A 57671-nucleotide genomic window follows, 5' to 3' on the forward strand; every position below is an offset into this window, starting at 1 on the left:
AGAATATCTTTGGCTTTCGCTTCTGCTTTATCTGTTGCAATACCGGCGATCAAGAGAGGCATCGCAACATTTTCCATTGCGGTGAAATCAGACAGCAGATGGTGAAACTGATAAACAAATCCAAGTTCCTGATTACGGATCTTGGCCTGTTTATTGGCATTCATCGCATTCAGCTTCTGGCCTTTGAAAAACACATCCCCCGCGGTCGGTTCATCTAAGGCGCCAAGCAGGTGTAATAAAGTACTTTTGCCGGATCCCGAGGCACCCACAATCGCGACCAGTTCACCGGCATCAATAGCAAAACCGACGCTTTTCAATACTTCGGTTTCGATCTGAGCTTCACGGTATACTTTACGCAAACCATGACAAACTAATAACGAATTACTCATAACGCAATGCCTCAGCAGGACAAACAGATGCCGCTCGATAAGAAGGGAAAATGGTGGCTAATAAACTCAGAAAAATAGCCCCCAGAATAACAATAATGACTTGTACCGGTTCGACGACGACAGGCAATGAGCCTCCGACCATCAGCAATTGCACACCCAATACAGACAGGACGGTATTGAGGTTAAGTGACAATACTGTTCCTAACAGACCGCCACTAAGCGCACCGATAACACCGCTGCTTGCACCCTGAACCATAAACACCGCCAAGATCTGGCGACTCGTCATACCTTGGGTTTTTAAGATGGCGACTTCGGCTTGTTTTTCCATTACCACCATGATCAAAGCAGAGATAATATTAAAAGCAGCAACACCGATAATCAGGCCGAGCATTAAGCCCATCATGTTCTTTTCCATTTTGACCGCCTGAAACAACTCTCCACGCTGCTCACGCCAGTCAGACCATACCCAATCCTCAGGCATCGTCATTTTTGCCAGCTCAGTCACCGCAAAGGGATCATCTAAAAACAATCGCCAGCCTGACATCTGATCCGCTCCAAACCGGAGGAGTTTTCCGGCATCGGTAATATTGGTCAGGATCAGTTGCTTATCGACATCGGAACCAGTGTTAAATATCCCTTCCACGACAAAATTTCGCTGGCTGGGAATCCGCCCTAATGGCGTGTACTGACTGGCACTGGTTACCATCAGGCGAACCTTGTCACCGACCTTGGCTCCTAATTGAACGGCTAATGCCTTACCGATCACGACGCGGTAGCTGCCTGGTGTCAAGTTCTCTAACTTGCCCCGTGTCATATGAAATGCGACAGGCTCATAAAATTCCGGGTCAATCCCGATCAGATTACCTGCGGCTAATGATGAGGCACTTTGCAACACGGCCTCACCTCGGGTGATCGGCGTAACGCGTGTCACATGAGGTAATTGTTCCAGTGACGGCGGAGGCGTACTCGAAATAATCATGCGGCGATCGGTTGACGAGTCAGCTGGAGAAATAGGTTGAGAGATCACTGCCTGCGGCAACACCCCCAAGATGCGCTGCTTCAATTGCTGTTCGAAACCATTCATGACAGACAGTACGGTTACCAACGCTAATACGCCAATAGTAATGCCTGCCGTTGACATATAAGAGACAAAACGGCTGAAACGATCACCGGAACGACCGCGCAGATAACGCAGGCCGATAAAAAAAGATACTGGATGAAACATAGAATTGAGAAATCGTCCTTATGGGGATTAAAGCAAGAATACCTGTTGCAAACAGTGATTACCATTCAGTGGCGCAAAAGTAATGCAAAAACAGTGAGTAAAATCTGTCCGGTCAGTTCCGTTTACTTGCTCGAATGCGATACCTAAGTGATAATCGAAGAATAGTTAATTAATCATGAGTGTGACATGAATCAGGATGAGTATTTTTCAGTCAATACCGGGCTAACCATCAATGTCGAGCCACTCGACAGTGACGCACGTTTACCCGATGAACTTGAGTTTATTAAAGAAATTCCGCCTCTGTTTCGTGTCGCCAGTGAGTGCAGCAGCCTGGAAGAGAGCGCCGATCGCTCTCTCGCGGGATTTGGCAAAGATGAGAGTAAAGCCTTATTAGCGCATCTCGCTACACAAAACAGTAAAATCAACTTACTACTCTCTTTTGTTTTATCGCAGCAGGATGATCCTGCGCTTCGGTATATCACCGAAACTTTTGGGGCCAGTAAACTCACCTTCATCTCAGAAACGCCTTTTATTGGCGGCAACTCAGTTCGCGTTAAGCTATTTTTAGACCATCCTCCCGCAGCAATCTACTGCTATGCCGAGGTGAGCAACTGTGAAGCCAGAGATGACAAGTTTGAAGTGACGCTACGCTACAATCGATTACAGGAAGACGATCGGGATCTGCTGATCCGTGCTGCACTCAATATTCAACAAAAACTTCTGCGCCAACGCGCCCAACAGCGAACAGATGCATAATTAAGTCTCATGAAATCACTATCTATACTCTCTCTTCCCTTTCCGAGTAAAAAAGGGGATAAACGTTTCATTGGTAACTTATCAGGTGCCGCCCTGGCCCTGTCTGTCGCAGAACTGGCGCATACGCACCAGGGACCGGTACTGGTTGTTGTTCCTGACACTCAAACCGCACTGCGCCTGCAGCCAGAAGTCAGTCAGTTTACCGATATCGAAGTAAGTGTGTTCCCCGATTGGGAAACCTTGCCCTACGATAGTTTTTCACCGCATCAGGATATTATTTCTGACCGTTTGGCACGTCTTTATAAGCTACCGATTCAGCAAACGGGCATTATTCTGGTTCCTATCAGTACCTTATTGCAACGCTTGACGCCACGTGAATTTATTCACCAGCATGCCTTAATGGTCAGCAATGGTGACCGCCTGTCCCTTGATAAACTTCGCCTGCAGCTTGAAGCATCCGGCTACCGCCACGTCGATCAAGTAATGGAGCACGGTGAGTATGCGAGCCGGGGCTCATTGCTCGATCTGTTCCCAATGGGCAGCAATCACCCCTTCCGGATCGACTTTTTTGATGATGAAGTCGATTCTATTCGTCAGTTCGATCCGGAAAACCAGCGTTCAATTGGCGAAATCGACAATATTAACCTGCTGCCGGCACATGAATTTCCAACCAATGACATTGCCGTCGAGAGCTTCCGTATGCGCTGGCGTGAGCGCTTTGAAGCACGACGTGAACCCGAGTCGATTTATCAGCAAGTCAGTAAACGAACCTGGCCGGCGGGTATCGAATACTGGCAACCGCTGTTTTTTGACCAGACAGAGACCCTGTTTGATTACTTGCCGGAACCCACGCTGCTCGTCACGTTAGGCGATCTGGAAACATCGGTTGATCATTTCCTCGCGGATGCAGAATACCGCTATGATCAGCGCCGTATTGATCCGCTACGCCCACTATTAGCCCCCCCTGAATTGTGGTTAACCAAAGACGAAATGTTCATCGGCTTTAAGGGGTTGCCTCAGGTACGTATTCGCCAGGACAAAGAACCGGAAAAAGCCGGCCGTTATAACCCGAGCCTGAACCCCGTTCCCGCACTGACTATTAACCACCAGCTGAAAGAGCCTCTGGCAGAGCTGCGGCGCTTCTCTGAACAGTTTGATGGCAAGATTATTTTCTCGGTCGCTTCTGAAGGCCGGCGCGAAGCCTTACTTGATCTGCTGGCGCGCATTAAACTGCGCCCGATAGTATCCACCAGCCTGGAAGATGCCATTAATGCGCCCTCCAAGTTTGCCTTGGTGATCGGTGCGGCAGAACAAGGGTTCATTCTTGGTTCGCCGTCACTGGCCTTTATCTGCGAAAGCGATCTGCTTGGCGAACGGGTAATCCAGCGCCGACGCCGGGAAGAGAAAAAGAGCGTCAATGCCGATATTATTATTCGCAACCTGGCAGAGTTGCAGATCGGGCAGCCCGTCGTCCATATTGACCATGGTATTGGCCGCTATCAGGGTCTACAGACACTGGAAGCGGGTGGCATAAAAACGGAGTACGTCACTCTGGAATATCAGGGCGGCGCAAAGCTTTATGTGCCAGTTGCATCACTGCATTTGATCAGCCGGTACTCTGGTGGCTCCGACGACAGTGCGCCGATCCATAAACTAGGCGGTGAAGCCTGGATCAAAGCACGTAAGAAAGCGGCGGAAAAAGTCCGTGATGTGGCAGCAGAACTGTTAGATGTTTATGCTAAACGGGAACTGAAACCTGGCTTTAAATTCAAGCTTAACCGCGAAAGCTATGCCGATTTCAGCACCGGCTTCCCATTTGAAGAAACCCATGATCAGGCTCTGGCGATCAACGCCGTGCTGTCGGATATGTGTCAGGCTAAAGCGATGGACCGTCTGGTCTGTGGGGATGTTGGTTTTGGTAAAACAGAAGTGGCCATGCGTGCGGCTTTTGTTGCAATCGACAACAACAAGCAGGTGACCGTGTTAGTTCCAACCACTCTGCTGGCCCAGCAACATTTTGAAAATTTCCGCGACCGTTTTGCCAATACTCCGGTTCGTGTCGAAGTACTTTCGCGTTTCAAAACAGCGAAAGAGCAGAAGCAAATTCTGGCGGATGTGGCCGAAGGCAAGATCGACATCCTAATTGGTACTCATAAACTGCTGAATTCATCGGTTCACTATTACGATCTAGGCCTGTTAATCGTCGATGAAGAGCACCGTTTTGGGGTCCGCCAGAAGGAGAAAATCAAGGCCATTCGTGCCGATATCGATATTCTGACCTTAACGGCAACCCCGATCCCTCGTACCCTGAATATGGCAATGAGCGGCATGCGTGATTTATCTATCATCGCAACACCGCCAGCACGCCGCTTAGCCATTAAAACCTTTGTCAGGGAAACTGAAGATGCCATTGTGCGTGAGGCAGTACTGCGTGAAATCATGCGTGGTGGTCAGGTTTACTTCCTCCACAACGAAGTTGATACGATAGAAAAAACGACTGAAGAACTTGCAAAGCTGATTCCCGAAGCGCGAGTTACCTTTGCCCATGGCCAGATGCGCGAACGCGAACTGGAAAGGATCATGGGTGACTTCTACCATCAGCGTTTCAACTTGCTGGTGTGCACCACCATCATAGAAACCGGTATCGATGTTCCGACGGCCAATACCATTATTATCAACCGCGCTGATCACCTTGGTTTAGCCCAGTTACACCAGCTTCGAGGACGTGTAGGCCGCTCGCACCACCAGGCATACGCCTATTTGCTGACACCGCACCCGAAACGGATGACCAAAGATGCAGTGAAACGACTGGAAGCCATTGCCTCGCTGGAAGATTTGGGAGCCGGCTTTACTCTTGCCACCCACGACCTAGAAATTCGTGGGGCCGGAGAGTTACTGGGTGATGAACAGAGTGGTCAGATCCAATCGGTCGGCTTTACCCTGTTCATGGAAATGCTGGAACAGGCTGTCGAAGCCCTCAAAGAAGGTAAGGAACCTTCGCTCGATGATCTACTGCGCGAGCAGACAGAAGTCGAACTGCGGCTACCAGCGTTGTTACCAGATGACTATATCCCGGATATCAACACCCGCTTATCGCTTTATAAACGTATCGCCAGTGCCGATAACGAAAACGGCTTGAATGAACTGAAAGTCGAGTTGATCGACCGCTTTGGTTTGCTGCCGGATGCAACGACCAATCTGCTCACTATTAATAAGATCAAGCTGAAAGCAGCAGGAATTGGCGTGCGCCGCATTGAAGCCGGTGAGAAAGGCGGCTACTTTGAATTTAGCCATAATGCCTCAATCAATCCGGGGTTCTTAGTCAATCTGTTACAATCACAGCCCCAGCATTATCGCATGGAAGGGCCGACTAAACTCAAGATCATGGCTCCTATGGCTGAGCGTAAAGGCCGAATTAAATTTGTTGACGGACTTTTAACAAAGCTGTCAGAAAACACTTTATAATCAATAGTAATTGCATTAAGTAACCAGAAGTTTGGTTGCTTAATCTCAGATTGGTATATTGCACAACAGTGCGGAGTATTATCTTGAAAAAACTGGTTTATATACTGCTTTTAGTCGTGAGCTGGCCGACATTTGCAGCAAGAGAGTTCGATGTCGAAATCATTCTGTTTAAGCGTAATATCAATCCGGATCAAGTCAGTGAATCCTGGCCGGATCAGCTAAAACCTCTTGATATGCGCGGAACGATGATGTTTGGCAATAGTGACGCTCTGGCAACAAAAGGGGTTAGCTTGCTCCCTCCGGATCAGTATCAGCTGACCAATCAATATCAAAAACTGCAGAATCACGCCGGCTTTACCCCGCTGGCACATGTGGCATGGCGCCAGGGCGATGAGGGCAAAGGGGCCGCACCTAAGTTTCATCTGGTTTCAGGTAAAGATTTTTCTGACCGTTATTTAGCTGACGGAACATCGAAAGCTGAATTACGCCGCCGTCAGCTATCAGCGCCGGACAGCACTCATGATGCTAAGCTGGGATCTGATATTGTGATTACAATCGGTCAGGAGGCTGAGGATACTGATTTCGACGCCGATGCTGCCGGCAGTAAAGCGCCACTGTATCAGCTCGAAGGCAGCATTCAGGTCTATGTCCAGCATTACCTCTTTGCTGATGTCAATCTGGATCTGCGTGAGCCCGGTCGTCGTGAAGTGATCGTGGGAACAGAACCACTTGAAAGCGATAGTATCGAAACTGAAACAGAAGCAGAAACTGAAAGTAACGTGCAGGTTGGCCACCTGCAGGAAGTAAAGAAAAAAGTAGAAGTGGAAGAATTTCTTAAATCTTACCGCTTATCTCAACAACAGCGTATGCGCAGCGGCGAAACCCACTATCTGGATCACCCGCTGATGGGGATGATCATCCAGGTACGTCGTGTCGGCGAATAGTGTCCCTACAGCTACTGGCCCTCGCAATTGCGAGGGTTTTTATTATAACTAAAACTAACATTTGAGTTTCATTTCCAAGCCAGAATAAACAGAATGAAATAGCAGAAATGAAAGCGTGATTTCATTCCACATCTCAGATCAAATCTGTAATATCCCTTACCCTCAACAGCTCCCACATGCCAGCATGGTCACATTATTACTGAAACCATAAAGAGTTAGTCAATAGTGTTGTTTAATAGAATATGCCCGGCTTGTGCTGTCTCGACACAGTTCATTCAAATACATCGAACTTTTTTCGAAAGGTACATCACAAAAAAACAATGGTCAAAATACCAATGTTGTCATTGCCAATCAGAGATTTTTGCTCATCGCTTTAAGCCCGGGATGATGACGCTGAGCCAATCTGCCATTATCCCAACGAAATAAAAACTTTATTCACATTGTGAGAAGTCTGTTTCTTCATATTACATGAAAAAGCAGCTATTTTACTCTAACCTCAATGCTGATGTACTCTGAGCTTTATGAAACTGGATTTCTCTCTGACGGCCCCCCGCCTAGTACTTAGACCCTATAAACCCGTAGATCTGCAGGAACATTTTGCAGCGGTTAAAGAATCAGCCGAACAGCTCTCTCCTTGGTTGGAATGGTGCTACCCAGACTTTACCTTGCATGATGCCAATGAGTGGATCACATTCAGCCGGCTTAGCTGGCAGACAGATATAAGCTATGAGTTCGCCCTCTTCAGCCGCCATGACGATACCTTTATCGGCAGCGTAACGCTCAGTGCGCTGTTACCGATGTGTAATAGTGCTAACTTGGGGTACTGGATCCGCTCGTCTTGCCATCAACAGGGACTCGCCAGGGAAGCAACTATCGCTGTCGCCAACTTTGCTTTTCAGGAGCTGGCGCTGACGCGGCTTGAGATCGTGACTCATACCGGCAATATTGCCAGCCAGAGAACCGCCCTTGCCTGCCATGCAAAATTTGAATGCGAGGCAAGGAACCGTATTTTCGCCCATGGCCAGGCCTCTAATGGGCTGGTTTATTCTTTGATTCCAGAAGATCTTATGAAGCGCTAAAATATGCTACAGTAAACGTGTTTAATTTCTACTACTCAGGGACTTACCGTGTTTAAAATTATTGTCGCCGTCGCCATTATTGGTTTAGTCATTCTCTTCATGCAATATTCGAAAAACAATAATCAGGCCGCTGCTGAAAACATCAAAATCGGCCAGGAATTTCTTGAAGAAAATAAGCAGGCTGAAGGGGTCAAGACGACCGCATCAGGTCTGCAGTATTTAGTATTACAGGAAGGTACCGGTACCGAACACCCGAAAGCGTCCGATAAAGTCACGGTGCATTACCACGGTACGCTGATTGACGGAACGGTTTTCGACAGCTCGGTAGAGCGAGGGGAGACGATTGCTTTCGGTCTGAACCAGGTGATCAAGGGCTGGACCGAAGGGCTGCAGCTCATGGTCGAAGGTGAAAAAACACGCTTGTTTATTCCGGCAGAGCTGGCGTATGGCAACCGGGCAACTGGCGGTATTCCAGCAGGTTCAGTATTGATTTTTGATGTTGAGTTAATCGGCATTAATTAGTCAAAAGACCAGAGCTAGTTTCTGGCATTGTATATAAAAAACCGCCAGTTTATGGCGGTTTTTTTATTAAGCTTTAAACCTGAATTAGTGTAGTTTCAGGTTCGGACGTAATACACGGTTGATACGACCAACCAGCATCATCAGGCCAGTTTTAAACACGCCATGCAACGCAACCAGGTGCATCCGATACAGAGAAATATACACAATACGGGCAATGCGCCCCTCAACCATCATAGAACCTTTGGTCAAATTCCCCATCAGGCTACCAACCGTAGAGAAACGACTCAGTGATACCAGAGACCCATGATCACTGTATACATAAGGCTTCTGATCGCGGTTCGTCATTTTCGCGACAATATTAGAGAAACAACGACTTGCCATTTGGTGAGCGGCCTGGGCGCGAGGTGGCACAAAACTACCATCCTCCTGAGCACAACAAGCAAGATCGCCGATAACATAGATGTCGTCATCTCGGGTGGTCTGCAACGTAGGCTTAACCACCAATTGGTTAATACGGTTGGTTTCCAGACCTGCAATATCTTTGATAAAGTCAGGAGCTTTAATACCTGCAGCCCAAACCATAATTTGCGCCGCAATATGCTCACCATCTTTGGTTATAAGGCCGGTTTCATCCGCTTTAGTTACCATAGTCGCAGTACGGACATTAACACCCAGCTTGGTCAACTCGCTATGAGCTGCAGACGAGATACGTGGTGGCAATGCAGGAAGAATACGTTCACCCGCTTCAACCAGGTTGACATTCAAGCGCGAGCTATCAAGATCACCGAAGCCATAAGTACGCAACTCTTTTACTGCATTGTGCAATTCAGCCGACAACTCTACACCTGTCGCCCCCGCGCCAACAATGGCAATATCAACCGTTTTCTGATCTTTATTGGCATGTAATTTCAGGAACTGGTTATTCATCTCGGTACGAAAGCGGTGGGCCTGTTCTGGGCTATCCAGGAATATACAGTGTTCGCACACACCTGGTGTATTAAAATCATTTGACGTCGAACCAATCGCCATGACCAGAATATCGTATTCCAGATCACGCTCTGGCATTAAGAGAGCACCCTGCTCGTCATGAAGGGAGGCCAACTTAATTGTTTTATTCTCACGGTCAATTTCTTGCAAACTCCCCATCTGAAACTCAAACGAGTGGTTTTTAGCATGGGCTCGATAGCTCAAAGCATCAACTCCGGCATCCATCGATCCGGTTGCGACTTCGTGTAAAAGCGGTTTCCACAGGTGGCTGGCTTTACGATCGACAAGTGTAACAGTTGCACGGCGTTTACGACCCAAAGTACGGCCTAACTTTGTCGCAAGCTCAAGACCACCCGCACCGCCACCAACTACGATAATACGCGTCACGATAACTTCCTCTTATTTATAAAATTTTATATTGCTCAGGGCCTTATCTCGGCTCTTCATCCATAAATTACAGATGATAATGCTCTGGCTGATTGACTAATACCAAACAGAACAACGCTCTGGTTGTTCGAGCCACACCAAAGTTCGCTGTTCAATTTGGTATTGATACAGACGGATCGGCTCCGTCTGCGGAGGGTAGGAGGTCGTTACACTGTTTCTTTAAAGGATTTTATCGTTTTTAGATGCTGTGAGATCTTTTTAAATTTATGTGTTTCTGTCTCATCCCAGATGATTTGATAATAATCACCCAATGCATCACTTGTAAGGCGATTATCTAATACTTCGTCATTAGTTGAAAGGATACAGAGGCAATTACCCGCATTTTTTTTACGAAAATCTGCAACACATTTTGTCCCAATGTCGGCGTATTCTTCCGGCCGGTCGATCCGTCCTTCCATATTGATTTCAGGATGCAGGTTCGGGTTAAAGATAACCTGTCGAATACCGCTCAAGAAGCCGATACGCTCAGACCAGTAACCACCTAAACCGACACCACAAATGAGTGGGTTAGGATCGTCCGACTGCTCCTTTAACTTATGCACTTCTTTGAGGATATGTTGCATGTCGTGTTTAGGGTGCAAAGTACTGTAGTTAACGAAACGAACATCGGGGTCAATAAACTGAAGCTGTAATACTTTTTCGTGATTACCCGGGCTTGTTGAATCAAAGCCATGTAGATAAATAATCATCTCTTCTCCCCTGTCGTTCTTATTGTCCGTGGCACTCATATGCGTCTGAATTTAATCTAACATGTTTTTTATACCCAAGTAACCTCAAGGTGCTCGTTTCAGCGAGAATTTCCAGGCACTAAGGTCAGGCGCTGATTTGTCGATATAGTTGCTCTACATCAAAAATCAGCAACGCAACATTAGTGCCTGGAAAACTCGCCCTTCGGGAGTGACCCAGCCAGCCCACTTCGGTGTCAAATGCACTCGAAAGGACCTGTCATTCCTTCGCACATTTTCCTTGAATTGAACTGGCTGGCATCACTCTGAATCCTGCATCTTGAGGTAACTTGGGTATGTAGTTTAAAAGAACAAATATCCCCTTATTGATGAATCAGAATCGCCAAATCTATACGAATACCGGATAATTTTCGATCAAGATATCGACGCTGCTTATCGTTCAGACTGTTATTCAACCGGCGCATGACATCAAAACGACGATTAAGGTAGACATTAATATCTATCTGAAGCGGCTCATTCTCCAGCGCAACAAATTTCTGCAGCATCTGAGTCAAATTTTTATCAAAATCAGGCTCAAAACGTTTTTTTATCAACTCTCGCCAGTTCTGCAAGAAACTGCGATAAAAAGAGAAGAATATCGGCTCCATCTCGACTTGATACCCAGCCAGTTCGTGTAATAACTGCTTCTGCTTATACGTTAGCGTGCCAACCCAGTCATTGGCTATTTCCTGCAACTGTCTCGTTCGCTTGGTCACCTTTTGTTTTGTCGTCAGTATGGTTCTTTCAGCGATCGCGTCATCTATCCTTTTTTTAATATTACGGTTGAGTTCAACGATTTGATCTTCGTCCAGTCCACGGATCATTTCCGCCAGCGGTATCGCCAATAATCCAATGGAATCTTGCCCTACTTTGGTCAGTTTAAAATGATAACCGCGGGTCTGGCTGAAAGTGAGTGGCTTTTTCAAATCTGATTGCAACTCAGAGATCAGGCGGTGTAATTTTGGAAGCTCACGATCACGATGAATAAGCAGTGCTTTATCAAGGTCGGCTTCGAAATTTCTTTCCTGATCAGAGTTAAGACTGACATAATCGGTCAGGTAATAAGAAATCCAAAAGTCTAACGTGTTGTAAGCCAGACGCATAACACAGCCGGTCAACAACACCGAAATCAGTAAACAGAAGATCCATTGTTTAACACGACCAGAGAGCTTCACCTTAACCACCTTCCTGTATTAGCTAAGAGCCGACAACCTCAAGATCAGTGTAGACCTGGGTTTTCTCGGAACATGAGAAAAATCAAAACAGCGGATTAACGATTGTTTATCGAGGAAGAAAGCTCAGTTTCTGTTGCAGCTGATTAGCCGACTCTACATACGTCTGGTCTTGCCAGATATCAGCCCCGACGAAGAACCACAGCATAGCCAAATAGTCACACCACGGTTGCCAGTCAACCACGGCATCTAACCACGGTTGGTTATTGCTGATCCCACGATGCTGACAATACATCTTTACGGCCCCATTTGGTTCAAGACCATTAGCATTAATGGTCAGTGCTAAATCTAATGAGGGATCACCCGCAGCAGCATATTCCCAATCGATCACCACATTACGTCCGTTATCGGCACGAATAATGTTATAACGCCCCAGATCATGATGACAGCAGGTCTCTGCAAACTTGGTCTGGAGTGGCTGGTCTTGAAAGCAATGGAAAATTGAGATCAGTTCAGGTGTTTTAAAATGTTGCGGTATAAATTGCCAATAGTGTGCCGCTCGTTTCTGTACATCTAACCGCCAGTGAGGCACAGGCAATGTGTGAATATCAGCCTGAAGCTTCAGTAAAGTGGTATCTGATAGTTCATTACCGGCTTCTTCCCCTTCAATCCACTCCACTAACAAGCCATGTTCCAGCAAGTAAGCGGGCTTAGGTGCAATTCCACTAGGAGCAATTAGTGCTAAAACTTGATATTCATATTGGCGAGAGACGCCAAATGCGCTTGATGAAGCGGCTATCGGTCGCCAGACCAGAGAAGTGTATTGACCGGAAGTAACATTACGGATTGTCAGTAACCAGCAACGGTTAGTCAGGCCACCGGAAAGCGGCCTGGCAGATATGAGCTCAACGTCTTGTAATGCACTAAGCAAAGATTGGTCGAATGATTCCACTTAGTGCCTCAATAATACCAAGCGGGACAACTATCCCGATTGGTATAACCTATTGCGATTCGCTGCATAATTACAACAATAAGATCCCCAGCTAACGGCGATTACCAGCCAAGAAGGCTTTTCGCTTCTTGCTTGCGGATCTCGCTTTCGTCAGCCCATTCGATCAGGCCCGTTTCCAGATCCATCAGTCGCATCGTCATTTTGTAATAAACGTCTTTATCGCCGCCCGCTTGCTTCACAATACTCGCAAGGTTGCCATACAGCATATACTCGGCACCGACCATTTTACCGAACTGAATCGCGGTGCTCTGGTTAACCAGTTCATCGTTATTCTGGAAGTTCAACTGCTTGCGGGCGGCTTCTATACGCGTCATATCAACAAAACGAAACTTACCAGAGTTTAGCAGACGGGTGCTGACAGAATCGGTAATGGATTCGGTATCAATATGCTCGCTGGTTTTATTCTTAATGCCATCAACGACGATAATCGGACGCTGGTTGTTTCCCGTAATGTAAGCAACGGAGCCTGAAGCGAGCATGCTGTCGGTCATCTCTTCCGCAATTTTTTGCAGATCGGTTGACCCAAACTCAATGGTTGTCGTTTCCGCCTCCTGGGCATCACCATAGCTGACTTTCTGCGCACAACCACCCAATAAAACAGCGACGCTCAATAATGCAATAATGCTTTTTTTCATTTTAGACCTTCAAGGGTTGTGATTAATAATTTGCTTGACGAATATAAATACGGTATTGCTTTGCTTTCGGGCTTCTTGCAATGGCTTGCAGGGTCATTGTATCCTTGCCATGCAGTACAAATTGCCGCCATGGCGCATCACTGCCATCCACTTCTAACCCTTGAGCATCATACCAATAAAAACGGTATTGCAATTTCATATCATTGCTAACCTGACTGGTTACCGGGACCCCGGCTTTCATCAGACCGTTAACGTCACCGACAATGGCCCTTTCAACCGCGACACGGCTTGCCAGCGATGAATTACCAATAACCACATTCTGGTTACTGCTTTCAATACTGATCCCCGAGGTTGTAGTGGTGCATGCCGTTAAAATTACAGCAACTAGCAATATTGAGATATATCTCATTAGATTCCTCCTAACAGCGCCGACCACCAGCTGACTTGGTCTCCTTGTCGAGACACCCAAACCATTGTGGTTCGTCCGGCTTTAATATCTATATTTAACTGTCGTCCATTCCAACTCAAGCCATACGTACCAGCCGCTAAATCGGTATGGAAAACCTCAACACTGGCAGGTAAAGACTGCCAACTACGCGTATCTGGTTGTTCCGTCAGTGTATTGAAAATATTTGCAAGTATATTACCTACATCGTTTCCTTTACTCGCAGCGGTTTTGCGAACTTCATTTTTCGCTAATACGCGCAGCGCCTGTCGAGCCACAATGGCAGGCAACGCTTCATTCAAGCTATTCTTTGCCATGGCATTCACATCGGCCACCTGCGCTCCCCGCACCGCTTTGTTCTCCAGTTTTAACGGTGCAAGTCGTGGCATTGTTACAATGGGGTAATATGGCAATGCCAGATTATAAATTACCCCGTCACCGCGACTGTCGTACAACCACAGCGGCAAGCGCCAACCGTCTCGAGCCTGAACCACTCCCTGCTCATCAAAAATAATGATCCGGCCTTGATTCGATGCGGGCTTGGTATACTTACCGTAACGCGCTTCGAGGGTTTTTAAGTCACCCGTCATATTCATAACGGTTGCTACTCGAAGAACTGTATTAGCCATATAGGTGTTGCCCGGTGCGACCGCTAAAGCCCGCTTATAATCAATATAGGCACTATTCAGATCACCATTGGCTTCATACAACACCCCAGACAGATAAAACAGATAACCATTCTGCACCGCGCCTAGTTTTTTACCCGCAGCAGGATAGCGAGCCAGTACCGACCCAATGTTATCGTTGATACCTTGACGATTGACTTCTTTTTCTGCACGCAGCAATTCTGCCTCACGCTGTTTTCGAGCCGCCTCTTGGACCAAGTTAGCTCGACGAACCTCTACCAGCGCCCCTTCCAGGTTTTTCTGTTGCAGGTAGTTAAGCCCTAAATAGAGGTGCAAAAAACCTAATTCATAATCAGCAGGCTGGTAGGTGATCATATTGTCATTGGTGAGTAAGGCACCAGCCTGGTTCATTCCTTCAGAGAGCTGAATCGTCGCCTGACGCTGCTGCTCTTTAACCGCCATATCGGCATGTTTTAATGAGGCAAAACTAATGGGGTATTGTTCTGCGACAAAATGAACCCTGCCGCGTTCCATACCATCAAGAATATCGCCTGCCGGTGCATCAGGTAATGCTTCTGCTGCTTGGGTGTAAAGCCCTTGCAGCATGGCCTGATGTGCATCAGCATTTGCGGCACTGTAATGGCTAAACAGACTCTGGGTGGATAGGTTGGCACAGGCCAGCAGACTAAGAGAAAGTAGCACGACGACAGCATGTTTAAGTATTGAGTTAATGACCACTTTCCTATGAAAAAGCCTGAGCAATTAAAGAAGTACCTTAATATACTCAGACTTTACTTAATAAGCACTTACTCAAAGATAAGAGACGTGTTAACCAACTAACATTGGACCCAACGGACGGCCACCCAGTAAATGCATATGAACATGGTACACTTCCTGGCCACCATGAGGGTTACAGTTAACAATTAAGCGATAACCGTCTTCAGCAACACCTTCTTCTTCTGCCAGCTTTCGTGCGACGGTAAACAGCCGCCCCATCACAAGCTCATCATCAGCTTCAATCTGATTCACCGTCGGGATCAGTTTGTTGGGGATAATTAAGATATGGCTTGGCGCACGCGGGTTAATATCACGAAATGCAGTAACCAGATCATCCTGGTACAACACGTCGGCTGGAATTTCCTTACGAATAATTTTGCTGAAGATAGTTTCTTCTGCCATATCAAGCTCCATTTCATTTTTACCTTTGAGATAAAGTATGCTTGAGTCCGTCTCAGAGAGCAATATTGAACATCGTTTTAAACCCTGATTCTAGATAAATATTTAGCATGCGGCTTTTTTTTTGATGCAGCCGTCAAAGTATGTGCACTATGGTTTAAATTATCATTAAGCATTATTACGGGCTTCCGACACAGGATATTAAAGTAATAATTGAGTCAATAGTGTCAGGTTTATGTCACTTAATTTACGGCTTAAAATTTAGACCTCACACTCTTTGCAAGGCTCCATTAACAACAGCCAAGCTTCGTACCATTATTATCGTGAGCATATTGCTGCTGCTCGCCTTTTGCTATTTTTTAGGGACATTATGAATACAATGAGACAAGCCTCTGTCATACGGCGTATGTACGCCGGGTTTGCGGTGATGGTCGGGCTTATGGCTGCGACAATCGTTCTGATGCTCGATGGAACAAGCCGCATTCATCAACAATTAGAATCTGTCACTACAGATGCGCTCCCATTAGTATCAACAACCAACCAGACCAGCGTCAGACTTCTTGCTGCTGATAAGATCTTTAAGGATTTTCTGACCAGTCAAGATCCCGTCCGAATGCAAACCTACGAAGCCAATTTCACCCAAGCTCATGAAGCCTTTGGCGATGCGCGTGATCAACTGGTAAAATCTGCCGAAAGTAATCCGGAGCTCAGCGCACACCTTAGCAACCTGCTCGCTTTAGAAGAACGTTATTTCACCGAAGCGCATACTGCGATGACCAACTACCGCACACAGTTGTTGGCTCAGGAAGAGCGACTGCAGTCGGCACGCCGTTTTCAGCGGCTGCACACCGAACTTAGCGTTCGCATGAAGGAGTACATTGACGATCAAGATAATATTTCTGTCAAAATGATGGCAAAAAGCTACTTTATCAAACTCAAACAAACTGAAACTGCCACCTCTGACGCCCTTGCTACCGACGACATTGAAAAAATTGCTGCCGCCGTTAAATCCAATAAAAAAAGTGTCAATCACCTTGGTTTTAGCTATCGCGGCCTGTCTGCCCAGCTCCCGGCTTTGAAAACTATTTTTGATAAAACGGTCGAGCAATATACCCAGGATATCGGTAAAAAAGGAGGCGTACTTGATCTTCACTTTGAATATATTGACGCCAGGAACCGACTTTACGACAATATTGCAACCCTAGCCGCAGAAATTGACCAGGCTATGGGACTGTTAGATAACTTCAGATCCCAGGCAAACACTCAAATGGATACCGCCATTGAGACGGCCAACACAGCTTACGATCAGAGCTACACAAATGCTGTGCTTATCGGGGTCTGCGTTACCCTGCTTGCAATTTTTATTGGCTGGTATCTGGCCGGTAGTGTTCGCAAGCCGCTTGAATCAACATTGAAAGCTCTGGAAGCCCTGACTGATGGCGACATGACCCAGCGGATCGACAATAACAATTTTATTGAATTCGATAAGTTAAGCCGTCATATCAATACCCTGGCTGATAATTTACAAGAAATACTGGGGAAACTCAGCCAGGCTTCAGAAGATCTGACCACTGTTGCGGCTGAAAACCAGACCACCACCACCCAGGCCAAGAATCGCCTCAATGAACAACGCCAGCAAACCGCGTCTGTGGCCACGGCAATGACAGAAATGGAACAGTCGGTAACCGATGTCTCGCACAGCGCACAAAACACCATGGAAAGGGTTCATGAGGTAGAAAAGGCATCAGCCACAGGCCGTGAAGTGATGAGCCGTAATATCAATACAACTCATCAGCTTTCTGAACGCTTGGACGAATCCGTTAACGTTGTTTCACAGCTTCAGGCAATGAGCAGTAACATTGGCTCTATACTGGATGTTATTCGCAACATTGCCGATCAAACTAACTTGCTGGCACTGAATGCGGCAATCGAAGCCGCACGAGCCGGTGATCAGGGCCGAGGATTCGCTGTCGTTGCCGATGAAGTACGGGTACTGGCTAAACGTACCACTGACTCAACCTCTGAAATTGAAAATATGATCCAGAGTCTGCAGTCCAGTTCAGGTCAGGCCGTATCGGTCATGCAGAGCTGTGTTACCGAAATGGAAAACAGTATTTCGCAAGCCTCTGAGGCTAACAGCGCGATGGAAGAAGTTCAGGCCATCATTATGGAAATCAGCCAGATGAGCGCTCAGATTGCACAAGCAGCAGAAGAGCAGCAAAGCACCACAGGCTCCATTGCCCGCAGTCTGGAAGATATCAGCCATATTGCTGACGCAAACTTCAGTTCAATGGAAGAAGTCGCCGAAGCCAGCACAAAACTGGATGAACTGGCTAGCCAGCAAAATACATTGGTACATCGCTTTAAGTTGTAGGGGCAATAGGCTAGGAAGAGCCGGTTTAAATTCCAGGCAAAACAAAGGCACACAGAGGTCCACCCCCGCTCCCGGTAAGCTTATTAAGCCAGCAATAATCGCTGGCTTAATTATTCCCCACGGAATTCTCCTCACCAGCTGCAAACGATTGCGCTTTTAATCATCAATTAGATAGCTTGTTTGATCATTGACCTTTACTTACTATGTGGATGATTTTAGAATCGGGCGAATTTTTTGGGAGGGAAGCAATGATGACAACGATTACTATTACACGTCCTGATGACTGGCATGTACATTTACGTGATGGCGACGTACTAAAAGACACGGTTCGTGACATCAGCCGGTATATGGGACGAGCGATAATCATGCCGAATCTGGTTCCTCCGGTCACTGATACAGACGCTGCACTAGCCTACCGCGAACGTATTATTGCCCAAGGCCCCCGAGGCAATTTCTCCCCATTGATGACCCTCTACCTCACCGACAACACAACCGCTGCAGAAATTCACAAAGCAAAAGCCTCCGGTCATATCTACGCGGCAAAACTTTACCCTGCAGGCGCAACGACAAACTCAGATTCAGGTGTCACTTCTGTCGATAATATTCGCCCAGCCCTGCAAGCCTTGCAAGAAGCCGGCATGCCTCTACTTGTTCACGGTGAAGTGACTACTCACGATATCGATATCTTCGACCGTGAAACCGTCTTCCTTGAAACGGTACTGGCACCGATTGTTGAGCAGTACCCTGATTTAAAAGTGGTGCTTGAGCACATTACGACAGCGGATGCGGTAGAGTTTGTGACAAACGCCGGGCCTAATGTCGGCGCGACAATTACCGCGCATCATCTGATGTTTAACCGCAATCACATGCTGGTTGGCGGTATTCGTCCTCACTTCTACTGCCTGCCGATCCTAAAACGTAACGTCCACCAGCATGCATTAGTTGCAGCCGCCACCAGCGGTAGCCCTAAATTCTTTTTGGGGACAGACTCGGCCCCCCATGCACAGGGCCGCAAAGAATCGGCCTGCGGTTGTGCGGGTTCTTACACGTCCCATGCAGCCATAGAGCTGTACGCTGAAGTGTTTGAAAACGCCGGAGCGCTGGACAATCTGGAAGCCTTTGCTAGCTTTAACGGCGCTGATTTCTACGGCCTGCCCCGTAATACCGATACCATTACGCTGACGAAAGAAAGCTGGACGGTACCCGAGACGATGGCATTCGGTAACGATGAGGTGGTGCCTATTCGTGCCGGTGAAACCATCGCGTGGAAAGTCATTTAAGCCATATTGATGGACATACCAAATCCAAATTAAAAAGGGCTCGTTCAAGAGCCCTTTTGTTATTTCGATACATCACAACCCGGATTATTGTTCCTGAGGGAGCTTTAAACTATGAAACATTCGATACAGTACAGGCACAACGACCAATGTCAGTACTGTCGCAAAGCCCAGCCCGAACATAATCGTTACCGCCATGGGTTTAAAGAACACATCAGGCAACAGCGGGATCATACCAAGTACTGTTGTAATTGCCGCCATGCATACCGGACGCACGCGGCTCACTGCCGCATCAACCACGGCCTGGTACTTCTCTTTACCGCCGCTGATTTCAATTTCAATCTGATCAACCAGTACGATACCGTTTTTGACCAGCATGCCAGACAGGCTCAAGAAACCTAACAGTGCCATAAAGCCAAACGGGGTATTCAACAGCAACAAACCCGTTGTGACGCCAATTATTGCCAGCGGTACTGTCGCCCATACGATCACCGCTTCTTTCACTTTGTTGAACAGGAAGATGGTGATTAAGAACATGAACAGGTAGCCCATGGGCATGGTCTGGAACAATGACGCTTTCGCATCCGCCGACGACTCATATTCGCCGCCCCACTCCAGCGAGTAACCCGACGGGAAATCCAGCGCTTCAATTTTCGGCTGAATACGTGCCTGCAGGGTTGCCGCGGTTTCATCCCCTAAAGGATCGGGATCAGCCATAATTGTCAGCATACGCTTGCGGTTCTTACGGACCACTAATGGATCTTCCCAGCGAATATTTACCCCAAGTATTACCTGTTGCAGCGGCACATAACCTTGAATGGCCGGGCTCCAGATCTTCATCCCTTCAATCGTGCTCACATCAACCCGCTCAGCTTCCGGTAAACGTGCAACGATTGGCATTAAATTGGTGCCGTCACGATAGATACCGACAGACAGGCCAGAGAATGCCATTTGCAGTAGATCATCAACATCAGCCTTGGTGATACCGTAACGACGAGCCTGACTTTCATTGAAGACTGGCTCAAGTATTTTTGTACGTTCCCGCCAATCATGACGAACGTTAAAGCTGCCCGGATCTGCACGCATAATATCCAGCGCCTGTTGAGCAAGGCCACGTAAAATCGTTGGATCGGGGCCGACTAGGCGCGCTTCAATTTTAGAACCGGACGACGGACCTAATTCAATCCGCTTTAATTTGTACTCAATACCAGGGTGCTTAATATCAAGTTCGTGACTGATTTTACGCATCATCGGCATCACGTCATCATAGCTATTCACACGGATGATTAGCTCACCGTATGACGAGTAACTCTTCTCTGGCGCATACGTCAGCATGAAACGCTGCGAACCTTTACCCGCACTAGAAGAGACGTGACTTACGCTGTCTTGCGTACTCACTAACTCTTCCAGTTCGCGTAATTTGTCATTGGTTGAACGAATGTCGGTCCCTTCTGGCAACCACACATCAACCATAAACATCGGTGTAGTAGAGGATGGGAAGAAGGACTGTTTTAACTGAGTAAAACCATACAAACTGGCGCCAAGCATCACAATCAAAACGATCACGGTTGTCCACGCGTACTTCATACACATTTCTAAAAATTTCTTGTACATTACGAAAAAGACACCTTTATAAGGGTCATTTTCTTCCTCTCCTGGATTGTTTTTAACACTTTTGAAGAACATGTCGGCAAAAAATGGGGTCAATGAAATCGCCGTAAACCAACTCAACATCAGTGAAATTAACAGTACGCTAAATAAAGTCGCACAATACTCACCCGTCGAATCCTGAGATAAACCGATCGGCGCAAAAGCAGTCACCGCAATCACAGTCGCCCCTAACAGTGGCCACTTCGTCTGGGTTACGATGTCGGATGCCGCCTGCATCCGACTTCGCCCTTTTTGCATCCCGATCAGCACGCCTTCGACAACCACAATGGCATTATCTACCAGCATCCCAAGTGCAATAACCAACGCCCCAAGCGATATCCGCTGCAAATCAATCGCCAGCATACTCATGAACACGAATGTACCAAGTACTGTTAGCACTAAGATTAATCCGATCAGGAGACCTGAACGCAATCCCATAAAAAACAGCAGTACAACAATAACAATTGCTACCGCCTGCCCAAGACTGATAATAAAGCCCTGAACAGACTTATCCACTTCATCGGGTTGGCTATAGACAACATCAATATCAATACCAATAGGCTGTTGCTCTTTTAGTTCATCTAGGCGGTGGTAAACCGCCTTACCAATATCGACAACATTGACACCCGACACAAACGAGATACCGACATTCAGTGCCACTTTTCCATTGTAGCCAACAAGGTTATCCGGTACTTCTTTAAAGCCGCGTTCGATCGTTGCGACATCACGTAAATAGATCAGACCTTCAGCACCATTGTCGGTAATGATCAAATCTCCCAGCTCATCGACATCAGTAAATTCACCCGTCGGGTGGACACGGATATATTCCGTTCCGATTTTTACCGCCCCTGCGCTGGATACGAGGTTCTGCGTCGCCAGGGTGTTATAGATCGTTTGCAGTGAAACGCCCAAACTACTCAAGCGCTGCACCGATATTTCAATAAAGACCTGCTCTTGCTGAGTGCCAGTCACCGCAACTTTACCAACACCTTCAACCAGTTCTATCTCACGACGAAAGTAATCCACATAATCGTTCAGTTCTTTATATGAATAGGCATCGCCAGTAATGGCCAGCAAGATCCCGTACACATCACCAAAGTCATCGATAATGGACGGGTCAGCCACCCCAGGTGGTAACATCGGCCTCAGGTCGTTGACCTTCCGACGAAGTTCATCCCAAATTTGTGGCAAATCATCAGGTCCATAATTGTTTTTCATGGTGACCGTGATTTGTGACAAACCGCGACTGGAAACGGAGTTCACTTCATCAACATAGGTAAGCTGCTTAATTGCCTTCTCGATCGGGTAAGTCACCTCCTCTTCCACCTGTAGCGGTGTTGCGCCGGGATAGGCGGTCACCACCATGGCATCTTTGATAGTGAAATTGGGATCTTCCAGCCTTCCCAAACCAAAAAAGGCCATGGTGCCGCCAACCAGAAAGATCAATGTGACCATCCAGCTGACAACCTTGTTCTTGATAAAATAAGCGGCAATGTCTTGTTTCATTATTGTCCAGCCTCCATGCCTACCAGCGTCACTTGCTGTCCATCCCGCAAGCGATTTCCTCCGGCAACAACAATTAGTTCACCTTCTTCCAATCCGGATTGCAGACGAACCCCTTCTGGAACAACGGTATGGGTTGCAATACGGCGCTTACTCACTGTTTTATCTGCACCCACTACCCAGACAAATTTATTATCCAGATCCAAAGCATCGCCATCTTCATTGAAGATGGCTTCCAGCGGAATAATGGCTTCACCGCGAGAGTAGACTTTCAGTTTTTCCGCATCGGCTCTAACTTCAACGGCCATGCCGTCAAGAATAAAAATGTTATCAGGCATCGGCATGGTTAGGGTGACCATAAAGGACCCTGACGCCGGATCCGGCTCTGTTGTAAACTCTTTAAGGTACGCCCTATATTCCAGACCATTGGTCAGTATAATTCGGGCACCTGGTCTTGAGCCTTCAACGTCGACCTCTGTCTTTTGTGAATAGATCATATCCGGAGCCTGAATTTGAATATCAACCATATCTACACTATGAATATTCATAACCTGTTGTCCAACCTGAATATTTTCAAATTTCTCAGCAGGTACGCGCGAAATCACGCCATCAAATGGTGCCTTCAACTGGGTAAAGCTTAAACGTAACGTCGCGAGGTTCAGCCTTGCCCGGGCTATACGGCGCTGGGCTTTTAGTTCATCAAACTGTGACTGGGCTAAATAACCTTTGTCGACCAGTTTGGCGGAACGCCGATACTGGCTATCAGCAACATTATATTTTGCCTGGGCATCGTCAACTTCTAACCGATAGTCAGTCGGTTCAAGCTGTGCCAACAACTGACCTTTTTTGACGAAGTCACCGGGACGTACGGCTATTTCGATAATTTCACCCTGGATACGAAAAGACAGGCTCGATTTATCAGCTGCCGCAGCGACTCCAGAATATGCTAGCTGGGGCGATGCCGTTGCTAAAACCACAGGCATCACCGCCACGGGTTGTACCACTTGTCTCTCTTCAATTTGTGGTTTTTCACACCCTTGCAGGGCCAAAAAAGAGCCTACAGCGAAAACAATCAAGGATAGTTTTTCCATATTACAGTCCTCGCTCTTTAATCCAGGCTCTTACTTTCTGGCCTTCTTGTAATTCATTGACCCCCGAGGTAACAATTTGGGCGCCATCCTTCAAGCCTTTAATCACGCGTCCTTTATCATCCAGTTCGATTTGTGTTTTGTGGACAATACCCGCTTCATCGACGTGCCAGACATAAATACCATTCTCTTCCTCGATGATGGCACGCTTTGAAATAGCACCTGAATTACCTTTAGGAATGGCAATTTTAACCTGACTCGCCATACCGGGAAGAATATTTCTCCCTTCCGGGCGTTCCATAAATAAGGTCACTTTATAGCTGGATGTTTTGGCATCAGTCTCGGTATCAATTTCTTTAAATTGGGCCGCAAAAAATTGCCCGGGAATGGCATCGAACATGACATTAGGCTGGCTATCATACTGCCCTTGAAAGCGCGCCAGTAAATGGTCAGGAAGCTGGAAAGCGACATTAATAAGGCCTGCACTCTGAATATGCATCACAGGCTGTTTTGCCATAACATATTCATGATTCTCCATCAAAGACAGTGATAAAGTGCCGTCATAAGGTGCTACCAATGTTGCATAGTTTAGATTGGCTTTTTCTCTATCCAAGGCGGCCTGAGCCTGTTTTAATGACGCTTTAGAGGTGTCATAATCGAGTTCAGATACCACGTTTGTTTTACGCAATTTTTCATCACGTTTAAACTGAACATACGCCAGTTCATACTTCGCCTGTGCCTGCTCAACCAATAGCGAAAGCTCATCTGTATTCAGGCTGGCAAGTTTCTGCCCGCGCTTAACATCTGTTCCCGGACTAACGTCAACGGATGACAGCTGGCCTGAGACTCTGAATGCCAGCACCGCTTTATCGCCCGCTTCGACCGTTGCAGGAAATGTTCGAAAAGTTTGATTATTACCCACCGACACGGTCTGTAATTTTACCGGACGGGACTCCGGTTCGGGAACCTCAGCCTGTTGTTCACCACACCCTGTCAGCAAGCCACCTAACAGCAAGGCAACCCACAGCAAGGCGGCAGATTTGACGCGCACCATACATTCTCCCCAATCCTTATCATTGTCATATTATTTCTATTTTTTTGATCTTCTTATCCAGTAATCAGGTGAATCGATTAATATTTTAATTGCCGACTGACGATAGCAACCGTACGGCATATAAAATCAGTAAACTATTAGTGTAGTCAATGATATACCTTAAAGATCAATAAGGTTTTCTTATTTAAGAAAAAGCATAGAAATGGACTACATTGACAGCTCACCATGCAGATAATAACGGTCAGTTTCCAGTCTGAAACGGAAGGGATTCGAATTGAATTCTCGCAAGAAGGGCTAAAATTTAAAGCTGGATATAAAAAAGGAGCCAACTGGCTCCTTCCTATTAATATGTAACACTTAATGTCTAAGCATCCATTTCGGCAATTTTAACTTTCCAGGTATCCGGTCCCGTCTGGTGAGCATTGGTCCCCTCGGAATCAACCGCTACCGTTACCGGCATATCTTCAACTTCAAATTCGTAGATGGCTTCCATACCCAGATCTTCAAACGCGACAACACGTGCTTTCTTAATCGCTTTTGCAACCAGGTAGGCTGCACCGCCCACAGCCATCAGGTAAACTGCCTTATGCTCTTTAATTGACTCAATCGCCGCCGGGCCACGCTCCGCTTTACCAATCATGCCGGTAAGGCCTGCCTGACCCAGCATCATATCGGTAAATTTATCCATACGGGTTGAGGTGGTCGGGCCTGCGGGGCCAACGACTTCATCGCCTACCGCATCAACCGGGCCGACGTAGTAAATAAATCGATTATTAAAATCGACAGGAAAATCTTCACCTCTCGCCAGCATATCCTGAATACGTTTATGCGCCGCATCACGGCCAGTCAGAATTTTGCCCGACAGCAAAACGGTCTCGCCTGATTTCCATTCCTGAACATCAGCTTTAGTGACTTCGTCAACATTGACACGACGGACATTCTCGCCCACTTCCCAGGTCACTTCTGGCCAGTCTTCCAGCTTCGGTGGCGTTAATTCTGCCGGGCCATTACCGTCTAGCGTAAAGTGTACGTGACGAGTCGCCGCACAGTTCGGGATCATACAAACGGGTTTAGAGGCTGCGTGAGTCGGCGCCGTTTTAATTTTCACATCAACCACGGTGGTTAAGCCACCCAAGCCCTGCGCGCCAATACCCAGCTTATTTACACGGTTATAAATATCTAAACGCAGTTCTTCTTCTGCATTCTGCGCCCCCCGCTCCTGAAGCTCATGGATGTCTACCGACTCCATTAAAGATTCTTTCGCCAGTACTGCGGCTTTTTCTGCCGTACCACCGATACCAATACCCAGCATACCCGGCGGACACCAGCCCGCCCCCATAAGAGGAACGGTTTTCTCAACCCATTCTGCTACATCGTCCGATGGATTCAGCATCACCATCTTGGTTTTATTCTCGGAACCACCGCCTTTAGCGGCAATTTGGATGTCAACGTTGTTGCCTGGCACCATATCGATATGTACAACTGCGGGTGTATTATCTTTGGTATTCTTACGGCTACCCGCAGGATCCGCAACGACAGAGGCTCGCAGCGGGTTATCCGGGTTGGTATATGCCTGTCGGACACCTTCGTCAATCATCTCTTGCACAGTCAGATCACTGTCCCACTGCACATTCATGCCAATCTTAACAAAACAGGTCACAATTCCGGTGTCCTGACAGAGAGGACGGTGACCTTCGGCAGACATCCGGGAGTTAATCAGGATCTGCGCAATCGCATCTTTCGCTGCTTGGTTTTGCTCTTTGTTATAAGCTTTTTCCAAGGCCTGAACAAAATCCAGCGGGTGGTAATATGAAATATACTGCAGCGCATCCGCCACACTACTAATCACATCTTGTTTACGGATTACGGTCATAATTGCCCTCGTTGATTATTCTCATTCCATGCCGCCCGGCTCTCTAGTATCCCTTACAGCAGACTTCCAGTGCAGGGCCAGTGATTCACATTATTCTTACGCTGCCAGTAGGGTTAGGCAATACTGTGAACAATGCCGCCACTCAGCCATGATCCTCATGGCACATGTCCTTGATGAGTCAGGTTCTGCTGATGATGCAGAAAATAAAACATAAAGGATCGTCCTTGGGCGTCGTATTAAATTCTCGGTTTATGATACTCTTGCGGGCAATTTCGCGCTACGCGCCAATCGATCACCTGTCACAAAAAAGAAAATGATTTGTAAATCACATCCTCAACTGAGTATTGAACAACTCGATTATACCCAAGAAGCGACTCTCTCTTGGTTTGAACCTTTGGCGGGCCAGCCATGGGCAATGATATTACGCTCTGCCGCTCAGGATCACCCAGATAATCGCTTTGATATTTTAGTTGCCGATCCTTTAGCCACTTTAGAGACACAGGGTGAAATAACTTGTATTAAATTTTCAGATGGTGGTGAACAAACCAGCAACGAAGATCCTTTCAAGTTAGTAGAAGATGTTCAGACACAGCTTTTGCCTCCTCTTAACGCTATGACGGATGTGCCATTTCTTGGTGGGGCTCTGGGATACTTCGGCTACGATCTAGGACGCCGAGTCGAAAAACTGGCCAATATTGCCTGCCACGATATTACCGCTCCGGATATGGCTATCGGCATTTATGATTGGGCACTGATTGCCGATCACCAGGAACAAACGTTATTTCTGGTTTCACCGCAAGGTAGCGGCCGTTTGAAATGGCTGAGCCAGCAGAAAGACGCCTGGCTGCAGCAGCACAATGCTGATGTATCACAACAGAGCCAATCATTCTCATTAACAAGTGACTGGTCTGCAAACATGACAACCACCGCTTACTGCAACAAATTTGATCGGGTCCAAGAGTATTTGCTGTCAGGTGACTGCTACCAGATTAACCTGGCACAGCGCTTTGATGCATCCTATCAGGGCAATGAGTGGCAAGCATATCTGCGGTTAGACCAGATCAATGGCGCCCCTTTCTCTGGCTTCATTCGTACCGAGCACGGCACTGTACTGTCTGTATCGCCTGAACGCTTCTTGCAGCATAATCAGGGCTATGTAGAAACAAAACCTATCAAGGGGACACGTCCGCGCTCTGAAGACGCCACGCAGGATCAAGCCTATGCCGAAGCATTACGCTACGCAGAGAAAGATCGCTCAGAAAATCTGATGATTGTTGATTTGCTGCGAAATGATATTGGTCGAGTGGCAAAACCTGGTAGCGTCAAAGTGCCAAAGCTATTTGATATTGAAAGCTTTCCAGCCGTACACCACCTGGTTAGCACCGTCACCGGTCAACTCGATGAACAATATTCACCGACCGACTTATTACGGGCCTGTTTTCCTGGCGGCTCGATCACCGGCGCACCTAAAGTACGTGCCATGTCGATCATTGAAGAGCTAGAACCCCACCGTCGAAGCGTGTATTGCGGCAGTATCGGCTATATCAGCCGTTGTGGTCGTATGGATACCAGTATCACCATTCGTACCCTGATCACTCAGCAAAACCGACTCTTTGCCTGGGCTGGTGGCGGCATTGTCGCAGACAGCGAAGCTGAAAGCGAATATCAGGAAACACTGGACAAACTCAGTAAAATTCTGCCAATCTTAAAACAGTAATATCGTTTACCGATAGCTATAGATAATCGACTATACTATCTCAGCACGACTGGCAGCTAAACAGATCGACCCCACATAACCACGGATAGGCTATGAACAATCAGCAACAGATTTTAAGCCGATTTTTACTGGCACCCACGACCAATTATGACACCAGTCATAATGCGCGGGTGCGCCAATATGCCTCTAAAATAGATACATTTAAGCAAGCGGCAGTGCTGATCCCCTTAGTTCCGCGCAAAGACAGCTTCAATATTGTCCTGACACGCCGGGCTAAACACCTAAAACACCATCCTGGTCAGGTCGCATTTCCTGGTGGCCGCCAAGAGGCCTATGATGTCGATTTAATCGCCACGGCCATCCGCGAAACAAAAGAAGAAACTGGAATTTTATGCAAGCGAAGTCATATTTTGGGCCAGCTTCCTTCTCTCCCCACAATAAGCGGATATATGGTTACGCCTTTTCTCTCAACCATCGCCCCTGATTACAGGCCACAGCTGGATCCTAATGAGGTCGATGAACTGTTCGAAGTACCGATCCACTACCTATTAAACCCAGTGAATATGCGCACTCAGCAGTTCCGGGTAGATGGTAAATATCACACTATTTATTCAATTCCATTCAGCAACTATTCAATTTGGGGGGCAACCGCCCAGATGATTAAATTGTTATCGAAACAGCTCTGGTATTAAAAAAAACCTTCTAACACGTCATTTCCCCTAACCTTCCCGCAACATGATATGTGACCCAGCTCACTTTTAATTGTATTGCAATTTGCATCCATTACATAACGGGATCTTGATCAAAGTTTTCCTGCCATAAATCCTCAAAATGCGCGCCGTTCCTGTTCCGTTCCGTAAAAAAACTTTGGATATATAATCATGCAAACTACAGTAAGCTCGGCATCAACTGGTGCCACGAAAGCAAGATGGACATACAAAGATTTCACTTGGGCTCTTTCACTATTCGGTACCGCTGTTGGTGCTGGTGTACTTTTCCTTCCAATTAAAGCTGGTGCCGGTGGCTTCTGGCCACTAGTGATTCTTGCCCTTATTGCTGCACCAATGACTTGGTTTGCACATAAAGGCCTTGCCCGCTTTGTACTTTCAGCAAAAAATCCTGAAGCAGATATCACTGATACTGTAGAAGAACATTTTGGTAAATCTGGCGCTAAACTCATCACTTTTGCTTACTTCTTTGCCATTTACCCTATCGTTCTAATCTACGGTGTAGGTATTACCAACACGGTTGATTCTTTCCTGGTAAACCAGATGGGCATGGAATCTATTCCACGTTGGTTATTGTCAGGCTCTTTAATTCTTCTGATGACAGCCGGCGTTGTTTTTGGCAAAGAGCTGATGCTTAAAGCGACATCTGCAATGGTTTACCCACTGGTATTCGTTCTGCTGGCGTTGTCAATTTACCTGGTTCCTGAGTGGAATGGTTCAATGGTCTCTGTAAGCCCTGATTGGAGCGCTATGCCTTCAGTTATCTGGTTGGCAATCCCGATCATTGTATTCTCTTTCAACCATAGCCCGGTAATCAGCCAGTTCTCTAAAGAGCAACGCCGCATTTACGGTGACAATGCAGTAGGTAAAACTGACATGATCACTGGTGGCGCAGCAATGATGCTAATGAGCTTCGTAATGTTCTTTGTATTCTCTGTGGTTCTTTCTCTATCACCTGAGCAACTAGCAACAGCGCAAGCAGAAAACATCAGTGTTCTGTCTTACCTGGCGAACATCCACGAATCTCCGTTAATTTCTTTAATGGGTCCTCTTGTTGCTTTTGCTGCAATCACTTCAAGCTACTTTGGTCACTTCCTGGGTGCACATGAAGGTCTTGTAGGACTAGTAAAATCTGGCTCAAGCATGCCAGTTAAGAAGATTGAGAAAATCTCTCTTGGCTTCATCGTTATTACAACCTGGATCGTTGCAATCGTTAACCCTAGCATCCTGGGAATGATTGAAACTATGGGCGCACCGATGATCGCTGGTATCCTATTCTTAATGCCTGTAATCGCAATGTATAAAGTACCCGCTATGGCGAAGTACAAGACATCAGCACCGGTAAGTATTTTTACCGCTCTATGTGGTATTGCAGCTATTACTTCTGTAATCTACGGCGCGTTATAATACAATCATCGCTATAACAGCGATAACTATCGTTTACGGCTTATTCATCAAAGAAAATGTGCTACAGCGCATAGCCTTCTGAGACAATTTGCGTAAAATAGATGATACTTAAGAGCAGGAAGCGTTTGCCACCTGCTCTTTTGTTTTTCTAGTGATCTCGCCAAGGAAGGGGCGGGAATTATAAAAACTATGACAGTCTTGGCCTGAGGCAAGAGCGCTTCCCCCGACTGAGGTAATACACATGATCAGTGTTTTTGATATCTACAAAATCGGTGTGGGTCCTTCCAGTTCACACACTGTTGGCCCAATGAAAGCAGGTAAAGAGTTTATTGATGACCTGCGCGCTATGGGAAAATTACGTGATATAACCAAAATTACCGTCGATGTTTATGGTTCACTTTCTCTTACCGGTAAAGGTCACCACACAGATATCGCTATCATTATGGGCCTTGCGGGCAACAGCCCTGAGCATGTTGATATCGATAGTATTCCAGGCTTCATTGGCCGCGTAGAAGAAACTGAACGCCTACCTGTTGGTATGCACTGCCACACCGTTGAATTCCCTCGTGACGGTGGTATGAACTTCCATACGACTAACCTTCCTCTTCACGAAAATGGCATGTCAATCCACGCATGGATTGGTGATGAAGAAGCGTATACGAAAACGTATTATTCCATCGGTGGTGGTTTCATCGTCGATGAAGAGAACTTTGGTAAAGAACAAGTATCTAACGTCACAGTACCTTACATGTACACAAAAGCTGATGAGCTTTTGAGCCATTGTAAAGAGTACGGCCTATCTATCAGCGCTCTCGTGATGGCAAATGAACGAGCGATGAACGCAGAAGACGAAATCAATACTTACTTCTCGAAAATCTGGAAGACCATGCGTGAATGTATGGAACGCGGTATGAACGAAGAAGGTATTTTGCCTGGCCCTCTACGCGTACCTCGCCGTGCTGCCGCTCTTTACCAACAGTTAATGGCAACTGAGAAATTCAGCAATGACCCAATGACCGTTGTTGATTGGGTAAACATGTATGCATTTGCGGTAAACGAAGAAAATGCAGCGGGCGGTCGTGTCGTAACAGCACCGACCAATGGTGCATGTGGCATTATTCCTGCGGTTTTGGCTTACTACGATAAGTTCGTTCAAAATGTTGGCCCTAAAGACTACACCCGCTACTTCGCCGCTTCCGGCGCTATCGGTGGTCTTTATAAGCGTAATGCCTCTATCTCTGGTGCTGAAGTCGGCTGTCAGGGTGAAGTCGGTGTCGCATGTTCTATGGCGGCAGCAGGCCTTGCTGAACTGATGGGCGGTAGCCCTGAGCAAGTCTGTATGGCGGCTGAAATCGCTATGGAGCACAACCTTGGCCTGACTTGTGACCCGGTTGCTGGCCAGGTACAGGTGCCGTGTATCGAGCGTAACGGTATTGCCGCAGTTAAAGCAATTAACGCATGCCGTATGGCGCTTCGCCGTTCATCAGAGCCGCGCGTTTCACTTGATAAAGTTATTGAGACAATGCTTGAAACCGGCAAAGACATGAATGCGAAATACCGTGAGACATCTCAGGGTGGTCTGGCAATCAAGGTTATTTGTTAATCACAGAAACGAGATAAGGCAAGCGAGTCACTAAAAACTCACTTTACGAAGCTCGATACTATCGTAAAAAGCTACCGTCTATCGGTGGCTTTTTTTGTTTGGTTTCTCTCTCGTTACTGACTTCTAGCCGCTTGCCACTTTCAACAATACCTCAATATCTTCTGCAAGCGCCTCACCACACTGTAGCGTGGTGATCCATGAAATGGGAATCCCCTTATCATCACCAAAACCGTAACAAGCTCCTGCTAATGCGCCGACGATGATACCGCGACCACAGGAATCACCCGACACCAGTATATTTTTGATAATTGCTTCGGTATAGCTTTCACTGTTTTTTAAAATCCAGGCAGCCATCGGTATACTATCAACCAGATGATTAGCTGGGTTGACTATCGATAGTACATGCTTGAGATCGTTCACATCGCCACTGAGTACCCTCACCTGCTCAATTAAATCCTGGGTCTTCGGCTCCGATTTGATTTTTAAGACATTCAGTACCGGCTCCATACGTCGTGAACGTAATGCTTCATTCAGGGCGCAGGCAAATGCCTTGGCACTGGAAATGGCAATATCATTTTGATGGGTTATACCGACAATGCGCTCAATTTCCTGCTCTAACTTGTCTGAAGGATGCTTTAAAGCCACTAATGCAGGTACGGCACATAAAGCTGTATTCTGATCGTCATCACAACCTGAGTCTTCCGGCCAATCTTCGGGTGGAAGGGAAAACAAGCTCAGTAATAATGCTTGGGTCGGACTATCGACATAACCGACAAATTCGCCACCCGGACCGAAATAATCCAGGACTTGTTGCTGAATGCTGTGGGTATCAACATCGGGATTTGCCAGCAGCCGAATATATAGCGCTAACCACTCACCGTAGGCTGTAAGCTCACCGGCAGTTAGTTTGTCATGCGCATAATAGCTGTCAACACCTTGATAGTGCGAAGGGTCGGGTTCTATGAATGGGAAGTGAGGTAAGTTAGTAAGCGTTTTGACACGTTCTGGGGAGTAAATCCAGTGTGTTCCCATACTCGCGGCATCGGCCACTAATGCCCCCATCAGCGCTGCGTAACGTTGCGCCATACAACCTCCAGTAATAAACCAAGCTTCTGATAACAATAATCATAGTTGGTAGAGGATATATACCCAACTACTTTAATATGCAGTGTTCGGCGAGAATTCAGTCACTTTTAGACAAGGCAGTTATATGATCGAATAGGGTTTTATTGAAGTTAGGTATATACAGGTACAAAAAAACCCCGCTGATGCGAGGTTTTTGAATGTTCGGTCAGATTAAGCCGCCGCTTTCAGGCTTACTTTCTCTTTCTTCACTTCGCCTACAGGCAGAATTGTGCGGCCGTATTCGTTGTTCAGTACCTGCGCCATAGCAAAGTAGATTGCGCTCGCACCACAGATAATACCTTCAAAACCAGCAATCGTGCCGATTAGTTCGCTACCAGTGAAATCACGAGCAGCCAACAGGAAGAATAGTACCGTCAGAGAACCGAATACGAACTGTTTTGCACGTGGGTAGCATAGCGAGCCGACAAACATGAATGCCGTGAATACACCCCACAGACCCAAGTACCAACCCATAAAGTTTGCTGGGCTTGCTGCTGCTAAGCCCATTTTCGGCATAACAATCAGACCAACCAGAGTCAACCAGAACAGACCGTATGACGTAAACGCAGTGGTACCAAATGTATCGCCACGCTTGAAGCACATCATGCCCACTAGTACTTGACCAATACCACCGTAAAAAATACCCATTGCAAGGATCATAGAATCAATCGGGAAGAAACCCGCATTATGGATATTCAAAAGGATAGTGGTCATACCAAAACCCATTAGGCCAAGCGGCGCCGGGTTAGCTAGTTTCGTGGACATTTAGTTCCCCTACAGGAGTAATTCAACAAAAACGATAAAATTTCAAAAATGGATGCATCTTAAATGCGCGGCGAATTCTAATGGATGATGAGGGGTAGATCAATCCAAATTAGGACTAAAATTCATCCTTAGAGGAAAAAAACATGATTATATTTGAAATCTTTACATTTTTTTTGAACTTAGAATGCAGTTGATGAAAAAAGGACTCCCGCTAGTATCACAAATGAACACCTATTCAGAAAAAACGACTGTTCCGCTGAAGGTTCTGCCTAGCCCCCTTCCACATACATTATCAATAGTAAAGTGCCTGAAGATGGCACAACTTCGGTGATGATGTACTAGTGTGTGGCCGCGGCGGCAGACAGATCAAGCGGCTCTACAGCCTCAACCCCATTTTGCGTCGAATAATAAGCTGGGGGTGTCTCGGGTTGAATATTACCCAGGCTTTCTGGTTGCGAACCCAGGTTTGCTCGTAACTGTTGTATAACCTGCTTCTGACTTTCGACCAATAAGGTTAACGTCTGTATTTCCTGATCTTTGGCAGGATTTTGCTGCGCCCTAATACGCTTAACAACGCGCTGCTGACGTGCAGCTGCTACACCATCCGTAATTAATTGAGCCTGGGTACGGATCGGCTTATCTCGCCAATCCGTATCATTAAGGGCACGTGAAATACGCAGTAATTTAGCTTCAATTTCTAGAATGAAATTCTCATACTCATCTTTACTGCGGTCACGCAGACTTTGTACTTCCAGTGCAATATGTGCCGCATGGTCGAGTTCAAACTGGATCTCCGTGACAGCTTTGTTAATTGTCGCAAAGTCTCTCGGTGACAGGTCAATAACAGCATTCCCCGTACCAATTTCTGCCTCTACACGTGCGTAGCTCAGGGGAGCGTAATATTTCACATCTTTTTGACGTAAACTGCGTAACTCACTCTCTAGCGGTGCGATATAGATCTTTTTCACCGTCTTCACTTCTAAACTATGGCTGCGTTCGAGAAACTCATCCTGCTCTTCACGGGCATCACTGATATCTTCTTGCTCAACTAAACTGAATAATTTGGCATATAATCGATTCAATCGAGTGTATTCACTGCGGTAGTATTGCTCGGCATCTAAGGAATTAAGATAGCGCATTTGCTCAATTGCAGATTCGAGTACGTTATCAGCCTGTACTTTCAAACGCTCCAGATCCGTTAAGATTAACTGGACTTGATGTATCTCATCGTTGAACCGTTCAAGGTAAGTTGTCGAGGAAAAAATAGAGTAGTTTTCAAATGCGACTTCTGGTTGATCAGAAAATTCCAGATAAAGTGAATCTGCATTTTTCCATCCAGACTGAAGTGCATTAAATTTATTCGGAGAGTAGAGCGCCAGATGCTCTATGTTCATCATCTTCTGTTGCCACTTCTTATGCGTTTTTAGCGCATTTTGGTAGGCATTTTCAGTGTTGATTTCAGAGGTCGCCGCCAGATTGTCTTCCGGTGTACTTTGGCAGCCACTCAGTAAAGTAGCAAAAAACAGTACAAGTGCCACTTTCCTTATATTATTCATATTCTCTTCCGCTTTTATTCTTCTTATTGCAATTCCATTCGCAAACTATTTAAAAAACAAAAAAACTGAATCACTTATTAAAGCAACATCAATTAAAAGTGTGACTGCACGAAGTTGTTAGCTATATAAATCAAGTGTATCTGAGTCTTAATAGGTACTAAAGCCCTTATTATTAAAGACGCTCCCCTGTCTATGCTCAGGGTTATCTTATTGACCATCAATGTAGCACAACTCCCGCATTGCGAAAATCATCTAAATTTGGCTCGATATATCAATTTTGCATTCCTGACAAACTTGCTCCAGGATCCCCTGCAAACGTTGCTTGTTAAGCGGTAACGGATTTCCCTTTATCGCATTTGAGCGCAAGGCATCTTCGGCAACGTCATCAAACATGGTGTCACATAACCCAAATTGCGAAACTGGCGGCAAGTTTAACCGCTTTAACGTTCGTTTCGTCCATAAAATGCCATCAATATCTTCGGCGTTGATCCGTCCGGTCACAATACAGGCCAATTGCCGATAACGATTAAGTACATCCGCACGGCCTGCTTCTCTTGCCGCTAAGATATTTTCCTGCATCACAAAAGGGGCCAACTGGGCGGTAATAAGCCCATGAGGCGAATCTATCCGCCCGCCGAGTGCCGACGCCAAACCATGTGCGGCCCCTAATTTTGCATTGGCCAGCGCCATTCCCCCTAACATCGCAGCAAATGACATATCAGATCGCGCCCGCGGATCATCATCTTCACAAGCAGGAATGATCGCTCCGGCTAAGCGCCTTAAACCTTCTTCGCACACCATGTCAGTCAGAGGGTTAGGAGCACCACAAACATACGCTTCCATCAAGTGGGTAAATGCATCCATACCACAGCATCCCGACAATACAGGGTCCATACCATAGGTTAAGGTTGGATCGACAATGGCCAGATCCGGCAGCATATCAGGGCTGTTCAGGCTCACTTTGACATTTTCCTGAGCAGAACGTAGCACGGCATTCTTACTGACTTCCGAACCGGTACCTGCCGTGGTTGGAATCGCAATAAAGGGTAACGGTTTCGCCTGCAGCGGCACATTGCGTCCCACGACGTCAACATAATCATAAACGCTTCCCTGATTGGGAATAAGCGCCGCCAGCGCCTTCCCGGCATCAAGAACACTTCCGCCTCCAAGCGCTATCACCATATCCGGGCGGAATCTTCGCCCCATCGCCGCCATTTCTTCAATCATGGCAATCAGAGGCTCACCGAGCACAGCAACCTGCTGGTAGCGCATGTTCTGCTGTTTTAGGTAACCGACAACCGGTTCTGACCGTTGGCTATCTTTACCGGTGACTAACAAGACGCTATAGCCAAATTGGTTAAAAGCTGAAAATGAGTGACTCAGCGCCCCTTCGCCAAAAACAATCCTTGAAGACGTCATAAACTGAAACATAGGTTCTCCGCTACACAAATAGCATCATCTAATTTGAGAAGGGACTAACGAGCTGTCAGTGTAAAACTGACACTACCTTGAGGGGTTTTATGCCCTTATTTCAATCATAATCCTCTTCTGATATCAGGGGCTGTTTATCTTTCAACATAATTGCGGCAATGTTGAAAGATAAACACCCCCTCATGAGTGTGCACCGGTAACAATTCCTCGTTTTGATTCTGGACAATATTCCCCTCATATTGAAAAAGTCTCGTAACATAACAAGCGATCTATCACATTAGGCAATGATGCGGCTTTTACTACCAATCGGTTTTATCTATCAGAGCGAGAGATAAAACCCTCTTTCTCATCAGTAAGAGTCACGTTATAGTGAGCGTAATAAAGTTGAGGAGAGAAATTATGTTCGTTGTTATTTTTGGCCGCCCCGGTTGCCCGTTCTGTGTTCGCGCTAAAGAGCTCGCTGAAAAGCTAAAAGAAGATCGTGATGATTTTAACTTCCGCTACGTTGACATTCATGCTGAGGGGATCAGTAAAGCGGACCTAGAAAAAACCGTCGGCAAGCCGGTTGAAACCGTGCCTCAAATCTTCGTCGATCAAGAGCACATTGGCGGCTGCACTGAATTTGAAGCCTACGCAAAAGCAAATCTGCAACTCTTCCAATAATTCACTCCAGCGGGTATTACCGAAACGGGGTACCTCCAATAAAGGGCTGAATACTCAGCCCTTTTATATTTACTGCACTTTATTATCAATCTGATGACAAACGGTATAAAGCCACTGCTCAAGCAGATTTTCCTCACCCATCGTTTCCAGTGAATTTTTTACACTGTTTTTACCTTTAATAGGTATAACAAACCTCTAAAATCAGCTAGAATTTCGGCACTTTTATCGCGCCTACCCTTCCCGGATATAATGTTGTGAATATCAACGTAGCAGCTCTTCTTCATCAGAATGATATTCTGTTGCTTTTTGTCGTTCTTGCCGTCGGTCTTAGTTTTGGAAAAATTCGAATAGCCAACATGCAAATTGGCAACTCAATTGGAGTATTACTTACAGCCCTGTTATTCGGAAATGCCGGATTTACCTTTAATACCGAAGCCCTCAACATCGGTTTCATGCTGTTCATTTTCTGCGTTGGTATCGAAGCGGGACCAAACTTTTTTGGTATTTTTTTCCGCGACGGTAAACATTATTTATTACTTGCCTTAGTGGTGTTGCTTTCTGCCATCACCATCACCATGACCATGGCTCATTACCTAAACCTTGATTTAGCTTTGGCCACCGGATTAATGGCCGGATCTCTGACCGCTACACCGGTCTTGGTGGGTGCTAAAGATGCACTTAATAGTGGCTTGTCCGGGATCAGCGACGCCAGTACCATCCAGCAAATGGTTGACAGTCTGAGTGTCGGTTATGCGATGTCTTACTTAGTTGGCTTGATTAGCCTGATTCTGCTGGCGAAGCTGATGCCGAAACTACAGAAACAAGATCTGGCTGAATCATCACAGCAAATTGCCCGCGAGCGTGGGATTGGTGAAATTGCCCAACGGAAAGTCTATCTGCCCATTATCCGGGCTTACCGGGTTGGCCCGGAACTGATCAACTGGATTGACGGCAGAAACCTGCGCGAGCTGGGCATTTATCGCCAGACAGGTTGTTATATAGAACGTATTCGTCGTAACGGAATTTTGGCAAACCCTGATGGTGATGCGATCTTACAGGAAGGCGATGAGATCGCATTGGTTGGCTATCCTGACAGCCATGCCCGACTGGATCCGAGCTTCCGCAATGGTAAAGAAGTGTTTGACCGTGACCTTCTCGATTTACGTATCGTAGAAGAAGAAATCGTGGTTAAAAACGATAGCATTGCAGGAAAACGTTTATCCGATCTGAACCTGTCTGAATACGGGTGTTTCCTTAACCGAGTCGTCCGGGCGCAAATCGAAATGCCGATGGACCATAATATCCGGCTCAATAAAGGCGATATTTTGCAGGTCAGTGGCGAAAAAAGCCGGGTTTTAGGCTTAGCTGAACGTATCGGCTTTATCTCCATTCACAGTCAGATCGCCGATTTGTTGGCCTTTTGCTGTTTTTTCATTGTTGGTTTACTGATCGGTACTATCACGATGGTCTTCGGCCATATCGCCTTTGGGCTAGGTAGCGCGGCAGGCCTGTTGCTTGCGGGGATTACCCTGGGCTTTTTGCGAGCCAACCACCCTACTTTTGGTTATGTGCCGCAAGGCGCATTGAATATGGCCAAGGATTTGGGTTTGATGGTCTTTATGGTCGGTATTGGGTTAAGCGCGGGTTCTAATTTGCTTGAATCGATCACCCAGATTGGTCCGACTGTCTTTGTGACCAGCATTATGGTCAGTGTCATCCCAGTGGTATTAGCCTATCTATTCGGTGCCTATATCTTAAAAATGAACCGGGCTTTGCTTTTCGGGGCGATTATCGGTGCCCGCACCTGTGGCCCGGCAATGGACATGATCAACGAGCATGCAAGAAGCACTATTCCGGCCTTGGGCTACGCTGGTACCTATGCGATTGCCAACGTACTGTTAACGATCGCGGGTACATTGATCATCATCCTGAACTAGCCGCTCTTCTTTTAAAGACGCTGAACGATCAACGATCCCTTTAGTTTTTGATCAGTCAGCGTCTATTCAGTCACATTGCCTACACTTATGGTCGCAAGCTGTCTCTCTATTAAGTATATTCAATAGATATATTTATCTTTGGTAATCAAAATTATGCGTATCCTAATTGTCGAAGATGACCAAATTCTGAGTCATCATCTCAAATCCCAACTCAGTGAACTAGGTCATCAAATTCAATGTGCTGGCACAGCCGAAGAAGGCTTGTTTTTTGCGCAAAACTACCCCAATGATATCGCTATTGTCGATATCGGATTACCTGATCGCGATGGTATCAGTCTGATTAAAGACATGCGGAAAAAAGGATTACGCCTACCCGTCCTGATCCTGACCGCGCGCTCAAACTGGCAAGATAAAGTCACCGGGCTTGAAGCCGGTGCTGACGACTACCTCGTCAAACCGTTCCAGAAAGAAGAGATGGTGGCTCGGCTGAGTGCTCTGGTACGCCGCAGCGCCGGATTCGTGAAACCGGAAATGACCGCTGGTGACATCCGGGTAGACTTATTAGCCAAGCAAGTCTACGTTGGGGAAACACAGCTTGAACTCACCGCCTTTGAATACGATTTACTGGAATACCTGATGCGCCATAGCCGCCAGGTAGTCTCAAAACAGCGCCTGCTAGATGTACTTTATGAAGATCAGGAAGGCGATCCGAATACCATTGAGGTTATGATCAGCCGCTTGCGTAAAAAGTTCAGCAAAACAGGCCAGGAAAACCCGATTTCAACCATTCGCGGGCAGGGTTACATTTTCGAGTTACCCGCTCAATGAGGCGACTCCTTAAACCCCGATTACGTCGCCGGGTCTTAGTGGCCTCGGTGGCCATTATCGTCCTGATCACATCCGCCCTGGCCGGAGTCATTAATCAGCTATATACCCAAAGCTATATGGCTGCTTATTCATCTGAACTGGTAGCGCAAATGCCAATGGTGGTCGCTCAGCTAAACCGTGCCGGGTTGATCAAGGATATGGACAAGTGGATTAAATCTGTTGACCCTTCAGATACCGACTATATGTCGGTTATGTGTGATGCTAACGACAATACAGTATGGCTGTCAGATGAGGCAAAAAAAGCTAATATTTCAAATATTTGTAATTATTTGCCGGATGAGATACCGACACCCACTTTAATTGAGTCACCGAACAACACCAGCTACATTGCTTACAACCTGGGACGGGAGCGTGAAGATGGCAGCATTTATCAACTGGTCGTTCTACGCCCTGGTGATGCCTTTGAATCGTCTCTGGCCAAATTGCACAAACGCACGACCTTTTACCTTGGTCTGTTTGTCTTGATTGCCATTGCCTTTCTGATTGCCGCATTCCACTGGAGTTTTCAGCCACTGCGAAAACTGGCAATCCAACTCGATGAGATGACAGATGCTAAACGAGATCGATTAGACAGTAATTATCCCATGGAGCTTCAGGATATTACTCTCGCTCTCAACCGTTTGATCCGGATCAGTAACGACCAGAAAGGGCGTTATCGTCATGCCATGGACGATCTGGCCCATAGCCTCAAAACCCGTTTGGCCGCAACCAATGCATTGCTCGATGACAAAGAGATCGCCCGCAATGAATTGAATACGCGTGTGATGGAACAAATCAGTCAGATGGATGATCAGGTTCAGTATCAGCTAAAACGTGCCATGATGGGCCAACAAGGGCTGCAGAAAGATAAAACTGAACTCAAACCTGCGATTGACAGTTTTGGCCGTATGCTGAGTAAGATTTATGGCGACAAGCAAGTACTCTTGCGCTGTCAGTTTTCCCCATCGCTGAAACTGCCTGTTAACCGTGACGATTTAATGGAGTTACTGGGTAACTTATTAGAAAACGCCTATCGCTTCTGTATCAGCGAAGTACGGGTTAACGTAACCGAGCAAGACGATCACTTCCTGATCCGTATTGAAGATGACGGACCGGGGGTCGCCCCCGCGATGCGAGAAGCCATATTCCAGCGAGGTATTCGCGCCGACCAGCTCAATCCCGGGCAAGGTATCGGCCTGTCGGTCTGCCATGAAATCGTTGAGAGTTACCAAGGCCAGATCCATGTTGAAAAGGCCAAAATCGAAGGAGCGGCATTTGTCATTCGCCTGCCGAAACATTAAGTTCAGGAACAAGTGCCGAGTGACAAGGGACAAGTAGCAAGGGAAGAGATTCTATCTTGATTCTAGGTCCTAGAACTAACTTCGTATCTCGGTTCTCAACTCTCGCTTCTGCCCCATAAAAAAACCGCCATTTGGCGGTTTTTTCTTTCTGGTTTGAAAATCTGATTAGATCGTTTCGACATCAAACTCGACAAGCGGATTCACATCAGCGTCATAATCAACAGACTCGATACCGAAACCGAACAGCTTCATGAACTCATCTTTGTATTGCTGGTAATCTGCAACATCAAACAAGTTTTCATTGGTTACGTTAGGCCATAGCTCACGACAATGCTTCTGAATATCTTCACGCAGCTCCCAGTCATCCAGACGAAGACGATTAGCTTCATCAACTTCCGGGGCTGTGCCATCCGCCTTATACAAGCGCTGAGTGAACATACGATAAATCTGTTCCATACAGCCTTCGTGTACACCTTCTTCACGCATCTTCTTGAAGACCATCGCGATGTACAGTGGCATTACCGGGATTGCAGAGCTTGCCTGTGTTACCACGCTCTTAAGTACAGCCACATTTGCAGAGCCACCACTGGCAGACAGTTTACGATTCAACTCTGTTGCTGCACGATCAAGATCCATCTTTGCCTTGCCCAGAGCACCATGCCAGTAGATTGGCCAGGTGATTTCGGTACCGATGTAACTGTAAGCAACGGTCTTACACCCATCAGCCAGCACGCCAGCATCTGCCAGAGCATTGATCCAGAGTTCCCAGTCCTGACCACCCATAACGGTAACGGTATCAGTAACTTCCTGCTCGGTTGCAGGCTCTATGCTTGTTTCAATCAATACATCTTTGTTGGTATCAACCGCCGTCGCCGTGTACGTTTCACCCATCGGCTTCAGGCATGAACGAACAACTTCGCCCGTTTCAGGCATTTTACGAACCGGTGATGCTAATGAGTACACCACCATATCAATCTGACCCAATTCTTCTTTGATCAGATCGATCGTTTTTTGTTTGGCTTCATGAGAGAAAGCATCACCGTTCAGGCTCTTCGCGTAAAGACCTTCTTCTTTCGCTAGTTTGTCAAACGCTGCTGAGTTATACCAACCTGCCGTACCTGGTTTTTTCTCTGTACCTGGTTTTTCAAAGAACACGCCAATCGTCGCCGCACCGCCGCCAAAGGCCGCAGCAATGCGGGAAGACAAGCCGTAACCACTGGAAGAACCGACAACCAGTACACGTTTCGGCGCGTTGGCGATTGGGCCTTGTGCTTTAGTATAAGCAATTTGTTCTTTAACGTTCTCTTCACAGCCGATCGGGTGTGTTGTCGTACAAATAAATCCACGAATTCTAGGTTTGATGATCATTTTCAACTTCCCTTACATAATTGACTGTAGGATAAAAGGTTACCGACAAATTCGCATTATTTTTATGCGCGAAAACGCTAAATATAGCAGTGGTTGGAGGTGTTATTGACGATTTTAGCCAAGTAATACCACTCGGATCCATTATTCCGATTGGTATAATGGCACTGTCCCGGTGCTCTGCTCGAGCGCTGTTCAGATCATATCTGGTCAAAAAAGTGCCACGCATTTGCGTGGCACATGGGAAACACCAGGTTTATTCTTCCATTGTAGAGTGCTTATTGTCCGATTAAAGAGCAATGACTCTTAAGCAGCCTTCCCTGGTTGCAGGCTGCTCTTTTTGAAATGATCAGCAGCAAAGTTATCGACTTGAATCGCTTTTTGCCTGAGCTGCTCAGCATTGTCCATTTTTTCAACATCCTCTTTTGTGACGATGCCGGCACTCAGAGCAAGCTGCAATTTTTCGGTTAAGGACGCTTTGCGTGGGATCTCTCCCGCTTTTACGGCCTTGGCCAATTTTCGTTCAATGTCTTTGACACTATGCATCGCAACAAAAGCACGTTCCATGATGGCTACCGGATCCGATTCTTTTTCACCGATATAACACAAGCTAGTCAAACGTTCGCGGTGCGCTCCTGGTGTCATTAGCAATTCTGCAATTTTAACGGTGACATCATCACTTGGCGCCTTGTAGCGAATACCCAGCGGGAACAGCAGGGCACGCAAGATGCTGCCAACCCCTTTGCGAGGGAAGTTATTCATCACATCATCGAATGCAACGCCGCACTGATGCAAGCAGTGTTGCAGCGCATAATGCACCATCGGTAAATCCTGCTGCTGGCGGCCTTCGCCTTCAAAGCGTTTCAAGGTTGCCGATGCCAGGTACAAATGACTCAAGACATCACCCAATCGGGCTGACACTAATTCGCGACGCTTTAGCTCCCCCCCCAGGCTGAGCATTGCGAAGTCAGCCGCTACCGCTAATGCGCGACTCATACGTGATAGGTGGCGATAATAATCCGCCGTCTCGCCGCTGACTGGCGCGGCGTTAAAGCGTGAGCCAGAAAAAGCATTGAGCATTGATTTTGCGACGTTACCTGTCGCAAAACGGATGTGCTTAGACAGCAAGCCATCAAACTCTTTTGCCCCTTGCTCGGCATCGCCGTTTGCTGCCGCTTCCATCTCTTTCAAGACAAAGGGATGGCACCGGGTCGCTCCCTGACCAAAAATCATCAGGTTACGAGTCAGAATGTTGGCCCCTTCTACGGTAATTGCGACCGGTATACCGAAATAGTGATGGCCAAGATAATTCATTGGCCCAAGCTGAATTGCGCGACCAGCATGAATATCCATTGAATCATTCAGGATCGTACGTGCCATTTCCGTCATGTGATATTTGGCAATCGCTGTCACAATTCCCGGGGTTTCCCCCATATCAAGTGAAGTCGTGGTGAGCGTCCGTGACGCTTCAAGCATGTAGGTATACCCCCCTATACGCCCCATTGCCTGAGCAACACCTTCAAAGTTACCGATCGACATACCAAACTGTTTACGCACGTAGGCATAAGCTCCCGTTGTACGTGCCGTCAGGTGGCCTATGGCGGCCCCTAATGCGGGTAATGAAATGCCCCGCCCTGCTGACAGGCATTCCACCAGCATACGCCAGCCTCGACCCACATATTCCTGTCCACCGATAACCCATTCCATCGGGATGAACACATCTTGACCGCGAGTTGGCCCGTTCATGAAGGCCATATTCAGGGGATCGTGACGCTCGCCGATTTCCACTCCCTGGTGATCAGCCGGGATCAACGCGCAGGTAATGCCAATATCGACTTTATTACCCAGCAGCCCGTTTGGATCCTGCAATTTAAAGGCAAGACCTAACACCGTCGCCACGGGAGCCAGTGTGATGTAACGCTTATTCCAGCTCAGCTTAATACCCAGTACTTCTTGGCCTTGGTATTCGCCGTAACAGACAACCCCCATGTCGGGAATGCCACCCGCATCAGAACCGGCTTCCGGGCCGGTCAGTGCAAAGCATGGCACTTCTTCGCCATGAGCAAGGCGAGGCAGCCAGTAATCTTTTTGCTCCTGGGTCCCATAATGGGATAACAGTTCGCCCGGACCCAATGAATTTGGCACCATTACCGAAACTGCAGCACTCAAGCTACGGGTTGCAATGCGAGTAACAATGGTCGAATTAGCCAATGCCGAAAAATTTAATCCGCCATATTCTTTGCTGATAATCAGCGAAAAGAATTTTTCTTTACGTAAGTATTCCCAAACCTCAGGTGATAAGTCTTTATCTTCCTGAACAATCTGATGATCGTTCAGCATTTCAAGCAAGGTTTCAAGTTTGGTATCGATAAATATTTGCTCTTCATCCGTGAGCTTTGGCTTAGGGTAGTTCAACAACGTATTCCAGTTAGGTGAACCACTGAACAACTCACCATCCCACCAGACACTGCCAGCCTCCATCGCTTCACGCTCGGTTTCTGATAGTGGCGGCAGCACTTTTTTAAACATCTTAAAAGCGGGATCACTGATGTAGCGTTTACGTAAGTTGGTTAAAGTGCTCATTTTTCAGGTCCTTTTGTTTCATTTATCGTTATTTTTTCATGTGGGTATACATTTCTTTTTATTTTATTCCGTGCCGGTTGACGTTGCGCCGACGAGAGACAAACCTTGCTCTATCGGAGCCGAAACACCTGCTGCCAGATAAGGCATCAGACGGTCAATTAAGTCTTCTGTTTCCACTTTTCGTGAGAAGTCATTTTCAGCGATTTCACATAACGCAGTACTCGAAGCCATGGTAAATACCGACGCCCCCAAGGTGAAATGCAATCGCCAGAATAATGTTTCTGGATCTAATGATGGATTGGCGCGGCAAACAGCGGTGGTAAATAACGTCAATACATTGTCGTAGCGGGTCATTATGAACCAGCGCAGGTGCCCCTGAACGTCGGTATAGCTACGGCCAATCAATGACATAAAAATAGTCGATCCCTGATGGCGAAAGTCATTTAATAAAACCAGAGGGTTTTTGAGGCAGCGAAAAACATCTTCCATCATAATTTCATCTCGGGTTAACAGCACCTCCAGCTCATTTTTCAATGCTGGCATGAACTGTTCCAGGTAACGGCTTAAAACCGCTCTCACCAGTGTCTTTTTATCACCAAAATGGTAATTAACCGACGCGAGATTAACGCCCGCTTTACTGGTTATAGTCCTTAAAGACGTTTCCTTGAATCCGTGCTCAGCAAATAGCAGCTCTGCAGCATCCAAAATACGGCCCTTCGTTTCTCCTTTTCCCGCCATTTTCACTCACCCGTATTAAACACATGTTTAAACTTTACATCTCATTAATATTTTTAACAAGTGGTGGATAATCAAACAGTGATATTCCTGCGCCATGGACACGGTAAAGCGTTGAGAGTGTGATGATGATCGCCTAATGTGGCGCGGCTGAGACAAGGTGAAAGCCAGACATGCATGATAGGAAATATGATGGTTCAATTTGCGATGAAATATTTCTATTTAGATTAATAGCTATAAAATCAATCGTTAACAGCGATATTTTAAAGTCTTCAATTTATAACTGAAAATAGGGCAGAAAAAACTGATAAATATCACATTTCATGGGAACAAAAAACAGGCTAATGGGTCTTATATTATGCCACTGCTTTTTTTAGAAGATTTTCTTCAGAACCCGTCCCCTCGTAGAGATGGGTTTTCTTTGTTGTATGTGACTAAGCCAGCGCTCTGCGGGCTTAGTCCGGCAACCACTTGTTCCAGCGAAGACTACAAACGCTTTAACACCTGCGCCAATAGCTGAATACGCGGTTCAATAGAATCAATGAGCAAATATTCTTTATCACTGTGAAAACCCGCGCCCATTGGCCCAAAACCATCAAGCGTCGGCGTACCCATTGCGGCCGTAAAGTTACCATCTGAACCACCACCGGCATCTTCCCAGCCATAGACAATATTTAGCTTATCCGCTTCTTCACTGACCAAACGGATCAGAGCTTCGGTGTCTGCACTTGGCTGCATGGAAGGTTTAAACGTCGCGCGATTGACCGTGACCCTCGCGCCCTTTTCAAAAGGTGCTTGAGCCATTTCGCGTAATCGGCCATCAATCGTTTCTGCCTCATCAGTATTCCAGAACCGTAGATCAACAATGGCTTTGGCATAATCCGGCACCACATTCACCGCCATTCCGCCTTCGATAACACCGACATTCATCGTTGTTCCGGTTTCAAGGTTAACCATGCCTTTAATTGCCAATGCCCATTGGCTCAGTTCATAGATAGCGGACACGCCTTCACTCAAGGCAGATCCGGCGTGAGAAGCGACGCCATGAAATTCAATTTCATACTTTGCGTTGCCTTTACGGGAACGAATTAAATTACCCGTCGGACGAGCAGCTTCGCACACCAACACCTGGCCGCTTTTACGGGCAATACTTTCCAGCCATTGGCGAGAATATATTGAACCGATTTCTTCGTCACAATTTAATACCACAACAATCGATAAACGTGCCAACTCATCCGACGTCAGAGCTTGCAGAGCATACCAAGCACTGAGGATGCCTGACTTCATATCCGTAGCACCCGGACCATAGATTTTATGCTCATCGAAAGTCATTGGCCGCTCTGAGACAGTACCCGCCGGGAACACGGTATCCATATGGCCACTGAGCATCACATCATAGAAACCGGCATCTGGCCTATTGGTGATTTCCAAGCAAGGACCCGCTTTGTCATCCAGCTGATGACGAATCACGGTAAAGCCAATTTGTTCAAACATCGGTGTAAGAATGTCAGCGATTTGAGCAATTCCCTCAGGGGTATAACTGCCGCAATCCACATTAACCAGTTGTTCAAGCTGGTCCAGATATGTTTTCAGGTCAAAATTCAGAGCCATCTTGCTTCCTTTAATGCTTAAGAGAGGCCACGACTGACACGGTTACAGCATGAATGCGATATGTCAGGCCACAAATATACCCAGGCAACTTCACAATACGAGACGCATCATTAGGAAGGGGGGGATACAGGCGAACAATGTGCCAGAGCCGCATTTGTCGTACCCTGATTTAAATCACATCTTGGCGAAACAGCTCAGATCGTCACCGCAAAATAGTAGGAATAATACCCTTAACATATCAACATCTTAAAAAAAATGGGCAGAAAGCGCACCACGTCTTTGAACTAACCCTAAAAAGACCGGTCATAATTAGTAGCATCAAGATTAGAGACATATGTTTTTGTGAGCTGGCCGCCCCACAAAGTCTTCTCTTCTGTAATCGACAATGCCACTGCTACTTAACTCCTTATTGTGTAAATAGAACTTTGGCTCGCTGATTATCAGCGAGCTTTTTTTTATCCCTTGATAACCCTCTTCAGCCTTGGTCGTTATACCTAATCCACCTAAAAAATACGAGATTCTGAACAATATTGGGGATTCCTGACATAAATGTTGAACCAATGCGAATATCCGAAGTCATAACTAGTGACATTAATATTAATGAAGACAGCAACCCAGGCGGTTCCTTTTCATTAATCAGAGATGCCACTGCTGCTACAAACTCCTTATTGTTTTACGGAACATTCCTCCCGCTGATCTTCAGCGGGATTTTTTTATCTGAGTGCTTTTCCGTCCAGTTCACATCATCTAAAGTAAGAATTTTGTGTAACAAAGCCATTCATGAAGAAAAAGTGTTTTTTTTAACATTTCTTGGAACCTTCTTTGATCCCCAGAGTCATAACTAGTGACATTAATATTAATGAAGACAGCAACCCAGACGGTTCCTTTTTCATTAATCAGAGATGCCACTGCTGCTACAAACTCCTAATTGTTTTTATGGAACATTCCGCCCGCTGAACTTCAGCGGGATTTTTTTGCCTGAAAAGAGAAGGAAGACAGATCTGGGGCCACGCACAATCAGTGGCTGTCAATCTCAGGAGAAAGGCCCATTAGATCATCATGCCGCATTATTATATCCAACACCCTACAGCTTTTATCCGCGTTTATGATCTTTCCACCCGTCGAAGAATCTGCCGTAAAAATAGGCTCCGGCAAACCAGCTTTAGAGGCCATTGCGGTATAATAATGCTTTCGCGTGGGATGTGACTTTGCAGCAAGGTGCAAGACTTTTAAGGCTGGCTGCCGGTCTATAATACTAGCGATAGCCTGAATACAGTCATCAAGGTGAACCAAGTTCACGGGCTTTTCGCCTCCGGCCAGATTTTCTCTTCCGGCTAAATAGTTAACCGGATGACGCCCCGGACCAATCAGCCCAGCCAGACGCAGTACGACCAAGTTGTCGCCCCAAGATTTCCGAAGTTGTTGTTCAATATGAAAATGTGCACGGCCTGATTCCGTATCAGGTTGAGGAACGGATGTTTCCAGTACCTCCCCCGTCAAACCACCGTACACGGAGGTTGTACTGACAAAAATCACCCGCTGACATCCTGCTTGTTTTGCCGCGTCAGAGAGCGATAAGATAGCCTCCACATACTCATGACCTGTCATCGTTTTCCGCCGGGGAGGAACATTGATAACCAGTACGTCAGTTTGAAAAAATTCAGTAACGTCGCTTAACTGCTGCGTATTCTGATGTTCTTGTTTGTTTTTATCATCAAGCGCCTTTTTTTCTGCCCCATTGACCAAAGGAATGGTGAGTGCAATACCATGAACTCCGTATTGGAGAAGTTGGCTAGCAGATACAGCCTGAGTTTTACTTCCATACACCTCTAGTCCTTTTGCAACCAAATATTTTGCTAATGGCAAACCTAACCAGCCACACCCGCAAATACTCACTTTCATAAACAATAATCCTTAATCTCAGTGCAAATTACTACCCACGATATACCCAAACTACGCCGAGGTATGCAGAACTCGGAATATTTACGCGGTTTAGAGATATAACGCTGACACAGACGCCAGCGACAACAAATGGCATAAAGTCATTATATTTATTTCGACCTGTAAATTAATCCCTTCCGGATGAAATTTAATAACAGAAATAATGCCAAACCGGCCTTAAAAAGAAAATATATTCACAAAAACCTTCAGAACTGAAAGAAAAAACTCGATCCCGGTCAAACTATAATAAAAAGAGAAACCAAGATTCATGGAATTACTAGGAGCAGATCTATGAAAAGTAGTATAGTTTCAAAATAATTGGCTTCGTGAGAGCGAAATGGCCTTTAATGAAATTCAGTAACGAAGCGCGGTAATCTCCATGAATACCCTAGAAAAGATTCAAAAAAATTTAGACAATTTCAGTAAGTCTGAACGTAAAGTTGCAGAAGTGATCATCGCTTCGCCGCAAACGGCTATTCACTCTAGCATTGCGACTCTGGCTAAAATGGCCGATGTCAGTGAGCCGACAGTAAACCGTTTTTGTCGCCGTCTTGATACGAAGGGCTTCCCTGATTTTAAACTTCACTTGGCACAAAGTCTTGCCAATGGTACGCCTTATGTGAACCGTAATGTCGAAGAAGATGATGGGCCAGATGCTTATACAGCAAAGATTTTCGAATCAACTATGGCCTGCCTTGATGTCGCCAAAAACAGCATAGATCCAATGCAAATCAACCGTTCCGTTGATTTGCTGACCCAGGCCAAGAAAATCTCTTTCTTTGGCCTGGGGGCATCCGCTTCCGTGGCTCATGATGCACAAAATAAATTCTTCCGTTTCAATATTCCTATTGTTTGTTTTGATGACATCGTAATGCAACGTATGAGCGTGATTAACTGCACCGATGGTGACGTTGTCGTGGTGATTTCTCATACCGGCCGAACTAAGAGCCTGGTAGAAATTGCTCATATGGCCCGTGAAAACGGTGCTACGGTTATCGGTATTACCGCAAAAGACTCTCCACTCGATCGTGAGTGTTCTTTATCTATTTGCTTAGATGTACCGGAAGATACTGATATTTATATGCCGATGGCAAGCCGTGTTGTACAAATGACCGTAATTGATGTACTGGCAACCGGGTTCACTTTACGACGCGGTGCTGGGTTTAGAGAAAACCTGAAACGGGTGAAAGAATCGTTAAAAGACTCCCGCTTTTCAAAAGAAAATACTCTGTAATTCAGACCCTATAGATCAATCAAAAAAGCATGGATGATTATTCATGCTTTTTTATACCCTCAACACAGCATCCCGCGAAATATCTGCCCTCACATTTATCGCCAAATCGCCTCTATACCGCAGCTACACTTAAGCAGACGCTTAACATGTTTACAGCCTCTTTTATGGGCAAGTATGAATACAATGGCTCTTTTATTCATCACTTTTTCACAAAACAAGTGTACTGATGTTTCAGTTTGTTGATAAAGAACAGCTCTAAGTGCCCTGCTTATGTAGTAAAATTTCAGTCACATTTAGCGGCAAGTTAATTATTGTGACCTCTCCCGCTGAAATTGGCAGATTAAATAATAGATGGAGTTTCCAATGTCAGAAAGACTTAGACGTACAAAGATCGTAACGACCCTTGGTCCTGCTACCGACCGTGATAACAACCTTGAAAAAATTATCGCTGCGGGTGCAAACGTTGTTCGAATGAATTTCTCTCATGGTAGTCCTGAAGATCATATTCAACGCACTAAAACGGTACGTGAAATCGCCGCTAAACTCGGTAAACACGTTGCAATTCTTGGCGATTTGCAAGGTCCTAAAATCCGCGTTTCGACATTTAAAGAAGGTAAAATCCAGCTTGCTATCGGTGATAAATTCACTCTGGATAGTGATCTTCCTAAAGGTAACGGTGATCAGAACTCCGTGGGTCTTGATTATAAAGAACTGCCAAAAGACGTGACTACTGGCGATATTCTTCTTCTTGATGATGGCCGTGTACAGTTGAAAGTTATTGCCGTAGAAGGCAACAAGGTTCACACCGAAGTGACGGTAGCTGGCCCGCTTTCCAATAACAAAGGTATTAACAAAAAAGGTGGCGGCCTGTCAGCAGAAGCGCTGACAGACAAAGATAAAGCCGACATTCTTACTGCTGCGAAAATAGGGGTCGACTATCTTGCGGTCTCTTTCCCTCGCAACGGCGAAGACATGAAATATGCCCGCCGTCTGGCGACCGATGCTGGCCTGGAGGCTAAACTGGTTGCAAAGGTTGAACGTGCGGAAGCCGTTGCAACCACAGAAGCGATGGATGACATTATCATGGCATCTGACGTGGTTATGGTTGCTCGTGGTGATCTCGGTGTAGAAATTGGTGACCCCGAATTAGTCGGTGTTCAGAAGAAACTGATCCGTCGTGCGCGTAGCCTGAACCGTACCGTGATCACCGCGACTCAGATGATGGAGTCAATGATCACCAGCCCAATGCCAACACGTGCAGAAGTCATGGATGTGGCGAACGCCGTACTTGATGGTACCGATGCCGTGATGCTGTCTGCCGAAACGGCTGCTGGCGCCTTCCCGGTTGAAACCGTAAAGGCAATGGCTAGCGTATGTATTGGTGCAGAAAAAGAGCCAAGCATCAATATTTCTAAACACCGCCTGTCTCGTACTTTCTCATCTCCGGAAGAAACAATTGCAATGTCGACCATGTATGCTGCCAACCACATGGAAGGCGTTAAAGCGATGATCACAATGACAGAGTCTGGCCGCACACCACTCATGATGTCTCGTATTTCTTCTGGTCTGCCTATCTTTGCAATGTCGCGTAATGAAAAGACCCTAAACCGTGCAGCACTATACCGTGGGGTAACACCGGTGTACTTTGATCGTGATAGCGATTCAGGTCTTGAAGCTGCTAAGCACGCAATCGCCGTCCTGAAAGATAAATGCTATTTAGTAAAGGGGGATCTGGTCATCGTCACTCAAGGTGATGTGATGGATACTGTTGGTTCAACGAATAACATCCGTATTCTGACAGTAGAATAAATTCCTACGTATTTGATACGGTTAAAGAGGCTCGCTGCTATCTGCTATAGCAAGCCTCTTTTTTATACCTATCATTTATCTGGCGGCGTCCAGTGCGGGTTTGTCTTTGCGGTCAGTATATGATCTTCCCAGTTGCCATTTATCAACAGATAGTCTTTGGCCTGGCCTTCTTTTTCAAATCCGAGTTCAGACAGCACCTTGCCGCTTTTCGTATTTCTCGGCATGTACCCCGCCATAATGCGATGGAAATGCCTCTCTTCAAACATCCATTTCACCACTGCATTCAACGAACGGCGCATAATACCTTGCCCCTGATATTCTTCACCCAGTGAGTAACCAACATGGCAGGCATAGAAAGGATGCTTGATCAAATTACTAAAATTAATGACACCACAAATGTCGTCAGAACCCTGCTTCACTATCACAAAATAATAAGCTAAATGATGCTTTTGCAGCTCCGATAATTGGATCAGCCTTTTTTCCCATCCTTCTAGCGAAAAGAAACCTTCTTCGCGCAGCGGTTCCCAAGGCTGGAGAAATTGGCGATTTTTTTTGTAATAAGCTGATATGCGTTGCGCATCTTTGGTACTAATCAAACGAATTTTAAGTTCATCAACTACTAATGTTGAAGAGCGGTTTATAATAGTATTAAACAAATTAGCCTCTTATAACATAATGATGTACTACGACTGTCTAGATACCGTATTAGGAAAAATCTATCTGCTTGCTGATGATAAGGGGCTACGCCAATTGATTGTTGGCAGCACCGGTTTTTGCCCCGATGCGAGTTGGGAACACAATCCCGACACAATGAAACCCTATATTAGCCAGCTAAAAGAATACCTCGGTGGCAAACGGCGCACCTTCACTCTTCCGCTGGCACCACAAGGTACGGCTTTTCAACAACAAGTCTGGCACTCTCTCACTGAGATACCATTCGGCCAAACCCGTAACTACCAACAAATAGCAAAAAAAATTGGTCTTCCACTAGCTGGTCAGGCGATTGGAATGGCAAAGAATGTCAATCCAATCCCGATAATCATACCCTGCCACCGTGTTCGCAATGACAATGATAGCTTATGTGGCTACCGGTATGGGCGTGAAATGGTGTCTCAGTTATTAGCGCTGGAATCTGGCCAACTCTCTCTACTGAACAAAACTTAACCTGTAATTTTCAGCTTAGGCTAGCGCTTCGTCAGACCATACTCACGCAGTTTGTTGGCTACTGCTGTATGAGACACACCCAACCGTTTTGCCAGCTTACGGGTTGATGGGTAGCTGCGATAAAGGTTCGCCAGGATCCCCGACTCATAACGCTTCATGATTTCATCAAGTGAGCCGTCTAACGTCTCATCGCTGATGATACTCGCCGACTCATTTTCGGGCAGCTGCACATCGTCAACTGTAATTTCGGGCCCCTCGACCTGAGTCATCGCCCGAAATAACACATTGCGAAGCTGGCGGATGTTACCAGGCCACGCATACTGACTGAGGTATTGCGCCAATTGTTCTGAAATTCGCGGCTTTGGCTGTTGTAACTCTTGGGCAAACTGGGCCAAAAACAACTCAGCCAACGGTACAATATCGGCGCTGCGCTCTCGCAACGACGGAACAACTAACGCTAATACATTCAGTCGATAATAAAGATCTTCGCGAAAATCACCCGCAGCGACTAAGTCTGGAAGTTTTTTCTGGGTTGAACAAATCACCCGAACATCGACTTTAACCTCTTCTTCTTCACCGACCCGGCGGAATGTACCGTCTTGCAAAAAACGCAGTAGCTTAATTTGCAGGTGAGGCGACATTTCACCAATCTCATACAAGAAGACAGTACCACCAGCTGCTTGCTCAAAAATACCTTTCTTACCTGGCTCATGGTGATCACCTGCGAAACCGAACAACTCAGTTTCCGCGGCATTATCTGGCATAGAGACACAGTTAACCACGAGAAAAGGCTGCTCTCGACGTATCGAACGCTGGTGGCAAGCACGTGCCAGCATCTCTTTCCCGGTCCCTGTTTCACCCTGGATCAGTAAAGGGGCATCCAGCAAAGCCAGTTTTTTAGCTTGAGCAAGCAAATGCTTGAAGCGGGAAGATTGCCCGACTAAATGCTCAAAACCGTTATCTCCACTGATTTTGCGCATTGCGATCGGCATTTTCGCCTCAGACAGAGATTTAAGCAGGATCACGGCACTGGCTAATACCGGCTCTTCACTCTCATCAGCCACATACACCGGCATGACTTCCATCAGATAATCAAGGCCTGAAATCACCACCATCTCACTACGCTTTTGAGCCCCCTCTTTTTCCAACCAGCGACTGTAGTTGAAGCCCAGGATCACCTGGATACTTTCCCCTAATAAATCGTGGCTGGATTTCCCCATCAGATGTTCGGCTGCTTCGTTGGCAAGGTCGACCTTTCCGCTGAGATTGATTGAGAAGAAAGGATCCGGAAGGGTCTGCAAAAGTGCCTTGAGTTCTTTATGTTCCCGCTCACTGGGCATGAACTGGATTTTACGAACATCGGTTACACCATCTAACTGACGAATTTGCGACATGAGCTGACTAAATTGTTCAAACTCAATCTCTGGACAATTGAGATAAATGATCCCGATGCGGTCAATTTCAATCCCCCTAAGGTTAATTTCTTTGCTGGATAATATATCGAGCAGTTCTCGGGTTATTCCAAGCCGGTCTTCGCAATTGACTTGTAACCTCATATCGTGCGCCTTCTCGTTTCAACGTTCGGTTTGTGCTCAACAGCTGAATACTCTGTGTGGATCAGATAATTATACTGTTTGGTCTGTTAATGTGTCAGGAATAGTTGACACTATTAAAGTGTGCGACGAAGCTGAATGTGAGTCAAGTCACTGATGTGGCATGATGAGAGGTGGAACAATCATGATCTGTACATATGACTGTTCTCTGAGCAATACGGAGCAGAGATCATCTGTTTAATCCAGCCACGCCGAGAAGCTCAGAACGCCACATCTTGAGGTTACTTGGATATATCACCTTTTCGTGTCAGTTGCGCTAACAAATCACGGCGAATTTCACCCAGCCTTGGTTGCTGCTCAGGCTGCCAGGGCAATGGACGCATTACACCCATCGCTTTCAGGCCTAACCGTCCGGTGAGTAAGCCCACACCAACCCCTTGGGCAACCCGGGTTGACATCCGTCCGGCCAAATCAATAGAAAGCATGTCCATTCCGGTATCGGCAATAACTTCTGTTGCCCCGGCAAAGGCCATATTTGCCAGTACTAATTTGACCAGTTTAATCCGTGACCAATAGCCAAGTTCGACACCATAAACGGCTGAGATTTGATCAATTAATTTAAAGTTACGCCATGCTACCAGCAACATATCTGCCAGCGCTAACGGGCTAAGCGCAACCATGACAGCGGCTTCACTGGAATATTTCGCCACTAAACGTCGCGCTAGCTTATCCTGGTGACAAAGTACCAGCTGATCATAGAGCTCCAGCACTTCCCGATCATTGTGAGTTGCCGCGAGTGCCCGTACCCAGCGATCATAGCCGACATGTTCGTCCCTGATGTTGCTCTGTTTTGCCAACTTCATGCAAAATGCTTTGCCCTGACCGATACCGTCGGCCTCTAATAATGCCTGAGCCTGATCGCGCTCTGTTTGTCGTTGTTTTAGTCGGCGTAACTTCAGCAACTCTCGCCCTAACGCGGTGATGCCGGTCACGGCCACTGCCGCGACAATGCCACTCCATCCCAGCGCTAACCAGTCACTGCCTTGGTACGCTGACACAACATAATCAACAGTCTGCCACCCCGTCATAGCCGCCCCCGCAATTAACAGGCCTTTCAGCCAGCCAGTACCGCGCTTAGGTTGACTGGCAAGGGCTTGCGAAAGCTGTTCTTCAACATCATGGTCAACTTTAACATCAGGAAAAAAGCCATTTTCTTCGGCAAACTGCATCTGACTGGTGAGTTCACTTTCTGGCTTATTTCGTTGATTGTCGGGCTGGCTAAATTTACTTGCCTGGGATCCCTGCTCAGGTTGATCAAATAAGATCTTGGTTTTATAGGATTCACTCATTTCAATTTATCTCCAAGCAGATACTCTAAGGCTTTATCCATTCGGATATGGGGAAGTGGCTCGTCACTTTGCAGGGCCAGCGGCCGAAAATTCACAAAGTCGAACCCATTATTTTGCCAGAAACTCTCATTTGGTAAACGTCTTGGCACCTCGCCAGGAAAAAGGGTCTGGATCTGGCCATTTAATGTATGGCCTCGCAAAGCAGGCATTTGCTCTCCTTTATAAGCGACAAATCCCGGCTCTGTTGCCTGAATTGATGAAAGACTGACACAATCCATCTTAATCCCTTCAAATGAAGCCGTATGCCAGGCCTCATTGACTAATTGCTGTAACAGGCTTACTAGATTGGGATGCTGATCTGCGGTCACATGATCAGCTTTGGTCGCCGCAAACAACACTTTATCGATGCGTGGTGAAAACAAGCGGCGCAATAACGAACTGCGACCGTATTTAAAGCTCTGCATCAGCTGATCCAGCGCCTGGCGCATATCATTAAACGATTCAGGCCCACCATTTAGCGGTTGCAGACAATCCACCAGAATGATCTGCCGATCGAAGGTAGAGAAATGCTCCCGATAGAAGGCCTTCACGACATGTTGCTGGTAATACTTATAGCGGTCTTGCAACATTGTGAGGTTGCTGTGTTCACCGGCCTGTTGCAGCTGTGCATCCGTGTATTTATCTGCCCAGACAAACGGGAAAAACTGCAATACCGGTGCCCCGGCAAGTTCGCCTGGCAAAACGAAACGACCCGGCTGTACCCAATGTAAGCCTCCTTCGGCCTTACACTTGAACAGATAATC

Annotated in this window: 46 protein-coding genes (2 of these 46 cut by a window edge); 19 read left to right on the forward strand and 27 right to left on the reverse strand. The window is 46.6% G+C overall.

Going from position 1 to position 57671, the window contains the following annotated elements:
* Window positions 1-389: the 5' portion of a lipoprotein-releasing ABC transporter ATP-binding protein LolD gene (gene lolD, locus AC2204_RS06380; RefSeq protein ID WP_318924654.1), read on the reverse strand. It extends 301 nt beyond the left edge of the window; 389 of the gene's 690 nt are visible here — the first part of the coding sequence; the start codon lies at window positions 387-389; its stop codon lies off the left edge, out of view.
* Window positions 382-1614 carry a lipoprotein-releasing ABC transporter permease subunit LolC gene (gene lolC / locus AC2204_RS06385; protein ID WP_318924655.1) on the reverse strand — a complete coding sequence of 411 codons (1233 nt, stop codon included), beginning with the start codon at window positions 1612-1614 and terminating at the stop codon, window positions 382-384. Before lolC ends, lolD begins: the two co-directional genes overlap by 8 nt.
* Between lolC and AC2204_RS06390 the strand changes: the two genes are divergently transcribed.
* The 6 genes from AC2204_RS06390 to bamJ all read left to right on the forward strand — a co-directional run bounded on the left by AC2204_RS06390 (window position 1606) and on the right by bamJ (window position 8380).
* Window positions 1606-1761, forward strand: coding sequence for a hypothetical protein (locus AC2204_RS06390; protein WP_318924656.1), 156 nt, complete (start codon window positions 1606-1608; stop codon window positions 1759-1761). The two genes, lolC and AC2204_RS06390, sit on opposite strands and share 9 nt — an antisense overlap.
* A 39-nt stretch (window positions 1762-1800) precedes the next feature.
* Window positions 1801-2370 (forward strand): PilZ domain-containing protein, encoded by a 570-nt coding sequence (locus tag AC2204_RS06395; protein ID WP_318924657.1) that lies wholly within the window; start codon window positions 1801-1803, stop codon window positions 2368-2370.
* A 9-nt stretch (window positions 2371-2379) separates the two neighbouring features.
* The gene (gene mfd / locus AC2204_RS06400) at window positions 2380-5835 is read left to right on the forward strand and encodes a transcription-repair coupling factor (RefSeq protein ID WP_318924658.1); all 3456 of its coding nucleotides are present in this window, start codon (window positions 2380-2382) and stop codon (window positions 5833-5835) included.
* A gap of 83 nt (window positions 5836-5918) precedes the next feature.
* Window positions 5919-6779, forward strand: a complete 861-nt coding sequence (locus AC2204_RS06405; RefSeq protein WP_318924659.1) for a peptidoglycan binding protein CsiV — start codon at window positions 5919-5921, stop codon at window positions 6777-6779.
* A gap of 521 nt (window positions 6780-7300) precedes the next feature.
* Window positions 7301-7858: a GNAT family N-acetyltransferase gene (locus AC2204_RS06410; protein ID WP_318924660.1), complete on the forward strand. Its 558-nt coding sequence runs from the start codon at window positions 7301-7303 to the stop codon at window positions 7856-7858.
* Between the two features lie 99 nt (window positions 7859-7957).
* Window positions 7958-8380 carry a BamJ family beta-barrel-assembly machinery protein gene (gene bamJ, locus AC2204_RS06415; RefSeq protein ID WP_413466684.1) on the forward strand — a complete coding sequence of 141 codons (423 nt, stop codon included), beginning with the start codon at window positions 7958-7960 and terminating at the stop codon, window positions 8378-8380.
* Between the two features lie 84 nt (window positions 8381-8464).
* Here the strand turns inward: bamJ and AC2204_RS06420 are convergent, their stop codons facing one another.
* The 8 genes from AC2204_RS06420 to hinT form a co-directional block, all read right to left on the reverse strand.
* Complete coding sequence (locus tag AC2204_RS06420) at window positions 8465-9754, reverse strand: NAD(P)/FAD-dependent oxidoreductase (protein WP_318924662.1); 1290 nt, start codon at window positions 9752-9754, stop codon at window positions 8465-8467.
* Window positions 9755-9960: 206 nt separating this feature from the next.
* Entirely contained in the window at window positions 9961-10503 is a 543-nt protein-coding gene (gene ycfP / locus AC2204_RS06425) for an alpha/beta hydrolase YcfP (protein WP_318924663.1), read from the reverse strand.
* Between the two features lie 359 nt (window positions 10504-10862).
* Window positions 10863-11714, reverse strand: coding sequence for a DUF6279 family lipoprotein (locus tag AC2204_RS06430; RefSeq protein ID WP_318924665.1), 852 nt, complete (start codon window positions 11712-11714; stop codon window positions 10863-10865).
* Between the two features lie 106 nt (window positions 11715-11820).
* Window positions 11821-12663, reverse strand: a complete 843-nt coding sequence (locus tag AC2204_RS06435; RefSeq protein WP_318924666.1) for a phosphotransferase — start codon at window positions 12661-12663, stop codon at window positions 11821-11823.
* A gap of 101 nt (window positions 12664-12764) precedes the next feature.
* A complete protein-coding gene (gene lpoB, locus AC2204_RS06440) occupies window positions 12765-13358 on the reverse strand; it encodes a penicillin-binding protein activator LpoB (RefSeq protein ID WP_318924667.1) in 594 nt (197 codons plus the stop codon).
* A 22-nt stretch (window positions 13359-13380) separates the two neighbouring features.
* The gene (locus AC2204_RS06445; protein WP_318924668.1) at window positions 13381-13767 is read right to left on the reverse strand and encodes a YcfL family putative periplasmic lipoprotein; all 387 of its coding nucleotides are present in this window, start codon (window positions 13765-13767) and stop codon (window positions 13381-13383) included.
* Window positions 13767-15131, reverse strand: coding sequence for a COG3014 family protein (locus AC2204_RS06450; RefSeq protein WP_318924669.1), 1365 nt, complete (start codon window positions 15129-15131; stop codon window positions 13767-13769). The genes AC2204_RS06445 and AC2204_RS06450 overlap by 1 nt, the downstream gene beginning before the upstream one ends.
* Before the next feature lie 126 nt (window positions 15132-15257).
* Window positions 15258-15608 (reverse strand): purine nucleoside phosphoramidase, encoded by a 351-nt coding sequence (gene hinT / locus AC2204_RS06455; RefSeq protein WP_318924670.1) that lies wholly within the window; start codon window positions 15606-15608, stop codon window positions 15258-15260.
* Between the two features lie 367 nt (window positions 15609-15975).
* Between hinT and AC2204_RS06460 the strand changes: the two genes are divergently transcribed.
* Both AC2204_RS06460 and pyrC read left to right on the forward strand, forming a co-directional pair.
* Window positions 15976-17979 (forward strand): methyl-accepting chemotaxis protein, encoded by a 2004-nt coding sequence (locus AC2204_RS06460; protein ID WP_318924671.1) that lies wholly within the window; start codon window positions 15976-15978, stop codon window positions 17977-17979.
* Between the two features lie 251 nt (window positions 17980-18230).
* Window positions 18231-19259, forward strand: coding sequence for a dihydroorotase (pyrC, locus tag AC2204_RS06465; protein WP_318924783.1), 1029 nt, complete (start codon window positions 18231-18233; stop codon window positions 19257-19259).
* Window positions 19260-19343: 84 nt separating this feature from the next.
* On the opposite strand, the gene AC2204_RS06470 is transcribed toward pyrC, so the two are convergent.
* The 4 genes from AC2204_RS06470 to AC2204_RS06485 form a co-directional block, all read right to left on the reverse strand.
* Window positions 19344-22412 carry an efflux RND transporter permease subunit gene (locus AC2204_RS06470; protein WP_318924672.1) on the reverse strand — a complete coding sequence of 1023 codons (3069 nt, stop codon included), beginning with the start codon at window positions 22410-22412 and terminating at the stop codon, window positions 19344-19346.
* Complete coding sequence (locus tag AC2204_RS06475; protein WP_318924673.1) at window positions 22412-23500, reverse strand: efflux RND transporter periplasmic adaptor subunit; 1089 nt, start codon at window positions 23498-23500, stop codon at window positions 22412-22414. The genes AC2204_RS06470 and AC2204_RS06475 overlap by 1 nt, the downstream gene beginning before the upstream one ends.
* A 1-nt stretch (window position 23501) precedes the next feature.
* Window positions 23502-24551 (reverse strand): efflux RND transporter periplasmic adaptor subunit, encoded by a 1050-nt coding sequence (locus tag AC2204_RS06480; protein WP_318924674.1) that lies wholly within the window; start codon window positions 24549-24551, stop codon window positions 23502-23504.
* 364 nt (window positions 24552-24915) lie between these two features.
* Entirely contained in the window at window positions 24916-26424 is a 1509-nt protein-coding gene (locus AC2204_RS06485; protein WP_318924675.1) for a fumarate hydratase, read from the reverse strand.
* Between the two features lie 313 nt (window positions 26425-26737).
* Here AC2204_RS06485 and pabB point away from each other — a divergent pair, with 313 nt between their 5' ends.
* The 4 genes from pabB (at window position 26738) to AC2204_RS06505 (ending at window position 31879) form a co-directional block, all read left to right on the forward strand.
* Window positions 26738-28141 carry an aminodeoxychorismate synthase component I gene (pabB, locus tag AC2204_RS06490; protein ID WP_318924676.1) on the forward strand — a complete coding sequence of 468 codons (1404 nt, stop codon included), beginning with the start codon at window positions 26738-26740 and terminating at the stop codon, window positions 28139-28141.
* Window positions 28142-28233: 92 nt separating this feature from the next.
* Window positions 28234-28833, forward strand: coding sequence for a CoA pyrophosphatase (locus AC2204_RS06495; RefSeq protein WP_318924677.1), 600 nt, complete (start codon window positions 28234-28236; stop codon window positions 28831-28833).
* Window positions 28834-29022: 189 nt separating this feature from the next.
* Window positions 29023-30276, forward strand: a complete 1254-nt coding sequence (locus tag AC2204_RS06500; protein WP_318924678.1) for an aromatic amino acid transport family protein — start codon at window positions 29023-29025, stop codon at window positions 30274-30276.
* Window positions 30277-30517: 241 nt separating this feature from the next.
* Window positions 30518-31879: an L-serine ammonia-lyase gene (locus tag AC2204_RS06505; protein ID WP_318924679.1), complete on the forward strand. Its 1362-nt coding sequence runs from the start codon at window positions 30518-30520 to the stop codon at window positions 31877-31879.
* Window positions 31880-32002: 123 nt separating this feature from the next.
* Here the strand turns inward: AC2204_RS06505 and AC2204_RS06510 are convergent, their stop codons facing one another.
* From AC2204_RS06510 to AC2204_RS06525, 4 genes are all read right to left on the reverse strand, one after another.
* Entirely contained in the window at window positions 32003-32965 is a 963-nt protein-coding gene (locus AC2204_RS06510) for an ADP-ribosylglycohydrolase family protein (RefSeq protein WP_318924680.1), read from the reverse strand.
* A gap of 210 nt (window positions 32966-33175) precedes the next feature.
* A complete protein-coding gene (locus AC2204_RS06515; RefSeq protein WP_318924681.1) occupies window positions 33176-33769 on the reverse strand; it encodes an acetate uptake transporter in 594 nt (197 codons plus the stop codon).
* A 338-nt stretch (window positions 33770-34107) separates the two neighbouring features.
* Complete coding sequence (locus AC2204_RS06520) at window positions 34108-35325, reverse strand: hypothetical protein (protein ID WP_318924683.1); 1218 nt, start codon at window positions 35323-35325, stop codon at window positions 34108-34110.
* A gap of 252 nt (window positions 35326-35577) precedes the next feature.
* The gene (locus AC2204_RS06525) at window positions 35578-36756 is read right to left on the reverse strand and encodes an iron-containing alcohol dehydrogenase (RefSeq protein ID WP_318924684.1); all 1179 of its coding nucleotides are present in this window, start codon (window positions 36754-36756) and stop codon (window positions 35578-35580) included.
* Between the two features lie 399 nt (window positions 36757-37155).
* Here AC2204_RS06525 and AC2204_RS06530 point away from each other — a divergent pair, with 399 nt between their 5' ends.
* The 4 genes from AC2204_RS06530 (at window position 37156) to AC2204_RS06545 (ending at window position 41524) form a co-directional block, all read left to right on the forward strand.
* Window positions 37156-37419, forward strand: a complete 264-nt coding sequence (locus AC2204_RS06530; protein ID WP_318924685.1) for a GrxA family glutaredoxin — start codon at window positions 37156-37158, stop codon at window positions 37417-37419.
* A gap of 254 nt (window positions 37420-37673) precedes the next feature.
* Complete coding sequence (locus AC2204_RS06535; RefSeq protein ID WP_107281463.1) at window positions 37674-39356, forward strand: aspartate:alanine antiporter; 1683 nt, start codon at window positions 37674-37676, stop codon at window positions 39354-39356.
* 153 nt (window positions 39357-39509) lie between these two features.
* A complete protein-coding gene (locus tag AC2204_RS06540) occupies window positions 39510-40184 on the forward strand; it encodes a response regulator (protein ID WP_318924686.1) in 675 nt (224 codons plus the stop codon).
* Window positions 40181-41524 (forward strand): ATP-binding protein, encoded by a 1344-nt coding sequence (locus AC2204_RS06545; RefSeq protein WP_318924687.1) that lies wholly within the window; start codon window positions 40181-40183, stop codon window positions 41522-41524. Before AC2204_RS06540 ends, AC2204_RS06545 begins: the two co-directional genes overlap by 4 nt.
* A gap of 165 nt (window positions 41525-41689) precedes the next feature.
* On the opposite strand, the gene fabV is transcribed toward AC2204_RS06545, so the two are convergent.
* The 5 genes from fabV to AC2204_RS06570 all read right to left on the reverse strand — a co-directional run bounded on the left by fabV (window position 41690) and on the right by AC2204_RS06570 (window position 49720).
* Window positions 41690-42892, reverse strand: a complete 1203-nt coding sequence (fabV, locus tag AC2204_RS06550; protein WP_318924688.1) for an enoyl-ACP reductase FabV — start codon at window positions 42890-42892, stop codon at window positions 41690-41692.
* A gap of 303 nt (window positions 42893-43195) precedes the next feature.
* The gene (locus tag AC2204_RS06555) at window positions 43196-45472 is read right to left on the reverse strand and encodes an acyl-CoA dehydrogenase (RefSeq protein ID WP_318924689.1); all 2277 of its coding nucleotides are present in this window, start codon (window positions 45470-45472) and stop codon (window positions 43196-43198) included.
* A gap of 63 nt (window positions 45473-45535) precedes the next feature.
* The gene (gene psrA / locus AC2204_RS06560) at window positions 45536-46210 is read right to left on the reverse strand and encodes a TetR family transcriptional repressor PsrA (protein WP_318924690.1); all 675 of its coding nucleotides are present in this window, start codon (window positions 46208-46210) and stop codon (window positions 45536-45538) included.
* A 483-nt stretch (window positions 46211-46693) separates the two neighbouring features.
* Window positions 46694-47818 carry a M20 family metallopeptidase gene (locus AC2204_RS06565; RefSeq protein WP_318924691.1) on the reverse strand — a complete coding sequence of 375 codons (1125 nt, stop codon included), beginning with the start codon at window positions 47816-47818 and terminating at the stop codon, window positions 46694-46696.
* A 1017-nt stretch (window positions 47819-48835) separates the two neighbouring features.
* Window positions 48836-49720 carry an SDR family oxidoreductase gene (locus AC2204_RS06570; protein ID WP_318924693.1) on the reverse strand — a complete coding sequence of 295 codons (885 nt, stop codon included), beginning with the start codon at window positions 49718-49720 and terminating at the stop codon, window positions 48836-48838.
* 418 nt (window positions 49721-50138) lie between these two features.
* Here AC2204_RS06570 and AC2204_RS06575 point away from each other — a divergent pair, with 418 nt between their 5' ends.
* Both AC2204_RS06575 and pyk read left to right on the forward strand, forming a co-directional pair.
* Window positions 50139-50993, forward strand: coding sequence for a MurR/RpiR family transcriptional regulator (locus tag AC2204_RS06575; RefSeq protein ID WP_318924694.1), 855 nt, complete (start codon window positions 50139-50141; stop codon window positions 50991-50993).
* A 363-nt stretch (window positions 50994-51356) separates the two neighbouring features.
* Complete coding sequence (gene pyk / locus AC2204_RS06580) at window positions 51357-52802, forward strand: pyruvate kinase (protein ID WP_318924695.1); 1446 nt, start codon at window positions 51357-51359, stop codon at window positions 52800-52802.
* 71 nt (window positions 52803-52873) lie between these two features.
* Here the strand turns inward: pyk and rimJ are convergent, their stop codons facing one another.
* The gene (rimJ, locus tag AC2204_RS06585) at window positions 52874-53458 is read right to left on the reverse strand and encodes a ribosomal protein S5-alanine N-acetyltransferase (RefSeq protein ID WP_318924696.1); all 585 of its coding nucleotides are present in this window, start codon (window positions 53456-53458) and stop codon (window positions 52874-52876) included.
* A 19-nt stretch (window positions 53459-53477) separates the two neighbouring features.
* Between rimJ and AC2204_RS06590 the strand changes: the two genes are divergently transcribed.
* Window positions 53478-53966: a methylated-DNA--[protein]-cysteine S-methyltransferase gene (locus AC2204_RS06590; RefSeq protein WP_318924697.1), complete on the forward strand. Its 489-nt coding sequence runs from the start codon at window positions 53478-53480 to the stop codon at window positions 53964-53966.
* 20 nt (window positions 53967-53986) lie between these two features.
* Here the strand turns inward: AC2204_RS06590 and tyrR are convergent, their stop codons facing one another.
* The 3 genes from tyrR to AC2204_RS06605 all read right to left on the reverse strand — a co-directional run.
* Complete coding sequence (gene tyrR, locus AC2204_RS06595) at window positions 53987-55522, reverse strand: transcriptional regulator TyrR (RefSeq protein WP_318924698.1); 1536 nt, start codon at window positions 55520-55522, stop codon at window positions 53987-53989.
* Window positions 55523-55800: 278 nt separating this feature from the next.
* The gene (locus AC2204_RS06600; RefSeq protein ID WP_318924699.1) at window positions 55801-56868 is read right to left on the reverse strand and encodes a YcjF family protein; all 1068 of its coding nucleotides are present in this window, start codon (window positions 56866-56868) and stop codon (window positions 55801-55803) included.
* Window positions 56865-57671 carry the 3' portion of a YcjX family GTP-binding protein gene (locus tag AC2204_RS06605; protein ID WP_318924700.1) on the reverse strand. The gene runs 591 nt beyond the window's last position, so the window shows 807 of its 1398 coding nt (coding positions 592-1398); its start codon lies off the right edge, out of view — the gene reads right to left on this strand; it ends in the stop codon at window positions 56865-56867. The genes AC2204_RS06600 and AC2204_RS06605 overlap by 4 nt, the downstream gene beginning before the upstream one ends.

The sequence above is a fragment of the Photobacterium sp. genome (assembly GCF_057456235.1).

Excerpts from the sequence above, each read along its gene's own strand:
- AC2204_RS06600 (WP_318924699.1), bottom strand. The coding sequence starts at position 56,868 with ATGAGTGAATCCTATAAAACCAAGATCTTATTTGATCAACCTGAGCAG.
- AC2204_RS06545 (WP_318924687.1), top strand. The coding sequence starts at position 40,181 with ATGAGGCGACTCCTTAAACCCCGATTACGTCGCCGGGTCTTAGTGGCC.
- psrA (WP_318924690.1), bottom strand. The coding sequence starts at position 46,210 with ATGGCGGGAAAAGGAGAAACGAAGGGCCGTATTTTGGATGCTGCAGAG.
- AC2204_RS06530 (WP_318924685.1), top strand. The coding sequence starts at position 37,156 with ATGTTCGTTGTTATTTTTGGCCGCCCCGGTTGCCCGTTCTGTGTTCGC.
- AC2204_RS06475 (WP_318924673.1), bottom strand. The coding sequence starts at position 23,500 with ATGGAAAAACTATCCTTGATTGTTTTCGCTGTAGGCTCTTTTTTGGCC.
- bamJ (WP_413466684.1), top strand. The coding sequence starts at position 7,958 with ATGCAATATTCGAAAAACAATAATCAGGCCGCTGCTGAAAACATCAAA.
- mfd (WP_318924658.1), top strand. The coding sequence starts at position 2,380 with ATGAAATCACTATCTATACTCTCTCTTCCCTTTCCGAGTAAAAAAGGG.
- ycfP (WP_318924663.1), bottom strand. The coding sequence starts at position 10,503 with ATGATTATTTATCTACATGGCTTTGATTCAACAAGCCCGGGTAATCAC.
- AC2204_RS06555 (WP_318924689.1), bottom strand. The coding sequence starts at position 45,472 with ATGAGCACTTTAACCAACTTACGTAAACGCTACATCAGTGATCCCGCT.
- lpoB (WP_318924667.1), bottom strand. The coding sequence starts at position 13,358 with ATGAAAAAAAGCATTATTGCATTATTGAGCGTCGCTGTTTTATTGGGT.
- lolC (WP_318924655.1), bottom strand. The coding sequence starts at position 1,614 with ATGTTTCATCCAGTATCTTTTTTTATCGGCCTGCGTTATCTGCGCGGT.
- AC2204_RS06460 (WP_318924671.1), top strand. The coding sequence starts at position 15,976 with ATGAATACAATGAGACAAGCCTCTGTCATACGGCGTATGTACGCCGGG.
- pabB (WP_318924676.1), top strand. The coding sequence starts at position 26,738 with ATGATTTGTAAATCACATCCTCAACTGAGTATTGAACAACTCGATTAT.
- tyrR (WP_318924698.1), bottom strand. The coding sequence starts at position 55,522 with ATGAGGTTACAAGTCAATTGCGAAGACCGGCTTGGAATAACCCGAGAA.
- AC2204_RS06445 (WP_318924668.1), bottom strand. The coding sequence starts at position 13,767 with ATGAGATATATCTCAATATTGCTAGTTGCTGTAATTTTAACGGCATGC.
- AC2204_RS06520 (WP_318924683.1), bottom strand. The coding sequence starts at position 35,325 with ATGAATAATATAAGGAAAGTGGCACTTGTACTGTTTTTTGCTACTTTA.
- AC2204_RS06470 (WP_318924672.1), bottom strand. The coding sequence starts at position 22,412 with ATGAAACAAGACATTGCCGCTTATTTTATCAAGAACAAGGTTGTCAGC.
- AC2204_RS06575 (WP_318924694.1), top strand. The coding sequence starts at position 50,139 with ATGAATACCCTAGAAAAGATTCAAAAAAATTTAGACAATTTCAGTAAG.
- pyk (WP_318924695.1), top strand. The coding sequence starts at position 51,357 with ATGTCAGAAAGACTTAGACGTACAAAGATCGTAACGACCCTTGGTCCT.
- AC2204_RS06510 (WP_318924680.1), bottom strand. The coding sequence starts at position 32,965 with ATGGCGCAACGTTACGCAGCGCTGATGGGGGCATTAGTGGCCGATGCC.
- AC2204_RS06525 (WP_318924684.1), bottom strand. The coding sequence starts at position 36,756 with ATGTTTCAGTTTATGACGTCTTCAAGGATTGTTTTTGGCGAAGGGGCG.
- fabV (WP_318924688.1), bottom strand. The coding sequence starts at position 42,892 with ATGATCATCAAACCTAGAATTCGTGGATTTATTTGTACGACAACACAC.
- AC2204_RS06480 (WP_318924674.1), bottom strand. The coding sequence starts at position 24,551 with ATGGTGCGCGTCAAATCTGCCGCCTTGCTGTGGGTTGCCTTGCTGTTA.
- AC2204_RS06485 (WP_318924675.1), bottom strand. The coding sequence starts at position 26,424 with ATGACCGTAATCCGTAAACAAGATGTGATTAGTAGTGTGGCGGATGCG.
- AC2204_RS06590 (WP_318924697.1), top strand. The coding sequence starts at position 53,478 with ATGATGTACTACGACTGTCTAGATACCGTATTAGGAAAAATCTATCTG.
- AC2204_RS06540 (WP_318924686.1), top strand. The coding sequence starts at position 39,510 with ATGCGTATCCTAATTGTCGAAGATGACCAAATTCTGAGTCATCATCTC.
- AC2204_RS06395 (WP_318924657.1), top strand. The coding sequence starts at position 1,801 with ATGAATCAGGATGAGTATTTTTCAGTCAATACCGGGCTAACCATCAAT.
- AC2204_RS06410 (WP_318924660.1), top strand. The coding sequence starts at position 7,301 with ATGAAACTGGATTTCTCTCTGACGGCCCCCCGCCTAGTACTTAGACCC.
- AC2204_RS06505 (WP_318924679.1), top strand. The coding sequence starts at position 30,518 with ATGATCAGTGTTTTTGATATCTACAAAATCGGTGTGGGTCCTTCCAGT.
- AC2204_RS06515 (WP_318924681.1), bottom strand. The coding sequence starts at position 33,769 with ATGTCCACGAAACTAGCTAACCCGGCGCCGCTTGGCCTAATGGGTTTT.
- AC2204_RS06495 (WP_318924677.1), top strand. The coding sequence starts at position 28,234 with ATGAACAATCAGCAACAGATTTTAAGCCGATTTTTACTGGCACCCACG.
- AC2204_RS06565 (WP_318924691.1), bottom strand. The coding sequence starts at position 47,818 with ATGGCTCTGAATTTTGACCTGAAAACATATCTGGACCAGCTTGAACAA.
- AC2204_RS06390 (WP_318924656.1), top strand. The coding sequence starts at position 1,606 with ATGAAACATAGAATTGAGAAATCGTCCTTATGGGGATTAAAGCAAGAA.
- AC2204_RS06570 (WP_318924693.1), bottom strand. The coding sequence starts at position 49,720 with ATGAAAGTGAGTATTTGCGGGTGTGGCTGGTTAGGTTTGCCATTAGCA.
- hinT (WP_318924670.1), bottom strand. The coding sequence starts at position 15,608 with ATGGCAGAAGAAACTATCTTCAGCAAAATTATTCGTAAGGAAATTCCA.
- AC2204_RS06500 (WP_318924678.1), top strand. The coding sequence starts at position 29,023 with ATGCAAACTACAGTAAGCTCGGCATCAACTGGTGCCACGAAAGCAAGA.
- pyrC (WP_318924783.1), top strand. The coding sequence starts at position 18,231 with ATGACAACGATTACTATTACACGTCCTGATGACTGGCATGTACATTTA.